Origin of the sequence: Pseudomonas sp. WS 5410 (assembly GCF_012985645.1) — a bacterium.
Classification (GTDB): Bacteria; Pseudomonadota; Gammaproteobacteria; order Pseudomonadales; family Pseudomonadaceae; genus Aquipseudomonas; species Aquipseudomonas shahriarae.
This window is the reverse complement of the sequence record NZ_JAAQWS010000006.1, coordinates 173,015-230,685: the sequence shown is the minus strand read 5'-3', so window position 1 is coordinate 230,685 and position 57,671 is coordinate 173,015. Positions and strand designations below refer to the sequence as shown.

Genomic DNA, 57,671 nt, shown 5'->3' with positions numbered 1-57,671 from the left:
CCCCAGTTGCTCCTGCAAGCGCTGGTAGTTGGCCTCCATGCACTGGCTCATGGAGGCAAAACTCGCCCGCCCCTTATCCGCCAGGGTCACCAGTACCCGCCGCTGATCCTGCTCGGCCTTGCGCCGATGGATCATCCCCGCCGCTTCCATGCGCACCAGCACGCCAGTCATGCTCGGTTTGAGGATGCAGGCCAGTTCCGCCAGTTGGTAAATCTCCAGTTCATCGTGTTGATTGAGGATGCGGATCACCCGCCATTGCTGCTCGGTGAGGCCGTGCTCGTTCAGCGAGGGGCGGAAAAAACTCATGGCCGCTTCGCGGGCCTGTAGCAAAGTGAGGGTCAGGGACTGCCGGGGTTTGAGCATAGAGTCAGGGTCACGTGATATTTAGTTAATGTTTTAACGAAACTCTAACATCCCCACCCCGCGCAAGCGCTATAACTTAATGGTCGCGCACGTCCATGGCGCGCTGAATCAAAAGCCCCGGCACGCAGGATCAAGACATTGCTGCCGCCAAAGCCCCTAATGAAGACATCTGCTTTAGAGCCTTCCTTCACTTTTCAGGCTGCGCCATGATCACTATTGAAACCCCCACGTATTACACCGCCACCAAGAAGTACAACCTGAGCTTTCCCACCCTGGAGCAGGACATCGAGGCCGACGTCGTCGTGATCGGCGGCGGCTTTTCCGGGATCAACACGGCGCTGGAACTGGCAGAAAAGGGCATCACCAATATTGTCGTGCTGGAGGCGCGCTACCTGGGCTTTGGCGGCACCGGGCGCAATGGCGGGCAGATCATGGCCGGCATCGGCCACGACCTGGAGAAAATCAAGCAAGACGTCGGCGAAGACGGCCTGCGCCAAGTGTTCGAGATCAGTGACCTGGGCGCCGACATCATCAAAGACCGGATCGCCAAGTACAATATCGACGCCGATTTCTGCCATGGCTACGGCTATATGGGCTTCAACGCCCGTCAGGAAAAGACCCTGCGGGCCTGGGAAAAAGACTTCAAGTCGATCAACAGCAAGCATGAAATCCGCTTTCTCGGCGGCTCCGATGTCCAGCAGATCATCGGCTCCGACGCCTACAGCAGCGCCCTGTTGCATATGGGCGGCGGGCATGTGCATTCGCTGAACCTGCTGCTGGGCGAAGCCACCGCCCTGGCCGGCCTTGGCGTGCGGATCTTCGAGAACAGCCCGGCCCTGGAAGTCAGCTATGGCGAGCGCATCACCGTGCGCACCGGGCGCGGCTCGGTCAAGGCCAGCAAGCTGTTGTGGGCCTGCGACAGTTTTCTCAACAAGCTGGAGCCGGAGCTGCATCGCTCGACCATCAACACCTACGCGTTCCAGATGATGACCGAGCCGTTGAGCGAAGAACTGATCCAGCGGATAAGCCCGATTCGCGGGGCCTACAGCGACATCCGCCCGGTGATCGACTACTACCGCGTGACCAACGAAAACCGCCTGCTGTTCGGCGCCGCCACGCCGCTGGTAGAGCACATTCCCGGCGATTTGAAAGCCTGGAACCGCAAGTTGATGCTGAAGATCTTCCCCTACCTCAAGGACGTGAAAATCGACCTGGCCTGGGGCGGCCCGATGGCCTGCAGCCCCAACCTGTTCCCCCAGATCGGCACCCTGCCGGGGCGCAGCAATGCGTTCTTCGTCCAGGGTTATTCGGGCTTTGGCGTCACCCCCAGCCACATCATCTGCAAGGTCCTGGCCGAAGGCATGAGCGAAGGCTCGGCGCGCTATGACCTGGTCAGCTCAATCCACCGCCCGACGATTATCGGCAAGGACGCAATCCGCCCCTTGCTGCTGACCGCCGGCAAATCCTGGCACCAACTGTCCGGTTACTGGAATGGTCGCCGCTAACTCCATTTTTATCCCTCAGGAGCAACTGTATGGCCCTCGTTACCCTCAAGAAAGATATCCAGCTGTCTGAACTCGACGCCTGGGGCACCGTTGCCGATCTCGGCTCCGAGATCCTCGCCGGCGAGCTCAAGGCTTTCGGCAAAATGACTTTTGGTGCGCCCACCGACAAAGTCAGCAGCGCCTACTTCGGCACCACCCAGGGCAAATTCCGCATGGTCTACCCGTTTCATGAACAAGCCACAGTGGTCACCGGCGAGGTGCGCCTGACCGACGAAAACACCGGCCAAACCACCCGCTACCAGGCCGGTGACAGTTGGTTCGTGACCCAGGGCACACCCGTGCTGTGGGAAGTGGTCAGCGAGAGTTTCGTCAAGCACTACTTCGCGGTCGCATAACTGCGTTGCTTGGTGTGGGAGCGGGCTTGCCCGCGATGGCGGTGGATCACTGACACTCCGCAATCGCGGGCAAGCCCGCTCCCACACAAGCCCACTCCCACATTGGGGGTGGGCTGATTGATAAGTCGCGGTCAGGCCATTCCTACCACCTGCTGCAACCGGCTACTGCGAAACGCCTTGGGCGACTGCTCAAACTGCTTCTTGAACGAACGGCTGAAATGCGCGGAATCGGTGAAGCCCCATTTGTAGGCAATCGAGGTGATCGACTCGCTGCGCAGGAACGGGTTGATCAAGTCATCGGCGCTGCGCTTGAGCCGCGCGCGCTGGATGTAGCGGCAGACGCTGTCGTCCTGTTCTTCGAACAGCCGGTACAAATGGCGCACCGAGATGTTCAAGCGGCTGGCCAGGCCCACCGGGCTCAAGCCAGGCTGGCTCAGAGACTCATCAATGATTTTCTGCACGTAGCTGCGCAGGTTGTTGCCCTGCAACGCGGCCACGTCCTCCCGCGGGTCATCGTCCTGCTCCAGGGCCGAGCCCAGCAATGACACAAAGGCACACTGCAGCGCCTCAACCTCGTCCTCGGCACCCTCGCTGCCCTTGCACAACTGGTCCATCAACACATGCAACATGCGCCCGCAGGCTTTGCTGGAGGAGATCTTGCCAAAGGTCTTTGATTGGCTGCCCATCTGCTTGCACACCTGGGTGCGCGGCAATGACAGCGAGACATGCTCGATCAAACCGAATGGGGTGATTTCAATGGAGCCCACCGAGTCCATCAGCAGCAGTTCGCCAGGGGCCAGTTGCACCCGCTGGCCGTTCTGCACGATCTGCGAATAGCCGCTGCGCTGGCTGACCAAAAAGCAATCCTGATCGTTATCGCGGTCGGGGTTGGTCGCCAGGCGCTTGATCAACCCGGCATTGGTACGCAGGCTGGCCAACGACAGGCCGCCGCTGGCGAGCAGGGAGAACTCGCCGATAAACAGCGAGCGGTTGAAGGCCAGTTCGGTGTCGAAGTGGCCGCACATGGCACGCAAGTCGCGGTTCCAGGTGTCGAGCCCCTGTTGTGCACTCTGTTGGATACCCATGGGTGTCTCCACAATGGCTTATTGTTTTTGTCGGGCAATAGTTAACATGTTACCTATATGCGCGCAACAAGTACCTGTCCACCATTGTGTTAGCACTAATGATGCCAATCAGAGCGTGCGCAATACGCGCTGCAAGCCGAGCAGCGCAGCCAGCAGTACATCCCGCTGTTCACGGCTCAGGGCAATGTAGCGTCGGAAGGCCGGCATGCGGTTGACCACTTCGCTGCCGCCCATGTGCTCCAGGCGTACGTACCATTGCTGGGCACGCAGCTCGATGTGCAGGCGCTTGAAATCCAGGGGCATCAATGCCTCGTGCAGGGCGCTGTCCTGTTGCAAGCGCGCCTGCAATTGCCCCAGCAATGCCCCCTCGCCCGCGCGCTGCCGGCAGCAGATTCCAGTTCGTCGAATGGCCCCGCCATGGTGCAATTCAAAGCGTGCCGCGCCCTCTGCCGAGGCGGGTAGGCGCAGGCTGAATTCGGTCATGACCAGGTGCATCAACAACTGCGATTCGGTGCGCTCGCGGATTTCCAGGTGCAGGCTGTCGTCGTCCAGGACGGCGTGCGCCAAAGTCGGCGATACCTGCTCGAAACGCGCCAGCCCGAGGTTGCGCTGCAACTGCCCCAGGGTGCGCCCAGGCTGATAGCCGGCGGGCGCCCGTTGCGCACTGAACAGTTCAGACAGCTTTTGCCGCAGTGCTGACATAGCCGTGATGAGCGTGACCCGGTTCATTGGCAAACTCCTTGGCCAGCACGTCTTCCACCGACGCCGGCGTGAATGGATTGACCTTCTGCACCACCAGGGTCCAGAACAGCGCATACACCGCAGTACCGCCCAGCATCACGCCGAACGGGACATAGATATCCGCCGGGTTCATCCCCGGCGGCGTGATAAACCACATGCCCAAAAGAATGCCGGCGCTGGACAGCAACTGCGGCAGCGGGAACCACGGCGAGCGATAAGCCCGTGGCAAATCGGGGCGACGAATGCGCAGGATCACCACCGACACCGTGACCAACAGGTAGGCGAAACTCCACGCACACACCGCCGCCAGTACCAAGTGCATGATGTTGTCGGTGTTGCCGCCCAGGTACAGCGCATGCAGGCACGGAATCAGCATCGCCACCAGGATGCACAGCACCGGGGTCTTGAAGCGTGGGTGCAGGTAGGTGAAGACCTTGGGCAACGCGCCATCCACCGCCATGCCATACAGAATGCGTGGCACACCGGCCATCAGGGTGTTGATGGTGGCGGCGCCGGCAAACAGAAAGCCAATGCCCAGCCACAGCGGCCCGATCTGCCCCATCACCTGTTCGGCAAAGCGTGGAATGGCCATGGGTGTGTCCAGCAGATGCACGCCGCTGGTCGCGTCCAGCACCACGTTTTCCACCTGGCGCTTCATCGCTGCGCCATAGATGAACATGCACGTTGCCACGCCCATCAGGCCGAGCATCATTGCCCGGGGCATGACCTTGGCCGACTGGCGCAAGTCCGGCGCCAGCGGGGTGACGAATTCACAGCCGACAAACATAAACATCGCCATGCCCACCAACGACAGCACCGTCACCAGGTCGGTGCCCACCAGGGACTCACCAAACCAGCCGTCCAGTTGCACTGCCGGCGCGGCGATCAGGCCCAGCACGCCAAACACCATCAAGGTGGTCCACATGCCGAAGGTGAGGATGATCTCGGCGCGGCCAAAGGCACTGACGCCAAACACATTGAGCACGCCGAACACCAGCACAAAACCGACACCCAGCAGCCACGAGCCACCGGCGGATTCGGCCAGGGTGTTGAGGTGTTCGAAGTTCACCAGCGCCATGACCCCGGCGAGGATGGTCTCGGCGGTGCCGGCAAACACATGCACGATCAAATACGCCGACAAGGTGCCGGTGATCGCAAAGAAACGGCCCATGCCACAATTGATGTAGTCGTACACCGAGCCGGTGGTAGGCAGTATCGAGGCGGCCTCGGCGAAGGTCGTGGCCTGGGCCAGCATCATCACCACGGCCAGCAGCATGGCCAGCGCAAACGCGCTGCCGCCGATGCCAAAGCCCATGGTCGCGGTGAGAATCACCGGGCTGGCCATGATCAGGCCAATGGTGCTGGCCAACGCGGTGGGGAAACCCACCGTGCCCCGGTTCAGGTGCGCAGTAAGTCTGTCATTGCTCGACATGGTGCAGATCCTCGAAAGGGATTTTTTAGAAGTGTTTGCACTGTGCGCCCCGCCCAACCTGATCGTCTTGCCCCTGGCTGCCGCCGGTTTTGTTGCTCCCTGCCAGGGTTTGCAGCCTGGCGGCCAGGATCAATTACCTGGCACGCAGGTGAAAGACTTGCGCCGCCGACGCTCGCCCTAATGCGCCCTCAACTTAACCCTTGGGGGACTATAACAATGGAGCACACACGCAAAACCCGCCACCTGCGCCCGGCTGTCGGCCTGGGTCTGGCGCTGTTGATTGGCCAACCTTCAGCCCAGGCAATCGAACTGTATGCCGACGACGACACCACCGTCACCGGCAACTTCCTGGCCGTGTACGGCATGTTCAACAGTCGCAAGAACTACGAGGGCAGCCAGGGCGGTTCGACCTGGCGTGAAGGCTTTATCAAGTACGGCTTGAGCGTCGAGCAGACCCTGGGCAGCAACGCCAGTGTGTATGGCACCGCCAACCTGGTGAGTTCCGGCACCTGGGGCGATGGCGATGCCTCCCGCGTGACTGACGGCAGCGAGCGCACCACCAAGTTCGACGAAGCCTTTGCCGGCTGGCGCTCGGGGGACCTGTTGCCGGCCCTGGGCAAGGATGGCCTGGACCTGTCGTACGGGCGCCAGATCATCACCGTGGGCGACGGCTTTATCATCAACGACGATGGCCCGAACCTGGGCAATGGCGTGGCCGACGGTGAGTTCGACCGCGGCGGCGCCTATTACATCGCGGCGCGGCATGCGTTCGACAAGGCGGCAGTGATGCGCCTGGGCGGCAAGGACGGCCTGCATGGCAGCCTGATATGGATCGAGTCCGACAACCGCGCCCAGGCCCTGACCGAAATGGCCATCGGCACCCTGGAATACAGCGCAGCGCCAGGCACCCTGGGTCTGACCTACCTGCATGGCATCGACGTGGACGAGCGGTTTGCCAACGACCTGCAACGTCAACGCAAGGGCATGAACCTCTACAGCCTGCGCGGCACCGGGAATGCCGGGATCGACAACGCGCACTTCTCGTTTGAATACGCCTGGCAGGACAAAGACCCCGGCCCGGAAAAAGCCTGGTACGCCGAGGCCGGCTACACCTTCACCGACCTGCCCTGGTCGCCGGACCTGACCTACCGCTATGCGCGCTACTCGAAAAACTGGGATGCGCTATTCGCTGGCTTCAATCGAGGGTTGGGTACCTGGGTCCAGGGCGAAGTGGCGGGCAACTACTCCGGGCCCTACAACAGCAACACCTCGGTGCAGCACGTGGCACTCAAGGTCAAGCCGCTGGACAACCTGACCCTCGGCGCACTGTTCTTCGACTACCAGACTGTCAGCAAGCGCAACATGCTCGACCTGGATGGCCGCGAGCTGGACCTGTATGTCGAATGGGCGGTGAACGAACACCTGATCATCACGCCGTTGATTGGCCTGTACCAACCGGACAAGGACCAGGAGACGGGCGGCAACCAGGTCGGTGGCAATGGCACCAACGTGTATAGCCAGTTGGTGGTGGCGGTACCGTTCTAAGCCGTGGGTTGCACCTGAGCCACCGCACTTCCCCTGTGGGAGCAGGCTTGCCCGCGATAGCGGTAGTTCATCCGCCGAATGTATCGACTGACACTCAGCCATCGCGGGCAAGCCCGCTCCCACAGGGGCATGGCAGCCACAGACATACGCCCCGGCAGGCACAGTCAAGCTGTCGCCTGCAGCGTTGGTTAGCCTCGGGGTTTCCCTTTTGATCAGGAACCTCCCCATGAGCGATATCGCGCTGCTGCCCACCGTCGAAGCCTTCTTGCGTCGAGACCACGGCCTGTTTATCGACGGTGGCTACGTCGCCAGCCAGTCCAGCCAGACCCTGGAGGTGATCAACCCTGCCACCGGCCAGGTCATCGCCACGGTCGCCGACGCGCAAGCCAGTGATATCGAGCTGGCCGTGGCCTCCGCCAGGCACGGCTTTAAACAATGGTCGCAGACCGCCCCCGCAGTGCGCGGTAACGTGCTGCTCAAACTCGCCGACCTGCTGGAACGCCACCGTGAGGAGCTGGCACAGATCGAGACCTGTCAGTCGGGCAAGATCATCCAGATTTCCCGGGCGTTCGAGGTGGACCAGGCCGCGCATTTCCTGCGTTATTACGCAGGCTGGGCGACCAAGATCAGCGGCCAGACCCTCACCCCGTCACTGCCTTCGTTTGCCGGCGAGCGCTACACCGCCTTCACCCTGCGCGAACCGGTGGGCGTGGTGGTAGGCATCGTGCCGTGGAATTTCTCGACCATGATCGCCATCTGGAAACTCGCCTCGGCCCTGGTGACCGGGTGCAGCATCATCATCAAGCCCAGCGAGTTCACGCCGCTGACCCTGCTGCGCATTGCCGAACTGGCGGTGGAAGCCGGCCTGCCCGCTGGCGTGCTGAATGTGCTGACCGGCGGCGGCCAGGTGGGTAAGGGGCTGATCGAACACCCCGGCACCGACAAGGTGTCATTCACCGGTTCGGTGCCCACCGGCCTTGCGGTGGGCAGCGCGGCCATGGGTGCCGGCCTGACCCGCGCGACCCTGGAACTGGGTGGCAAAAACGCCGCGGCGTTCCTGCCCGATGTGAAGCTGGAAACCGCCGTCAACGGCATTATCGAAGCCGGGTTCCTGCACTCCGGGCAAATCTGCGCGGCGGCCGAGCGGTTCTTCGTCCACCGCTCGCAGATCAACCCGGTCATGCAAGCCCTGGCCCAGCGTTTGAGCCGACTGAATATCGGCTCGCCACTGGATGAGCGCACCGAGTTCGGCCCGGTCACCCACCGTCAGCACCAGCTGAAGCTGGAAGGTTTTTTTGCCACCGCCCGCGCCGAAAACAACACGATCATCCATGGCGGCCAGCCAATGGATCGGCCGGGTTGCTATGTCGAGCCCACGATCATTCTCGCCAACAGCATCAACGACACGCTGCTCACCGAAGAGACCTTCGGCCCTATCGCCACGTTCCTGCCCTACGACGATGAGGATGAGTTGCTGGCGTTGATAAACCACACCGCTGGCGGCCTCAGCGCCAGCCTGTGGACCAACGACCTGGGCAAGGCGCTGCGCATGGTCCCGGCGATCAACGCCGGCACGGTATGGGTGAACATGCACACCCTGCTCGACCCGGCCGTGCCGTTCGGTGGCAACAAATCCTCGGGGATTGGCCGGGAGTTTGGCAGCGCGTTTATCGAGGACTACACCGAACTCAAGTCGGTGATGATGCGCTATTGATCACCCCGGGATCAGCGCCTCCGCCTCGATCTCGATCAACCACTCGGGCAGCGACAGGCCGCTGACGATGATCCATGACGACGGCGGCGGATTGTCGGGGAAACGCTCGCGCAGCGCGGCAGCGATAGGCTCCTGCTGATCGCGGGCGGACTCGACGATATACAGGCGCAGCATGATCACATGGGACAGATCGCCCTCGGCCGCGGCCAGGACCTTTTCGATATTGTCCAGGGCGGTGGCGGTCTGCTCGGCGATGCCGGGGCCGACGGTGCGCTCGTCAGCATCCACCCCCACCTGGCCGGACAAAAGAATGCGCCGGCCCTCGCGCACTTCCATGGCCTGGCTGAAACCGTATTGCAGAGAGTTGAAGACTGTCGGGGGATTGATAGTTTTTCGTTGCATGACGACTCCTTGTTGTCTGTAGGAAATAAGGCTACCTCAAGTGTTTTTTCGGCTCTTGGAGAAGTTGCCGATTTCAACATCCAGAAACAGAACACCTTGCAATCCAGCCTCCCCCTACCTATATTCGCGCCAGGCGCCATCTACGCCACCCTCCGCGGAAAGGGCTGCGCCCAGGACATGACTGCATACTTCATCACTACGACTCCCAACCTTAAAGCGGACAAGGTTTGTGCAAGGAGATCGTATGTCGCAACGCCCCGCCTCACCGTCCACTGACGGTCGTATCAACCTTGAGCAGCAGCGCAAGCGCGCCAAGGAACTGTTGCAGCGCCTGAAACACGGCACCGCGCCCACTGAACTGGCGCTGCTTGCCAGCCCCCACCCGACGCTTTCCGATGCCCAATGGCTGATTGCCCGGCAACTGGGTTTCAGCAGTTGGCCCAAGCTCAAGGCCCATGTGGATGCAGTGGATTTTGCCGCCAACCACCCCGGTTTCGAAGCCAGCGATGAAGCGCGCACCACCCATTGGCGCTGCGGCAACGATATTGCCCACAGCCTCGGCGTGGCGGGGTTCAAGGGGCGGTTTCGGATGCTCAGCGACCCGCTGTGCATGGGCCCGGTCCAGGCCTTGCCTGGCGAGGCCTACCGGGCGATGCGGGCGCGCTTCATCGGCCAGGCGTTTACCCTGGATGTGGCAGATGCCGCACGCCGCCTGGACGATGAGTACAGCCATCTTGAAGAGCTGGGCAGCGCCGACCACAGCGTGTTGTGGTGCGAAGCGGATGCCTATGACCAACTGTTCCTGATCCGTGCCCTGGCAGGTCTTCAGCACACGCCGGCCAGGCTGGAGTTGATCGCGGTCGACCGCATTCCCGGCGTGCAGCGCTTTATCGGCATCGGGCAATTGGCCCCGCAGGTGTTGGCCTGGCTGTGGCCCCAGCGCCGGCCAGTTGACGAGCCCATGCGCCAATTGGCGCGGCAGGCTTGGGCGGCCTATTGCGACAGCTCGCCCGTGGCCCTGGCACAGTTGGCCCGCAACCCCCACCCCGCCTTACCCTTGCTGGCCCCGGCACTGCGCCGGCAGTTGCAGGAGTTGCCCGGCGCTCGCGATGGCTTGTCGCTGACCGAGCGCCTGGCCCTGCAATATCTGGCCGAAGTCGGCCCCACGCCGTTTGCCCGAGTGTTCGCCGAGCTGATGGCCAAGCGTGAACCCCTGCCCTACCTCGGCGACATGATGTTCCATGCCCTGATGCGGCCGCTGATCGACGGGGCCTCTCCTTTGCTGACTGAGTCCGACAGCCACCTACCCTGGCCTGGCCGCACACTGGCGCTGACGCCCCTGGGCCACCGGGTGTTGAGTGGCAGCGAGTACTGGCCCGATCATGCAAGCCACGAGCGCTGGGTCGGTGGCGTGCAGATCGCACCGGGGCAGCCGCACTGGACGATCAAAGACAAGGGCGTGCCAGCCTGGCGGACCTAACGCCCCTGGCTGAGCATCTGCAGGTTCATCGCCACGAGCTTGCGCCGCTTGGACAAGGGCTTGCCGGCGTGTTTATGCAAGGTGCACAACTCGAGGTCATCCTCGATGACCAGGATGCGTGCGGAAGGAGATGACATAGGCAGCAGATGATAACCGGTCACAATTAGGCCAACTTCTCACCCGGGGAAACATTGCGCAACGAACGTGGCGTATTGGGCTGTGTGAACGCGGATTATCAATATTTTGAAGAAACTGATTGCATCGAACCTGGGCTTTTTCAGTCAAACGCCAGCAATCAAGCTATCTCCTCGTTAGGTCACGTCACCAGATGCAGGAGAATCATCATGTCGAAAGCCGCCGTCAGCCAGTTCATGCACACCCTCCATCAACGCCTCACCGAGTTGTGGGATACCTGTGCCCGCGCTGGGGGAGCACGCTCATGACCCGTTTGCTGCTGGGCGCCGCCATGCTGGCACTGCTTGCCGGGTGCGCCACCGTCAAACAGCCCGAGCTGGACGTCGCGGTCCAAAGCTCCGGGCAGATCTGGAACGCCGTAGCGCACTATAGCGGCCGCACGTTTCTCTCGGGGCCACGCTGGACCGGGACCCAGGGGCCACAACTGACGGCAATCGACCAAAATGGCCAGCGCGCTGCCTATCCAAGCGGTGCCTGGAACAGCTGGGCACCAGGGCGGGATGCTGCCAACGTCTTCGTGAATATCAATGCCCTGCGCCTGGAGGGTGACAAACTGTGGGTGGTGGATACCGGATCGCCCGAATTCGGCGGCAACCCTGTCAGCCAAGGCGCAAAGCTGGTGTGTATCGACCTGCCTACAAACCAGGTGGTTCGCACCTACTTCTTCGGGCCAGATATCGCCATGGCCGGCAGCTACGTGGACGACGTCCGCTTCAGCGCCGGCAAGGCCTTCCTCACCGATGCGGGAAATGCCGGCATTATTGTCGTCGACCTGGAGACCGGCGAAGCCCGGCGCGTGCTGAACCAGCATGCCTCAGTGGTCGCCCGGCCCGACCGGGACTTGATCCTCAGCAACCAGGTGGTCAAGGCTCCCAACGGCCAACCCCTGCGCGTCAACGCCGACCCGCTGGAAGTCAGCATTGACGGCGTCTGGCTGTACTATGGTGCGCTGCAAGGCCCGTGGTTCAAGGTGCGGATCCAGGACCTTGCGAACCCGGCCCTGCCCCCGGAACAACTGGCCGCGCGGGTAGAATTCTTTGCCGATATACCGGCAACGGGAGGTTCGGTCATGGATGCACAGGGCAACCTGTACTTTTCCGATCTGGCCCACGACGCCATGCGCGTGCGCCGCCCTGACGGACAGATCGAAACCCTGATCGTGGACAAGCGCCTGCACTGGGTTGACGCGCCCTTCCTGGACAAGGACGGGACGTTGTGGCTGCCCACTCCACAAATGGACCGCGTAGCCCTGTTCAACAAGGGTAAATCCCTGGTGCAGTGGCCGGTGGGGGTTTATCGCTTATCGATACAGCGCTGATCAGCGCGACTGCAGATTGCTTAACGCTTTCACATCCCTTTCACAGTCGGGCGCCTAAGGTGATCCCAGCTCCTAGTGAAAACCTTTAAGCCCGCACTCCCCATCGCGGGCTTTTCTTTGTCTGGGATTTGGTTGAAAGCGGGGTGCCCGGCATCTGCATGCCGGGCCAGAAAAGTGCAACTACAGCAATACCGTAGCCAGCATCCCCAGCGCCCCCAGGCAAAAGCCGATCAATGCGCCGCGCCCAGGTGCCTCATGGAACAGTGCCCAGACCACCACAGGCTCCAGTAGCAGCAAGGACGTGACCGAGACCACGGTGACGATCCAGATATCACCGACCGCCACATACCCCAGCCAATAGGCGCCCAACAGGCAAAGCCCGGCAAAGCACATCAGCACTACAGGCATGATGAATGCCTGCCATGAACCGTCGCCGGCATGGGCCAGCCTGGCGGTGACTACCTCGCTGTAGATTGCACAAAACTCACCGATCACCATCAACCCTAGAGCAAAAACTCCGAGTAGTTCTTTGGACATATCAAAAACTCCTTCGTATTCAGCGCAATGTTTTTCAGCTCCCAGCGCGCGATGCCGCTCACCAGGGAGTTGTTGCAGTGATACGAAGCAGCCTTGAACAGGCCTGAATTACCGAAGTGCTTTTGCATGCTCATGTCCTTCAACGGGTGTGAGTCGGCGCAGCCCCAACTAAGGAGGGCTGGCTCAGATCATACGTTCCGTTGAGCGGCGTGAACAAGCAACACTAGAGTGGCGGTATAGATGAGGCCGCGATAGCCAGAGCCAGCTGTGCGTCAGACATCAGTGGCGGCTTGTAGGTCGAGCGGTAAAACCTGCATGCCTGCTCGAACTGTGCACCCCGGATCTCACCATCGGAGCCAATGAACGCCAGCGCGTCACTTTTGGAGGATTTGAAAAGCTCTGGAATGTAGGAAGTACCGGCGGTGGCTCCCGAGGTAATCACAAAGGGCGCTACCGAGGTGAGCATGAGCGCCCCCTGGAACGGGTTATTGTTTTCGGCGGCCACAGCGGGGTTGCCAATCGACGCCAGGAGGACGATTGCCAGGGGTTTGCAGAAATCCATGGGTGATTGCTTCCGTGCGTTCAGAGGGGCGCCACGATAACAGAGTTGGGCGGTCCATCACGCAGGTGTCGCAGGAGCATGCCCGGGAACGTGTACCACACGCCCCCGGGCACGCTAGGTCACGGCTTGAGTTCAAACAACGCCGGCATTGGCGGCCATTCGGAAGGTACCTTGCGGAAGTGGCTGAACCCGGCGGCTTGCGCCATCTGCCGTGCGCGTTTCTCGCCCATGAACGCCCCCAGCCCTGCCCCACCGTGGGACAGCGAGCAGGTCATGCAATACAGGGTGCTCTGCGGATACATCACTCGACCGAACAGGTTCATGTTCTCGTGAAGCTCTTCGGACAGGTTGAGCTCGACCATCAGGTAGGTGCCGTCTTCGGCCGTCGCGGCGCGCAGGTCCTTGAGCATCTGCTGAGGATCGGTGGCATCGTGGATCACCACAAAGGTGGTCACGAAGTCGAATTGCTGGCCTCGCAAGGCATCCGAATCGTTCACCTCGAATTGCACCCGGTCACCGACCCCGGCTGCCTCGGCATTGGCCCGTGCCAGCTCGATGGAAGGCAGGTGAAAGTCGCAGCCGACAATCCGGGCCTCAGGGTATGCCTTGGCCATGGTGATCGCCGCAAGGCCGGCGCCGCAACCGAAATCCAGGACACTGCCGCCGGTCTTGAGCTTCTCTTCGACGCCGTCCAGGGAAGGAATCCAGTGCTGGACCAAGTAGTGCTTGTACCAAGGCATGGTCATGCGCTCCATGCCTTTCCAGGTTTCCAGCGGAAACGCCTCTTCGGCGCAACCACCACCGTGGCGAAAAGCTTCGATGACCTTGGGCGCCATGCTCACGAACGGCACACTCAGCTGAATGATCCCACCGGCAAAATAGGGCGAGTCTTCATCGGCGAGAACCGGCACAAATTCAGCGGGCATCTGGTAGCTACGGGTTTGCGCGTCATAGGTCACATAGCTGCCGGTGACCATGCTGCCCAGCCATTCGCGCAAATAGCGTGCGTTGTAGCCGGTCTTCTGCGCCAGCTGTTCCAGGGTCACGGCCTCACCGTCGGCCAGTGCCTTGAACAGGCCAAGCTGGTCACCGATGTAGAGCATCGCACCGCGCAGTGTGTTGCCGTAATCCTCCATGATCCGCGCGGAAAACTGCTGGACCTTGGTTTTATCAACTTCCATAACCTTAGACATCTGTCTCTCCTTGATAAGTTTGCAAGCCTGCTCATTGAGCAAGGGTCAGCGGTCCGTCAGTTTGGACAGCACGTTATCGACAATGCGTTCGGACATGCCCAGATGGCTTCTGGGCTCGAACAGCCGCGCCAGGACGCCTGCATCCATGACAGCGACCACCCGGGTATCGGCCTCGATCGCCGTGCGGATCGACACGTGATCGCGCTGGCTCGCCTGGGACACTTCGAAGATGATTTGGTAGGCGCTGCTCTTGCCGAGCTTGCGTGCCATTTCGAACACCACGGCTTCGGTGCAGATCGCATCGCCATAGCCCTGGGCGGTGCATTCCATCTTCTTGACGTTAACGGTCAGCCCGTCGATGGTCTCGGTCAGAATCGAGAGCGCCATCAGCGCATAGTGCGAAACGTCCGCCACCGCACACCACTCCAGGCGCGTGCCACGGTAATCGCGCTCGTGCTCGAGGATCATCGCGTCCAGCGCGAGCACGACCTGGGCCTTGGCTAACCGCGCCAGGACCACGACCTGCTCGCAGCCCTCGGGGTTGCGCTTGTGGGGCATGGTGCTGCTGCCGATCTGCTGATCGCTCCAGCCCACTTCCACCTCGCCGATTTCCCAGCGATTGAGCGTGCGGATTTCGTCGGCCACACGGGCCAGCGATGCCGTGACCATGGCCAAGGTACTGACGAACTCTGCGACACGGTCACGGGATACGTGCCATCCGGTCAGGGGTACTTGCAGCGACAAGCGCTGCGCAAAACGCTCCAGCATGGGCATCGCGTCCGGACCGAACGCCGCCATCGTGCCGACCCCGCCAAACAGCTGCACCACCAGCACTCGCTGGCGGGCCTCAGCCAGGCGCTGGCGGTGGCGCAGCAGTTCATCAATCCAGCCGGCGACCTTCAGTCCGAAGGTGGTTGGCAAGGCAGGGATCGAATGGGTCCTGGCGACCATCAGCGAATCACGGTGCGCATCGGCCAGCGTCGACAGTTTGCCCAGCAAGGTCTCAAGGGCCAGGTCCATCGCGTCGAGGACGTCGCGCATTTCCATGGACTGGGCGGTGTCCTGTATGTCCTGGGTGGTGGCGCCGTAGTGCACGAATTCACGGGCACTCGGGCTGCAGTTTTTTTGCAGGGCGCTCAGCAAGGGCATCAGCGAATGACCGGTGGCAGCCACGCCTTCGGCCAACTGGCGCACATTGATGCCCGACAGCAAGGCGGCTTTTTCGATCTCCAGGGCGGCCTCGAGCGGGATGATATTGACATCGGCCTGGGCCATGGCCAGCGCAGCTTCCACATCCAGCCAGCGCTGCAGGCGGCAGTGACTGCAGAAGATCTTGCGGCTCTGCGGGCCGGCATAGCCTGAACCGTGGGTTTTCGAGTCGAGGATGTGGCTGTGTTCGTGCCGGCACTGCTCGCCGTCATGACCCAGGCCGAGGTGTTCCGAACGAGCGGTGCAAGATGCACGGGCTACCTTTTCCAACGTTTGCGAATCCATCACATACCCTCCATCGCGTACTGGGACTGACCGACATTTCCTGGGGTTGCCATCACCGCTTCAAGGCCATCGCTTGAAGACCGGGGTATCGCTTTGTTCGCCACCAATTCGACCATCTGTGCCGCAAGCCCCGTGTAGGTGGTCGGGTCAAGCAGGTCGTCGAGCGCTTGGCGGGTGAAACAGCCGTGCAAACGCTGATCGTTGAGCAGGGCTTCGCGAAAAGAAACACCCGCGCCTTGGGCTTGCAGAGCTATTTCGTGAACCAACTGATGGGCCGTCTGCTTGCCCAGGCGAGGCGCCAGCGCGAGCATGACCCGCTCCGACAGGATCAGCCCGTCCAGCAAATCCAGGTTGCTGCGCATGCGCGCTTCGCGCACGTCCAGCCCGGCCAGCAGCACACCCTCCATCCGTGCAAGCAAGGCACCGGCGTAGATGAACAGCTCCGGCAAGGCCGCCCATTCGATGCGCCAGGTGGTGCCGTCACGCTCATGCAACTGGAACGCCGCATCGGTCAGCGCGAGCATTTGTGCGCGTACCAGCCGCGAAAGCGCGCTGATCAGATCCACCGTCGACGGGTTTTGCTTGTGGGGCATGGTGCTGCTCCCCACCTGCCCTGCCCGGCGGCCTTCACGCACTTCATCTATCTCGGTGCGTTGCAGGTGGTAGATCTCATTGGCGACCCGGCCCAAGGTCGCCGAGGCCTGGACCAGCAGCCAGGCCGCCTCCAGCACCCGGTCGCGGGCGCTGTGCCAACTGCTCAACGGTGCCGCCAGGCCAAGGCTCTCCAGGGTCCGGCGCTGCACCTCCAGGCCCTGTGTGCCCAAGGCCGCCAAGGTGCCCACGGCGCCGGTCAGGTTGCCCACCATTACCCGGGCATACGCCTCATCAAAGCGCTCAAGGTGTCGATCAATTTCATCGACCCACACCGCGACCTTGTAGCCAAACGTGGTGGGCAGCGCTTGCTGCCCGTGGGTCCTGGCGACCATCGGCGTGTGCTTATGCTGCAGGGCGAGCGTGAGCAAATGCCCACGAATCCCCCGCAAACGCTGCAAGACCAGGCCCCAGGCATCGCGAACCTGCAGGACGAGCCCGGTGTCGAGGATGTCCTGGGTGGTCACGCCGTAATGCACGTACTCACCCAACCCATCGGCGCACAAGGCCTCCAGTGCGCGAATGGTCGGCACCAGGATGTGCCCGGTTTCCATGCTCTCGCGCCCCAGTGCGTCGAGGTCGAGCAGCTCCACACTGGCCACCCGGGCGATTTCCCGCGCAGCTTCATGGGGGATGATGCCCATCTGCGCCTGGGTCGCCGCCAGCGCTGTTTCAACATCGAGCCACTTCTGCACCTGATTGGCATCAGAGAAGATCGCGGCAAATTCCGGGGACGAGTAAGCGCCCCCGTGGATACGGGATTCTGATATATGACTCGGCATGTCGGGTTACTCGCGTTGTCCAGGGAGGGCTACTTCACGCGCTGCACTTCTTCCCAGACAGCGTCGTAATAAGCCCTCTCCAGCCGGAAGTGCTGGGCCAGGGACGTCAGGAATGAATTCTGGAACGCGAGGTCCGGAATACGCCGTGAGATCAGCGCCCATTCACGCTTGGCCCGCGGCGGGACAAGGCTGATATGCACTTCGTAGTACTCCGCGTCGTCCTGGCTCAGGCCAGCGTTGCGCAAGGCGTTGTACAACTTGCCGTGGTTGCCGGGAACCACCAGTTCGGTGATGTAGAACACCGCCAGGCCCCAGCCGACATCCGGGTTGCGAAAGCACCGGGCCCGGTTGTTCAGGTAGGCGATCTCTTCGGGCATGGTCGAGATGGCGTCGAAATCAGCAGGCAGGCCCACGGCGCCGAGGAGCTTGGCCAACAGCCGTGGGTGGGAGCGCTGCTCGTCCTCTTCGCCCAGCTCGCCGTAGAGGTAACGGCCAAGCGCGGCTGCCTCGTCCACGTCGGTGAGGTTGACCAGCAGGTCCGCGGCGTCGCGGTACAGGCGGAAGGTGCGGAACCACTGGTGATGCAGGAACACCTGCAGTTGCTCACGGGAGGCCTTGCCTTCAAATATGTACTGCGACATCGGATGGTTTTCCCGCGACTGCGCGGCAATTTCCTCTTCCAGGCGCTGTTGGAAGCCAGCTTCGGACAAGGGCGATGCCAGGTCCGCAGACGGCATGAAACGCTCTTGCACGCCATAGATGGCATTGGCCAGCCAGCGCCGGGTCGAGGCAGTGGCGACGTCATCGCTCAGCGACAGGATGTACAACAATTGCTGACACTGCGCCGCGTTCGCGGCATCGCCCCGGTGGCCCGATTCGCACAAGGCGCGCAGCATATTGGCGGCAATTTCGATACGGTTGAATGTCGTGTCAGGTTTGAGCGCCTCAGCCAGCAGGCGGGCTTCAGCGGTGTGAATGCTCTGTAATTGCGGCAGCGAGAAATTACGTGGGCTCATCATGTGCTCCATTTTTTTGTTCTAGGGTCGCTGGGAGGATCAGGCGGGCAGGCGTTGTTCCTGCATCTGCTGCCACAGGCTGTCGAAGTAGGCCTTGTTGATTTCGAAGTGACGCTTGAGCGCCCGCATGAACATGCGCTGGAAGCCTTCATCACCGGCGAACTTGGCGATCAGTGCCCACATTTCCTCGGTGTCGATCTCATCCTGGGTGCCATGCAGGCGGTGGAACTCACTGGGCCCCTCTGGCACCTCGAGGCGCTGCAACAACTCGTAGATGCGCCGATGGTTGACGCAACTGACCGACTCGACGGCGTACAGCAACGCCAGGCCCCACGCCACATCGGTGTGCCGCACACAACGAATGCGATTGTTCAGGTAGGCCTTTTCCAGGGGGTGCAGTGCCGGGAAGTCAATCGCCAGCGGAATATCGAAATACTCCATGAGGTGGGCCAGCATCGCCGGGTGGGAACGCTCCGGTGTCTCCGCCCCTGCCTCGCCGTAAAGGTTGCGGTAGAACACCGACGCGTCCTCAATGGCTTCGAAGCGAAAGGCCAGTTCGGCCAGCAGGCTGTAGAAGTTGTAAGAGCGGGTCCAGTGGTGTTCCAGGAAGAAGCGCACGTCTTGCACCGGAGGCGTGCCCTGGAACAGGTGCACCGACATGGGATGATTGACCCGGCTGCGTGCGGCGATTTCAGCATCGACCTGCTTGCGGAACTCATCCGCCGGCAGTGCGGTGAAACTCGGCAGGTCGGCGGCGAATTCATCTTCGACGCGGTAAACCTCACTGGCCATCCAGCGACGGGTCGGCTCGGTGCGCGGCTCGCCGGGAATGTGCAGTTGCAGCAGTGCTGACTGGTAGTGGGCGTAGGCGTCGGCGTCTCCCGACAGGCCTTGCCGGGTCAGCGCAAGCAGCGCTTCCAGCGCGCTGGTGACCTGGGTGTATGGCGCGCCGGGCTTTAAAGCATCAGCCATCAGCGCCGAAGCGATGGTGCACTGATGGGCATCCGGGCGTTGTTGCAGGGCAGCAGTATCCATTGATAACCCCTTTGATCCTTATTTTTATGATGGTTGCGTACTCGAAAAAAATCCTAAAGGTTCCTCCAGTGGCAAGGTCAACACCTGTAGGAAAATTCTTTTCATTGAGTTGAAACAGCCCGTAACCAGGGCTGTTCGCCCCGCCGATGGCTGACCAACGGCGAGGCGAGGATGCCGGGGGGAGACTTCAGGACGCGGCGGGAACTGTCACGAGGAAAGGCACGGTACGAATTTTGTCGCCACCCTTGAATTGAATCCACAAGGCATAAGGCCCCGCATGCGCGGGCTTGGCATGCAGCATCAACTGCGCCGAGACTGCGCCTGGGTCGCCATGGTCACCGTGGGCGGCCTGCGCCGCCATGGCATGCGCATGCACATAGTCCAGCTCATCGGTACTGACGAAAACCGCATGGGCCGCCACACCCAGGTAGGTGTCCAGATCCTGGGCCGGCTTGCCATCCTTGAGCACGGTCAGCGACATCATGCTTTCGCTGCCGGCACGCAAGGCCGACGTGTCCAACTTGACCGTGTACGGGCCATCGCTACCTTGCTCCGGTTTAGACGGCGCCTGGGCCACCGCATCGCTGCCGCCCTGTACTGGCACCTCGAAGCGCACCACCTGCTGGCCAAGCCCGCTCGGCACGGCATCGGCATAGACGTAATAGGTGCCCGGCCGGGGAAACTTCATCGCGACCTTGAAGCGACCATCAGCGCCCAGCTTGGCCGCGTGCTCATGGATAAAGCTGGTGAAATGGCTGTCGGTCGCCAGCACATGAAGGCGCTGGGTCAGTTCTTCGTCAAACTGCACGATAGGTTGCCCGGTGGCCTTGTCGGTAAAGGCAATCGACAACTCACGTGTCAGTGGGCCGGTTTCTTTGACGATCAGCGCGCCAACAGCCTTTTCGCTCTCGCCGGGCAGCGCGAACGTGCCTTTGATGCTTTCCTGGGCTGCCATCGACGGCATTGTCGCCGCGCCTAGCACTGCCAGGCCAACGGTTAGAACCTGCTTGGTATCCATCTGGGTGACTCCTCATTCGATAAATGGTGGCTTGCGACAGGAAATCTGCCACCTGGCCGTTCTTCGCCGAACACTGCAAGCAGCGCGCTTGCGTACAACAACGGTGTCTAACGCAGTGCCGCAGCACCGCTGCACACCTGCCCCGCCTGCTCGCAGATCTGCCAGCCACCGCCCAATGCCTTGTAGATGCCGACCACCGCCAAGCGCTGCTCGGTGCGCGCCACGGTCAGTGCGCGGCGGCTGCTGAAGTCCGCGCGCTCGGCCTCCAGGACGTCCAGATACACCCCCTCACCTTCCGTGAAGCGCGTGCGGGCCAACCTCGCCGCCTCGCGATTGGCCGCCGCTTCCAGCAGCCGCAAGCCCAGGGTGCTGCCGGCTGCACTGTTGGCCTGGAACGCGTCATCGGTTTCTTGCAGGGCGCGCAATACGGTCTGGTCGTAGCTGATCAATGCCGCCTGGGTGCGCGCCTCGCTGGCGGCGATCCGCGCACGTACGCGCCCAGTGTCCAGCAGCGACCAGCGAATGACCGGTGCGATAAAGTTCGACTGCATGCCCGAGTCGCCCAAGGCGCCGAGGCTTCCGGCCAGCAGACCGATGGAACCCTGCACCTGGATATCCGGATACAAACCGGCTGTTGCCACGCCGATCTGCGCGGTCTCGGCTGCCAGCACCCGTTCGGCTGCGGCGATATCGGCGCGCCGGGCCAGCAAGCCGGCCGGGTCGCCCACCTGCAGGGTGCGCAGGTTCAAGGTCTCACGGCCGGGCCGGGCCTGCGGTGGCTTGAACCCTTGTGGCGCCTGCCCCAGTAATACCGCCAACGCGTTGGTGGTGGTTGCCCGACGCCGCTCCAGGCCAGGCGCTACCGCCTCGACATTGCGCAGCAAGGCCTCGGCACGCAGCCGATCGAATTCGGTGGCGGCGCCTACGCTGACCAAGTGCTCCACCAGGCCCAGGCTGTCGCGCTGGCTTTGACTGATGTCCGCCACCACCGCCTGCTCGGCTTCGACCCCCTGCAGCTCGAACCAGGTTGCCGCGACGGTAGCGGCGACGCTCGCCTGCACACTGCGCAGCAACGCCTGGCGCGATCCCGCCTGAGCCTGCGCCGCCTCCACCGAGCGCCGGACGCGGCCAAACAAGTCGATTTCCCAGGCGGCATCCAGCGCCGCGCGCGTGGTTTCAAGGGAGCGCTGCTGGCCGAGGGGGGTCTCGACTTCGCTGCGCTGTCGGTGCTCATACCCCAACGCGGCACCGCCGCTGGGCAAGAAGCCCTGGCGGCTCTCGCGCAACATCGCCTTGGCTTCGTCGAGCCGCGCGGCCGCGATGCCGATATCGTGGTTGGCCGCCAGCGCCTGCTGGATCAATTGGCTGAGGGCCGGCTCATCGAACACACGCCACCACTGCACCTCGACATCGCCCGTACCAAGACCGGCAATGGGCGCGCCGAAGCTTGCTGGCCGTTGCGCAGCGGGCAGCACCGGCGCGGAATAATCGGGCCCGACTGCGGTGCAGCCGGCCAGCAGGAGCGACGACAACAGAAACGCTTGATAGGCCAATTTCATGACACGCGCTCCTCCAACTGCAGCTTCGGACTCGGGCCCTTGCGCTGCAAGCGCAGCGCAAGGCTGCGCATCACCACGTAGAACACCGGCGTCAGGAACAGACCGAACAGGGTCACCCCCAACATCCCGGCAAACACCGCAACCCCCATGGCATGGCGCATCTCGGCCCCGGCGCCGCTGGCAAATACCAGCGGCACCACACCGGCGATGAACGCCAGCGAGGTCATCAGAATCGGTCGCAAGCGCAACTGGCACGCGTGGATAACCGCTTCCAGCGGGTTGGCGCCTTCGGCTTCAAGGCTGCGAGCGAACTCGACAATCAGGATGGCGTTTTTCGCAGCCAGGCCGACCAGTACCACCAGCCCGATCTGTACAAACACGTTGTTATCGCCGTCCACCAACCAAACGCCGATGATCGCGCTGAGCAGACACATGGGCACAATCAGCAAGACCGCCAGGGGCAACAACCAACTGTTGTATTGCGCGGCCAGGATCAGATAGGCCAGCAACACACACAGCGGGAAAATGAACAACGCCGATGACCCTGCGAGCTTTTGCTGGTAGGTCAAGTCCGTCCATTCATAGGTCACGCCCTCGGGCAGTACCTCCTGTGCCAGGCGCTCCATGAGTGCCACGGCCTGCCCGGAACTGACCCCGGGCATCGCTCCGCCGGAGATATCGGCCGAAGGATAGCCGTTGTAATGAATCACCCGATCGGGCCCGGAACTCGGTGTAACGGTGACAAACGCCGATAACGGCAGCATGTCCCCGGCCGCGTTGCGCACCTGCAGGCGGCCGATGGCTTCGGCCTGCATGCGGTGGTCCGCATCGGCCTGGGCAGTCACCTTGTAGGTGCGGCCGAACCGGTTGAAGTCGTTGACGTACAGCGAACCGAGGTAGACCTGCAAAGACTCGAACACATCCGCCAGTCGCACCCCCTGGCTCTTGACCTGGGTGCGGTCGATATCGACATTCAGTTGGGGCGCGTTGACGTCCAGGCTGGTCATCAACCCGGCGACCTGGCCCGACTCGGTGGCTTTTGTCATCAGCACCTGGGTCTGCTGCACCAGAGCCTGGAGCCCGACCCCACCCCGGTCCTCAACCTGCAGCTTGAAGCCTCCGGTCACTCCAAGACCGGGCACTGGCGGCGGTGGGAATACACCGAGGAAACCGTCGGGAATGCTCGCGAACTTGGCTTGCAGGCGCCCGGCGATGGCGACCGCAGCCATGTCGGGAGAAGTACGCTCCTTGAACGGATCGAGCATAACGAACATTACGGCAGCATTCGGTACGTTAACGAAGCCGTTGACCGACAGCCCAGGGAACGCCACCACGCTTTCGACGCCCGGCTCATCCAGGGCGATTTTCGACATCTGCCGCACCACCGCATCGGTACGATCGAGGGAGGCCGCATTGGGCAACTGGGCGATACCGACCAGGTAGTACTTGTCTTGCATCGGCACGAAGCCCGCCGGTACAGCGTTGAAACCAAACCAGGTCAGCGCCAGCAAGCCGCCATACACCAACAACGCCGCGCCGCGACGACCCGCGACCTTGCGCACCGTGTTGCCATACGCCTGCGGTGCCCGCTGGAACGGCCGGCTCAGCACTTGCACCAGATGCGCGGCGCGACCGCGCAGGCTGCGCGGGTCATGCACCACCGCAGCGTCGCGCGGGCGCAGCAACAGGCCGGCGAGTGCCGGGCTGAGGGTCAAGGAGTTGACCGCCGACAGGATCGTGGAAATCGCGATGGTCAGCGCGAACTGCCGATAGAACTCACCTTGCAAGCCACTGAGGAAGGCGGTGGGGATGAACACCGCAGCGAGTACCGAGGTGATCGCAATGATCGGCCCGGTGACCTCGCCCATCGCTCGCCGCGCAGCCTGCGTCGGCCCCTCGCCGTTCTCGATATGCCGCTCGACGTTCTCGACCACCACGATTGCATCGTCGACCACAATCCCGATGGACAGGACCAGGCCGAACAACGACAGGGTATTGAGGGAGAAGCCCATCAGATGCATGACCGCAAAGGTGCCGATGATCGACACCGGCACGGCCATCAACGGGATCAGCGACGCACGCCAGTTACGCAGGAACACCACCACCACGAGGACCACCAGCAGGATCGCTTCCATCAGGGTGATGGCCACTGACTCCAGCGATGCACGCACGAACACTGTCGGGTCATAGGCAATCCGCGACACCATGCCCTCGGGGAAATTGGCCTCCAGGCGCTGCATGGTATCGCGCACCGCTTGCGCCACATCCAGCGCGTTGGCGCCCGGGCTCTGGATGATCTGCAGGGCAACGGCCGGCTCGCCGTCCAACAGGCTGCGCAGCGCGTAGGCATCGGCGCCCATTTCGACACGGGCCACATCGCGCAGACGCGTCACCTGGCCGTTATCACCGGTGCGGATGATGATGTCGCCAAACTGCTCCTCGTCCGTCAGGCGTCCGAGGGTATTGACCGTGACCTGGAACGCCGCGCTGGAGTCAGGCGCCTGGCCGACCGAGCCGGCCGCCACTTGCACGTTTTGCTCACGCACTGCGGTAATTACATCGCCTGCGGTCAAGCCACGGGCGGCGATCAGGTCCGGGTCGAGCCACAGACGCATGCTGTACTCGCCCGCCCCCCACACCAGCACGTCGTTGATCCCCGGAATCCGTGACAGCTCGTCGCGCACCTGGAGGTAGGCATAGTTGGAGATGTAGAGCGGGTCGTAACGTTGGTCGGGCGACAGCAGGTGGACCACCATGAGGATGTCCGGGGAGGTCTTCTGCGTAACCACGCCCTGGCGCTGCACCTCTTCGGGCAAACGCGGCAGGGCCCGCGAGACGCGGTTCTGCACCTGGATCTGCGCCATGTCCGCGTTGGTGCCCTGGGCGAAGGTCGCGGTGAGGATCATGCGGCCATCGGTCGCCGATTGCGACGTCATATACAGCATGCCCTCGACGCCCGTGATCACCTGCTCAAGGGGCGCCGCCACCGTCTCGGCGATCACCTGAGGGTTGGCGCCCGGATAAGAAGCCGTCACTTGCACCGTGGGCGGTGTCACGGCGGGGTATTCGCTGAGGGGCAAATGAAAGAAGGCCACGATGCCGGCGATCATCATTAACACCGACAGCACGATGGCGAAGATCGGCCGGTCAATGAAAAAGCGTGGGAAGCTCATTGCACGCCCCCCAACACCAACGGCGCATCCAACGGCGCCCCATCAATCCTGGCGGCCAATGGCGTCACCTGCATGCCGGGGCGCACCAGCCCCTTGACGACAATGCGTTCACCCGGTTGCAGGCCCTGCTCAATCACGCGCAAGCCGTTGGCCATCGGCCCCAGTTCGACGGGACGGTATTCGGTCTTGTCGTCTGCGCCGACCACCAGCACATAGCGGCGGCCCTGGTCAGTGCCAATCGAGTGGTCGGCCACCAACACCCGGGGTTGCGGCGCGCCGGTGTCCAGCTTGACCTTGGCGAACAGCCCCGGCGTCAGGCGCCTATCCGGGTTGTCGACCACGGCACGCGCACGCACTGTGCCGGTCTTGCGGTCGGCCGCATTCGCCAGGAAGTCCACCCGCCCGGCGCGTGCGTAGCTTGCATCGTTAAGCATCGCCACCATGACCTTGGCGGCCTTTTCCCCTTTCGACGCAGCAACCTCCCGAGTCGCGGCAAGCGAGCGCAGATAGGTGCGCTCGTCGACATCGAAATACACATGCAGCGGGTCGATGGAAACGATCGTCGTCAGCGGCGTCACCCCACGGGTGACGTAGTTGCCCTCGGTGACAAGGGCACGGTCGACACGCCCGCTGATGGGCGCAGTGACGCGGGTGTAGCTCAAGTCCAGTTGTGCGGCATCCAGCGCTGCCTTGGCGGCGTCGACCTGAGCCCTGCCGGCATTCAACGAGGCGATGGCGCTGTCGAGACGATCCCGCGCCACCACCTTTTTAGCGAACAGTTGCTCAGCCCGACCATGCTCGGCCTGGGCCAGCAATGCATTGGCCTCAGCCTCACGCAAACGGCCCTTGGCAGCGTTCAGCGCCGCCTGGAACTCCCGTGGGTCGATCATAAACAAAAGGCTGCCCTTAGCCACGGATTGCCCTTCAGGCACGCTGACACTTTGCAGATAACCACTGACACGCGGGCGCAACTCAACCTGCTCAATCGCGGTCAAGGAACCGGTGTATTCAACAAACGGAGTCACCGGCTGCGCAACCACCTCGGCCACCGGCACACCAGGCGGCTTGGCGGCATCGGCCGCGGGCGCGCTCTCTTTACAGCCACCCAGCGTGAACACGACAGCTATCGCCACGGCGACCAGGGTTATGCGCTTGCCGTACATCGTGTACCTCCTTGTAATTTTCAGGACAAACCAACACTGGAGGTCTTATCCGGCTTGCCATGAGGGGAAGGTCAAGTGTTATGAAAATGGCAAGGAGAGGCTGGCAGTAGTCAGGGCGGGACGCAGCGTGAAGCGAGATGTTTGATGTGGGGGGCAAGCCTGATTGGATTTGTTTGCTTCTGCACTGGCATGTGTTTCTTCACATATGCCGCGTGGGTCTATGTGACCCCTCATCTAGTGCCTTCTTAGACTTTCCGGGGGGTACCTGCCGGCCGAACACGAACTACCAAATTGCCCACGATTCGGGGCACTTGTCGTATGGCTGCGTTCGGCCAAAAGTGGCCGCTCATTACGTAGGAAATTCGGGCGATTCAGCAGATGACGTGTTGAGCTAATCAAACGTTACGACAAAACAATGTAGTCATTGCGCTGAATGATGCCGTCGTGTGGTCCCTCGACCAAATGAACGTATCGTCCTTCTATCGCATCAATCGGCAAACAGTCGTCCACATCCAGCACACCATCAGTATGGGCCTGGACCCAGTGCTTTAAAATCTCGCGTTTACCGAGGCTCATCGCCTCCCGCTTGTCTTTCGCAACTATCAGAGAATAGTGATGCGCTTCGCCAAAGGATTTAACTTCATATCCGCCTAAATTGATAAAGTACAAACGCATTGATCCAGGGCGGGGAGCTAATTCACTTAGTTCCAATTTCCAGCCTGCAACTCCATCAACTGCCATCCATGCATCAATATGAAGGCCTACAGGAGATCCAAACCAACTCTGTCTAAGCTGAGGATATGCATCCTCTAAGCTATCAGCTAATACGAAGGCTATATCATGGACTTCAATTTTCGCTCTAGGATGTTTTCCGCCTAACATTACAATAAAAAGCATTATTCGCCCTGCTATAAATTAAAAATGGAACAGCTCAAATAATTGCGGGCCAAATTATCATGTTTTAAACGCCATTAACATCGCACCAACAATTGCACGCAAGTCAAAAAATTAAAGCAACAACCTAATAAAATTCATATAAAAACACCTCCTACAAAGCCATGCGTAAATGCTGATGAAGGATCAAAGAATGTAATTATACAGGTCTCAGTCAGGCCTCTATAGGCATCGAGTAGGCGTTCGGGGGGAACATTTTCGGGGGCTTCACCGCCTCCCGAACGCGTGCGCAAAGACCTGTGGTCGATTCAGAAAGTAGTAAAGTCCGGAGACGAGGACTCACAGGACCAGCCCTCCTGGTAAATATTCACACCCTAACTGAAGGTGCTGCAGCCCTTCGTGAAGGGCAGGTTAGCGTCGTTTGCCGCCAGTCAGGCGTAAACTCAACAGCGTTATCGGTGATGGGTTGGAACATTTAAGCCCGTAGTCCGCAAAACACAGGCAGTACAGCACCACGATTCATCCGTGGACTCGCTCAATGATCCGCATCGATTCCATCTGGATCGCCACCGAGCCGATGGACATGCGTACCGGTACCGAGACCGCGTTGGCTAGAGTTATCGCGGTGTTCGGTGCGACGATTGAACCAAGACAAGTTTCACTGGCCAGGTATCCGGCACGGATCGGACGTCGAACTCGACAAGGAACAACTTCAGGCCTTGATACTGGGCTTGCCTTGGCAGCGGATAGGCGCGGGCGGCTCGATCACAGTGCTTTAGCTGCCATTACCCAGAACGCTCAAGAATGACGAATAAGGATCTTAAACTTCAAAGAGCCGACGCACCTGCACGGAATCGGCGTTACCGCTTTGTTCAAGAGGAAGAAAGTAACGTAGTTGCCATTGCTGTGTCCTAACGGCCTCTTTGGCGACTGGTTTGACCCAAGGTGGATAAACGCGGATAGCGCGCTTACCGCCTTTACCGTTAATCGCCATGATGCCCTTTGATGCCAGTATCTTCTGGTCGAAAACAAACTGTCCGCGATGCGTTGCATCGAACACACTCACCACAACAAAGGCTACGCCATCATCGATATCGAGAGGTGCAATGATGCCGCCTGACGTCGGGCGCTTCCATATTGTGACGAACTGTCCAATCTTCGTCGGCGTTGTTTTAGCCACACGGAAGACAATGGTGTGTCCGTCGAGGCCAAAGCGGGAGGCACCATACTCGGCACTCTCAGCCTCGCGTATAGCCAAATCCGTCAATTGCATTCCCGCCGGCGTGTACACATCCTGGATAGCCGCTATCAGATCGTTTGGAATATAGCCGAGGCCAGGGTCTGCCGCGCACGCATATTTTGTGCCTTGTTCAGTTAAATCGAATTTCAAAGGGGACAACTCCTAAACCACTCATTGACCATACGATCCAATCCAGAACATATGCTACGCCCTTCGACATACCGAGCGGACTGCGGGCGATTACATCGTGTGATTACGCAAGGTGGGATAGCCAGCCGCTTACGCTTTGGATAGGTCCTTCGTGACAGGAAGCTTCTGGCCGATTGCTGCCCGCTACGACAGGCAGAAGTTGGCCAGAAGCGGTCATCTAGGACCTACACAATCTCGCGGCGACTCACATAGCGCTGATCAACAACAACTGACCACAACCACACTAATAGCTTCGCTCAAAGTAGAGACGTTTCGTTCGGAAAAGTGAGCAAAAACGCCGTACCTAAATTGCTGCTGGTTACACCCACTTTTCCACTGTGGGCCTGCATGATCGATCGAACGATGGCCAATCCAAGCCCGCCCGAATCATCGGGCTGATTGCGAGAAGGATCACACCGGTAAAACCGCTCGAATAAATGCGGTAGGTGTTCGCCAGCAATCGCATCACCTTGGTTGTGCACGCTGATTTCGAGCCCATTCCCAGCGCTCATGGTGCTGATAGTCACCGGCGTACCAGGAGCGGCATAACGCAGTGCGTTTGCAATCAAATTGGCCAGTGCCCTGCGTAGCAACTGCGCGTCAGCGTACAAGGTGCCACTGGCCTGATTTATCAGCTCAATACCGCGCTCTTCCCCCATCCCTTCGAAATATTCGCAGAGCTGTCCGGCAAGCTCCTGCAGGTCGATGCGTTCGCGGCTGATGGACGACTTTGGCTGCTCGGTACGCGCGAGGAAAAGCATGCTGTCAATCATCCGCGCCAGGCGCTCGTATTCTTCTTGATTGGACACCAACAGATTCTGGTATTCCTCAATCGAGCGAGTACGACCAAGCGTCTGCTGGGTCTGCCCCATCAGGTTGCTCAATGGCGTACGCATCTCGTGGGCAAGGTCTTCGGAGAAGCGTGACAGCTGAGCGAAGCCTTGCTCCAGGCGGCTAAGCATCTGATTGAGAGCATGGCTCAGGGCACTTAGCTCGCTGAGATCATTGAACGCTTCCAAGCGCACATGCAGGTGCTGCACATCGATGGTCGCTGCGCGTGTCGCCAGTTGACGTACCGGCTTGAGGCCGCGCTGACTGACCAGCCAGCCGAGCAGAAACGCCAGCAACGCACCAACCGTCACTGCTGTCAGCACTTCCCAACGATAGGCACTGAGCATCTGCTCACGCTCACCGAGGTACTTACCCGCAATTAGGGTAAGGCGACGCTCTGGACTCGAGATATCGACCCAGGCAAAACGCAAAGCTGGATCATCAGGACTATCGGCAAGCCTTGGCGCGGACGATTTCGGCAGACTCGGCAATGGCACAGCGAGCGGGTTGATTTCGATTAGCAACTGCCCATTGCTGTCGACAATCCAAAGCATGTTGTCGCGGTTGCCCAGCATGTTTTCGTACAGCTGCGGGCGCGTGCGCAGCGAATCTACACTCTTACTGTCGCCGATCAGTGCCTGCATATGCTGCAGCCGACCGAGCAGGGCCTGATCGTCACGCCAGGCTATTTCGCGTTGAAGAGAGTGATACAGATAGAACCCTACAGCACCTAAGAGCACCACACTGATCAAGGCAAACATCAAGGCCAGGCGAAGGCTGAGTTTACGTGGCCATAGGCTCATGGTTGAGCATCCATCATGTAGCCCATTCCGCGTACGGTGTGAATCAGCTTGATCGGATAAGGATCATCAACCTTCGCACGCAAACGTCGGATAGCGACGTCTACGACGTTGGTATCGCTATCGAAATTCATCTGCCAGACATGCGAAGCAATCAGCGTACGTGACAGAACCTCACCTTCGCGGCTGAGCAACAAATGCAGCAACGCGAACTCTTTGTTGGTAAGGGGCAAACGCTCGCCACCGCGAGTGACCTTGCGCTTGAGCAAATCGACATGCAGGTCGGCAATCTGAAACTGCTCTACTTCTCTCGCCGGACCGCGGCGAAGCAGCGTACGTACACGAGCCAGCAGTTCCGCGTAAGAGAAAGGCTTCACTAGGTAGTCATCCGCCCCCAGCTCAAGCCCTTTGACCCGATCTTCGATAGCATCGCGCGCCGTCAGAAATAGCACAGGCGTCTGCCACTTTCGTCGGATGATCTGCAGCAATTGCCAGCCGTCCAAGCCGGGCAACATGACATCGAGGATGATCAGATCAAACTCGCACTCCTGCACCAAGTGCTGACCGTCTAATCCATTCAGGGCGACTTCCACAAGATAGCCGGACTCACTCAGCCCCTTGTGCAGGTAGTCAGCTGTCTTCGCTTCATCTTCAACAACCAGGATACGCATCTAGTCCTCCAGCGCAGGTGCATAGCCTAGGCCAATAAACAGCTTCGTCCCATTACAAATTGGTAATCCTCACGCAATCAGTCTGAGCGCAACGCTTATGCATGATGGCCGCCAATGGCTCAACCGAGCTTTGAACGGGAGGATTTATGCTAATCGCAAGAAGCTGCACCACCTCACTCCTATCCCTGGCGATAGGTTCAAGTGCCGCATGGGCAGATACCTCACCGGTTGCCCAGCGTGCAGATGTCACCCTTGCCGTGGCCAACCTATTGCTAGACGCCACATTGGCAGCCTGCCATGCAGACGGCCGTACCGGGGTAGCAGCAGTCGTAGACCGCGGAGGCAATCTGGTAGCCGTGCAGCGCGATGACAATGTCGGACCACACAACACACTGGCAGCGCAGCGCAAGGCCTTTACCGCCCTATCAACAAAGACCGCTACAGGCCTGTTATCAGAGCGCGCACGCAGTAACCCCGAAGCTGAAAACCTAAACACACTCGGTGAGTTGTTGCTGTTAGGCGGTGGAGTACCGCTGAAGGTGGGCGATCAAGTCATCGGTGCCATCGGCGTTGCCGGGGCCGGCGGTGCGCAGATCGATGAAGGCTGTGCCCTCAAAGCTATCGCACAAGTTTTACCCACCCAGAAATAAATAGGAGACTCATCATGAATACATTGAAAACCCTTTTGGCCGGTGCCGTGTTGAGCGCACTTTCCTCCGCTGTTTTTGCGGCTGGTAACCCTCTGAGCGTCCATGTGCTGAACCTACAAGACGGCCTGCCATCACCTGGCGTGAATGTGACACTTGAAAAACAGAACGGCCAAGACTGGAGCAAACTGAACACCGGCATCACCAATGAACAGGGCCGTATTACTGCGCTTTATCCGGAAAACAAGGTGCTCGAGAAAGGGACCTATCGCGTAACGTTCAAAACGGGTGACTGGTTCAAAGAGCATCAGTCGGCAACATTCTTCCCGGAAGTACCTGTGATTTTCGAAGCAGACGGTAGTGTGCCTCACTACCATATTCCGCTGCTGCTCAGCCCCTATGGGTTCTCGACTTACCGCGGCAACTAAATTATTGATGTGGCTTTGCCCCGTTTTATGGGGCAAAGCCAGCTCTTGAGCAGAGTCGTTCAGGAGCACCTATTCATTGAGCCGCCCTAGATTCGTAGCCATATTTATGGCTGCTATTGGCCGAAAGCCGACGGTCGCGAACGGCAGCAATTGGCCAGAATCAGCCTTCTGAAGTGCCGACCAATCTGCGGGCGATTTACAGTTTCGACCCGCTGCATGCACGTTAATCACTGACTTTGCCCCCCCGCGCACTCTTGGTTTTTTAAACGCCAGCTGGTAGCGTTCGGCACCTCGCTGTATTGCCCGATCCCTTTCGTCATTCGTGACCTGCACGAGAACCGTTGCCCCACTCGAGGGCACCGACGCAGGACGCATCGGGCGATGCACAGTCATTCGCAAATGGAGTTCACAATGACGCAAAACAGCACCGTGCTGTCGGGCATCCAGCTGGATCAATTCATGGACCGTCTTGAGGTCGAGCATCAGGAACATGGTGTCGACTACCTGTTGGGCCAGCTGCGCGGCCAACCGCTCAAGGCAACCTCGCTGGAGTCGATCGGACGGCTGCACGTGCTGTGGGTCAACGCGGGTGATGCAGGCGCGGCCAGGGCGGTACTGGCTGACGACGGCCAGGCACTGATCGAGGCTACGCCTGATGATGAGCGCAACGAACTCAAGGTCAACCTGCTGATCTACCAACTGCGTCTGGGCAACTACTTCAAAGACGAGCAGGGCCTGCTTCAGGCGCTCGACCACCTTCAGCAATTGACCAACGAGCCGCTGCCGTTCGACATCGAGCAGTACCGGCGCTACCGCATTTTCGAAGATCTCCAACACGCCACCCTCGACGTCGCCCTGAAGACCATCGAAGTGCGTCACACCCTTGCCCTGATCAACCCCGACCGTCATGCACTGCGAGCCTGGGACGATGCCGATCAACACCAGCGACGGGCCCAGGCGCTGGCCACCCATGAACGCGACGAAGAGGCTCGTGAAGCCGCGCTGGCGGCAATTGCCGCGTTACGCACCGCTGGCGAAGATCAGGATGTCGACGGTAACGACTGGCTGTGGCTGGGCGATGCGCTGATCGAAATCGTTCCGTTGCGCCTGGCGATGTTCGAACAGCCGGTTGTGCGATTGATCGCCGAATTGTCGCTGCCCCAGCGTCGAGAATGGGAAGTGCGCCTGGCACGTCTGGCCGCCCGTTCATTGCAGGCCCAGGGCGACCTCGCCGGTGCTTTGAAAATCTGTGAAGTGGCGACCCTGAGTCTGGAGTCCGGCGGCGGTGACAACTTCGTTGACTTCCATTTGCCCTGGCTGCTTGAAAACGGCCAAATCGACGACGCGGGGCAACGTGCATTCATGGAAATCTATGAAATGCGCGGCGAAATGTGGCCGGGCACGGCCTACTGGGTCCAGGATCGCCTGCTCGATGCCGAGGACCAGTCAGCGTGGTGGCCGTTGTGCGTGATACGTGCCTGTGATGATCAGAGGGTGCTGGAGCGCTTCACTTCCGGCCTGCCATGGCGGGACGAGTCGACCCCGTCCATGGGCCCGCTGCTCGATGCACTGCATGACGCGCGCGATGACCTTGAGCAAATTGACAACGTCTTCACACTGGCCCTTGCAGAAGCCCGGCGACGCGCGCCGAATCACCCGTGGATCACTCGTCTGGTGGCGGTACGTGAACGTCAGGCCGGGCGCATCGACGCCAACACCGAACTGACGATGCTACGCGAGGCGGTTTCGGCCGGCGATCTGCAGGACCACCGCAGCGTCTACAGCCTGTTCAGCGCCCACGCCAGTGCGTTCGGCATATTCGATGCCTTGCGCCAACCCTTGCCGCTATTGGCCAGTGGCATGTACTACTACAATTTTGCGACTTCCCTTGAAAGCTTGGTCGAAACGCATGTCGAGAAGCTTTCCAGCGAGGAGGCAGATTCGGTCTGGTGGCGGCTGCGGGAAGTGCAAAAGGTTGCCTACGAACATGGCCAGGCCCGTATGGAGCAGTGCTTCGCCAGCGGCCGCGGACACCGCTACGATGCCTGCGCACACCTGTACTCAATGCTGTGCAACAACCTGGCGATCAATTACCGCTGCTACAACGACAAACTCATGGGTCAAGCACTTGAGTTGCATACCCGTGGCATCGCCGCCAGCCCGTTCGCCGAACATTATCAGGGCATCCTCGAAAATCGTATTCTGCTGAACGATAACCCAGGCATCGCCGAAGCCGCCGAGCAGCTATGGCACTACGCAGCCGACTATGGCTACGGCCGCCACGACCCGGAAGATTACATACAGGACGTCACCCGCGCCCTGTTTCGACTGGACCGCGAGCGCGAGATTCTGATCTGGCTGGAGCGCATTCTCAAATGGCAGGAAGAGCGCGAAATCAGCGACAAGGACCTGGAGTACTCGCCGCTGTTCGCACGGATGAAAATTGCCATGTACCTGTCATACAGCCTGCCGGAGGCGGCCACTAACCTGTGGTTACGTTACGCGCCGGTCATCGATGAACTCTCTGAATCCTCTCTGCTGGCTTGTGCCGGCGATGTGCTCAAGGGGCTCGAGCGCAAGGCAGAGGCCGTGGACTATTATCAGCGCTCCATTCTGCGCAGTGATCCGAACAACGAAGTTGATCGGGGAAACAATGAAATGATCCGCCAGTGCATCGCCGAACTGCAGGCGCCGGCAAAACCGGCCGGCAAAGCCTGGTGGCAGATATGGAAGTGACACCGGAGCTGCGAACGTCCGGTTATGCCCCGCGCAACGCACTCAATGCCGATCAACTCAAGCGTGGCATTGCCGAGCGCAGCAAGGCCCGAGGTGATGCGCCAGAGGTGGGCAAATGGTTGCTCAACCATTTTTACCGTCATCTGGTCGGCAATTTCGAGCCTGCGCGGCGAATCCTGAGCATGGGGCAGGCTATCGAGGCATTGGGAGCCGAGCCGCCGTCCTGGGTGGTTGGGCATTTGAGCGATGCAAAAAAAGATTCACTTGCCCCGCTGGTCTGGGTCGATCCGCAGCAGGCGCCATTGCTGGCGCTGGAAGCCTTGCTGGTGGAGTTCCTGACCTCGCGTCAGGGCACAGCACTGGCGGGCAAGCTCGAACGCATCAACTGCCCCCAGGCGTTGATGCTGTGGCAAAAGGAACACGCGCAGATGGCGGCGCGTGTCGAACAAGGCTGGCGCCAGAGCCAGCCCGAGGCCTTGCTTGCGCGGGTGAACACCGCTGAGCACGTATTGCAGGAACTGCGTCCCGAAAGCTCCTTGCTGCGCGCGGAAATGGCCTTTGAAAGCTACGTGATGCGCCACTGTCTGGGCCAGTTCGCCGATCGCCGCGCCTTGACTGGCGGCTACGGCGAGCGCTATGCCGAAGCGGTCGAACAGCAGCGCATGCGCGTGTTCAGTTTGCGTGACAGTCAGGGCCAGCCACACATCACCATCAGCCTGATCGTCCAGGCCGACGGCACATTGACGGTCGAGCAGGTAAAGGGTAAGCAAAACCGGCCTCCGGTGGAGCGCTATTACCAGGACCTGCTGCAGTGCCTGAATGCTCTGGACACCGACCAGCAGACACCCGCCGACTGTATCGCCATCGGCATCGTGCGTACCGAAGCCGGCTGGCTGCGTATCGAGGAGGTCAACGACCCGACCGCCCAGACTCGCCTGGTAGCCCGATATCCGCAACTTTATGAGCGCCTCGATGCGCCATCCGCCATGGTCGAATGGCTGGTCGCCGGGCGTCAGCCGCAGCAATTCCTGCAGGCTGCCCCGAAGGCGGTGTCGGTCAAGTACGCCATCCGGCACATTTTCAGCAAATACATTGAGCGTCAGCCCAAAGACCCGTTGTACCTCACCGAAGGTGTGCCGTGGCCTGAAATGACCTCGCCAATGGCCGAGGAAATCCTGGCCTGGCAGGCCCGGGCAAGGTAAGGAGAGCGGGATGTTTTTGCTTATCGCAGTTGTTGTTTCAGCCTGGATGTTGTGGCGAGCATTCAGACCGCGTGGCGCCCAGTTGTTCAGCCAACGCAGGCACTGGTCGCTGCTGCTGGCCAGGCCCATGGCTGATGCGATGGAAGTCGAGGGTTTCTACTCGTCGGCGTGCGATCACTTCACCGAGCAAGCACAGACGATTTTACGGGCAGCGTTGTTACACCAGGCCGGGATACGCAGCAATTGCAATGACGAAGCCGTGCGGTCGCACTTCAGTGCGACCCTCGAACAGCAGTGGTACAACCTCGACCTGCAGGCGCTGATAACCGGTGATGAGCCGCGTGCGGCCATGGCCTTTGCCTGCGTTCGAGTGGCGTTTCTGGTCCGTTGTGCGCTGCTGATGCGTTGGCTCGAGCCCGACCTCGCCTGGCGTGTGCTGCTGCTCAATGCACAGCGGGCGCAGGACTGTTTCGACAGTTGGGAAGAATTCGGCAAGGCCTATCAGCTAGGGCGCGAGCAGTGGGTGGCGGCGTTTCGCGTCGACTCGCTGGGCGAAGCATTCCATGAGCAGCATCTGCGCCAGTTGCTGACGCCCGGCAGCGGAGCTTGGGCCGATGCCCCCTGGAATACGCCTGCGGCGCTGACCCCGACTCTGGCGGGAGCTGCGTAGCTATTGGTTCAAGCGTCTGAATCGCTGGAGCTCTCACCGCTGGAGGCGAGCTTGGTTGAAAAGCTCTTTCATTGCTAGATCAGCCGAGGCCTGGAGTCGCTGTTCATGAATGGCTTTTCTCGGCCATAAGCAGACGGTCCTGATCTGTTGCCTCTAACGATTGGCAGAGCTCGACCAATATCTACCGATGATCAGCGCTGGCGTTCATACCAATATGGGGGTCATTCCCGGAGTCCAAACGCGGTATCTGCCGAGCAGAATTCGGAGAGAACCGCCAACGGTCTATCCTTCAAGACTTGACTCCAATTGATCAGGGCGCTGATAAATGAACTCTCTCTGGATAGCACTGGCCATTTTTGGGTGCCTCGTTGCTGCCTCGCTTCTCATGATGCACTGGTACCCAAAGCTGGCATCCCGCCACAGGGATGACGACACTAACTCCGTAATTCGTCTAGTAGCCAACATTTTTGTGGTTATGACATCGCTGGTCTTTGGTTTGATGATCAATTCTGCCAAAAACACTTTCGAGTCCATTGATGCAAACTTCCATGGATATGCAACCAGCATGATCATTTTTGATCGGACACTGCGGGGCTATGGCGATGCGGCACAAGACACGCGAAACCGTCTGATCCTCTATCTTGAGCGTGCTATCGAGACCCCGTATCGGGGAGACGAGGCGCTGCAGCATCGTAACAGCGAGGCGGCTAAATACCTGGATGATATCGGCAAGTCTTTGGCTCTTATAATGCCCCCGGACCGCTACCATGAAACGATGCTTCAGGATATTCGTCAGCAATATCATTCGCTCATCGAGCAACGCTGGAGGATCGTAGAGCAGTCAGAGGGAGCGATTCCTGGCCCGCTGATTGGGATGCTTGTTGCCTGGTTGACGCTCATTTTCGCCAGTTTTGGATACCGCGCTCCCCGTAATTCGATGGTGATAGGAATGTTCATTATCTCGTCATTGCTCATTGCGGCTTCCGTTTACCTTGTTTTGGACATGGACGTGCCATTTCATGGTCCTATCCAGATATCCGACGAGCCCCTGCGCAGGGCGCTCGCAGTAATGCAACTTTAGGGGCGCGAAAAGCTCTGGCGTTCTGAGTCATGGCCTCGAGGCGGACCAAGCCTAAGTCCGCTTCGGGCCGAATGCTGCCCCTCATGACAGGCAGAAATCGCCCATGAGCGGCCATCCGAACACATCACCTAACCGGCTGTTTTGTAGGATGACGCAGTCACCGATGTTCCGCTGCCAACATTGATCTGAATTGAGAAGTGGTCTCGGAAGATAGCCCGGCAGCTTCGAACACTGCGCAGGTGAAGCTAACGGGTGCAGGGCCTGGAGCAGTTATGATGCGGTCTGCAACCACAGCTACTGGGCTGCTTCGATAAAGCGTGCCCCCCTCATAACCCATGGCATTCTGCTGTAGGAAGTCAGCGCTGTTCGATGTATGAGGAACGGTGTCGAGAAGGCTGGCCCTGGCAAGTGCCAGCGTTCCCCCACAGATACCGGCAATTGTCGCTCCACTTGCACGACTAGAATGAAGAAACTCCCGAATATCAGGTGCTTCTGCACGTTCCCAGACCACTCCTCCAATCACGACTACAACGTCCGGTTTCCAGTCCAGACATTGTTGCAAACTGCTCTCGACCGTTACCGCCAATCCACCCTGCGAGCGAAACTGCCCCGTAGCAGAAGCGAAAAACCTGACATCGATCCCGTAAAACGGAGACGCAGTTCCAGCTATGAAAGCGTATTCCCAGTCCGCAAAACCGGGTGTCAGTATCAATCCCACACGTGCCATCAGTCAGAATCCTCCATGAATGCCAATAACATATGGCGACAACACACATACATCAAGGGCAGCTATGGGGCGAAAGGGGACACCCTTAACCGCGCGCACTACATCGAGCGTATGCGCTCGATGTTGCCAAGCAAGCGGAGCAGGCTGAACAGGACGTTGTCTTGGCAAATGGTGCGCGGCCAACCAGTTACAAGCATCACGGCGAAGGCCGCATGCAGTAACGGGGCAAGCGCAAGATTCGCTACCGGTGCCTGGAGGAGAGTAGAGAACAGAATGTCGATGTTCCGCTGTTTGTATTGAACAACCTGATGCTAGCCCAGCGGCTTTTGTAAAAGGCAAAGGGGTAAGTACGTCTGAAAGGCAGGGTTGATCGGTGAGTCAGCAGAATGAGGGCAGAAATCGCCTCATGAAACGCCCAAACAAGTTGTCGCCTGGCCCTCCCGCACCACCTCTATGCATTTATTTTGTGAATAACGCGGCATTCCCCACGTTTTACGTAAAAAGTCCTGCCACTGATGTAACAAACAGTTTAATGATGGCTCAACTGTGCAAAATCCCTGAGTTCACCGTTTGGCTAATGGGTATGGATTGTACGTATTTCTACGTTAAGGATGTCGAGTGCCGAATCAGCCCTCAACCCAACGCCAGTATTGTATCCAGAGCCTGGGCGTCGCCCTGCTCTGCCTGTGCGCGCTGCCGGCCGCCGCCGATGGGCCGCAAGCAGGCCAGGAAGCGCTGCGCTTGCAGCAGCAACAGCAGCGCGACTTGCAGCAATTACACCTGGAGCAGCGCCAACGGCAACTGCAACGCGGTAGTTTCGGTACGCAAGCGGCCACGCCGGCCTTGCCAACAGACATCGCCAAAGATGAACGCTGCTGGCCGCTAAGTGGCACGCGCCTGGCCGGAATCACGCTGTTCAGCAAGGCTGAGCTGAACAAACGCATCGAACCCTACGTGGCGCCGTGCATGGGTGTCACCCAGATCAACCGCCTGCTGGCCGAGATCACCCAGCTGTATGTGCAAGCCGGCTATATCGCCAGCCGCCCGTACCTGATCAGCCCACCGGCGGCCGGACAGTCGCTGGATATTCACGTCGAAGAGGGCTACCTCGAAGCCATCGAACTGGCCGACCAGAGCCTGCCGGTGTCGTTAGGCGGCGCGTTCCCCGGGATGCTCGGCAAGCCGCTGAACCTGCGCGATTTGGAACAAGGCCTGGACCAGCTCAACCGCCTGCGTTCGGTGGACCTCACCGCCGACATCGCCCCTGGCAATGAAGCTGGCGCCTCGCGCATCATCCTGCGCTCGCGCAGCACGGCGTCACACTGGGGGCTGGGGCTTGGAGTGGATAACCTCGGCAGTGCCGGCACGGGGCGTGATCGCAATGCCATCAACCTGAGCCTGGACAGCCCGCTGAAGCTCAACGATTCGCTCAACCTGAGCTTCAGCGACACGCTCAACCACGGGCCGCGCTACAGCCGCAGCAACAGCCTGTTTTATTCCATCCCTTACGGGTACTGGACCTACAGCCTGTTCGCCAGCCACAACGAATACCGCTCGCCGTTCAAGCTCAGCCGCACCACGTTTTACAACAGCGGCCGTACCGACCAGGTCAGTTTGCGCACCGACCGCGTGCTGTGGCGCGACCAGGGCCATCAACTCAGCGCCAACCTGCAACTGGCCTACAAGGACGTCGACAGCTACCTGCAAAAGGTTCGCTTAGGCATCCAGAGCCCGACGCTGACAGTGGCCGAGGCTGGCCTGAATCTGTTCTGGCTCAACAGCGCAGTGTGGAACCTCGACGTCAATTACGCCCAAGGCCTGACATGGTTCGGCGCCGACCGTGATGCTGACCAAACGCAAAAAAACCTGCCCCAGGCGCAATTCCATAAGTACCGCGCCAACCTCACCCAATGGCGCAACGGCCAATGGCTGGGGCAACCGTGGCAGTGGCAGAGCCAGCTGTCGGCGCAATACAGCCCGGATACGTTGCCTGCCATCGAACAACTGCTGGGCACCGACGATTCGGCGGTGCGTGGCTACCGCGAAAACATCACGTCCGGGGCCATCGGCGCGGTATGGCGCAACACCTTGCGCCTGCCGCTCACCAGCGACCTGCCGGTAAAAATCACCCCACGCCTGGGCCTGGACAACGGCTGGATCAAGCGCGAACACGGCGCTCAAAGCCAGCGCCTGAGCGGTGCCAGTGCCGGGCTCAACCTGAGCTGGAAAAACGTGCAACTGGACCTCGATTACCAACGCAACCTCAACACGCCCGCAGGGTTTGGCCAGGAGCCGGAGGTCTGGCTGACGCGCCTTAGCGTACAGATTTGAGCAACACCTGTTTAGCCTGAGTTAACCGCCGTACCTGACCACCACAGCAGCGTTGCAACGAACAACGCACGTCGCGGATCAGCCAACACAGAGCGAATTTATTTATGCCGACTGACACCCATACATTTCACCTTTCACCCCAGGGCAAACTGCGCTGGGCCATCGCCAGCCTGTTCCTGCTACCGCAGTTGGTACTGGCCGGTGGCTTAACCGTCGTCGAAGGGCCTGGCGGTACGCCGCAGTTGCAAAACCAGGGCGGCGTGCCCATCGTCAACATCGTCGCGCCGAATGCCGGCGGCCTGTCCCATAACCAGTTCCTGGACTACAACGTCGACCGCCAGGGCGTAGTGTTGAACAACGCCTTGCAGGCTGGTCAATCGCAACTCGCCGGGCAGCTGGCGGCCAACCCGCAGTTCCAGGGCCAGGCGGCGAGCGTGATCCTCAACGAGGTGGTGAGCCGCAACGCCTCGGCCATCAACGGCGCTCAGGAGATTTTTGGCCGGGCTGCCGATTATGTGCTGGCCAACCCCAATGGCATTTCCGTCAACGGCGGCAGTTTCATCAACACCCCAAATGCCAACCTCGTAGTGGGCCGCCCTGAGCTCAACGACGGCAAGCTGCAAGGCTTGAACACTCGCGATGCAAGCGGCCACCTGACGGTGCAGGGCCAGGGCCTGCAAAACGGCGCGGGGTCGATCAACCTGATCGCGCCGCGTATCGACAGCGAGGGGCGCCTCAGTGCGCGTGACCAATTGAACCTCACGGTCGGCCGCAATCAGGTCGACTACGCCAGCGGCCAGGTGCGCCAGGTCGACCCGGCGAGCAAAACCCAGGACCAGCGTATCGACGCCCGCCTGTTCGGGGCAATGCAGGCCGGCCGTATCAATATCATCAGCACCGCCGAAGGTGCCGGGGTGCGCGTGGGCGCGGTGCAAGTCGAGGGCCGTGATGGGGTGAAGGTCAGCTCGGCCGGCGACCTCGATATCAGCGGCCAGGTCCACGCCAACAGCCTCGACGCCACCCGCGCCGGTGTGCAGAGCCGCCAGGGCGATGTCGACTTGCACAGTGCCAAAGACTTGAGCCTCGCCGCCACCGACGTCGGCGGACGCAACGTCAAGCTCGACGCCGGCCGCAACCTCACCCTCAGCAGCCTGGAAAGCAAAAAGCTTCAGGAAAAACGTGAGCAGTGGAACAACAGCAACTTCCTGTTCACCTACGAAACCTATGACCGCACCACCACCGACAAGGACTCGCGTCAGCACGGCAACAACGTCGTCGCACAACAAAATGCCACGCTGTCGTCCGGCGCCAACACCGAGATCAAGGCCAGCAAGGTCGAAGCAGGCGACGCATTGCGCGTCAACAGCGGCGCCGACCTGCAACTGAGCGCCGCCACCGAGACCCACGAAACCCGCGACCAGGGCAACCACCGCAAGCACCTGTGGAAAGCCAACTGGGACAAGTCCAGCAGCGAACAGCGCAGCGTCACCAGCAGCCTCAAGGCCGGCAAAGCCCTGGAGCTGACCAGCCAGCAAAAACTGCAACTGCAAGGCGCCGAACTGAAATCTGCGGGCGATATTCAATTGGCCGCTCGGCAAGTCGACATCACCAGCGCCAGCCGTACCCAGAGCAGCAGCGACAACGCTTACTCCGGCGACCTGACTGGCGGCAGTTTCTTCGGCAAGAACGGCGATGGCGATAAGGGCAAGACCCTGAACACCGGCAGCAAGGTCAACGCCGATGGCAAGCTGATCGTCAAGGCGGACGACGTGCGCATCAGCGGCAGCCAGGCGCGTGGTGGCCAACAGGCCAGCGTCATCAGCGACAAAGGCTCGCTGGTGATCGACGGCGTGCAAAACACCTCCCACGACAATAGCTACAGCAACGACAGCAAGTTCTTTGGTATCTCCAAGGATGAAAGCCGCAAGAACCTCAAAGACAGCACCGTCGTCGCCAGCAACCTGCGCTCGGACAGCAACCTCAAACTGCAAAGCGCCAAGGACATCAGCGTCAGCGGCTCCAAGGTCTCTGCGGCAGGCGAACTGCAAGCGAATGCCAAGGGTGACATCAAAGTCGCGTCGGCTGAAAACACCTCTCACACCACTACCAGCACTCACACGCGGGGTTTCGATGGCTACGCCAAGGAAACCGCCGACGGCACGCGTCAGTACCGCGCGGGTGTGAACTATGCAGATCAGCAGCACGCCAGCAAGACCGACACCACCCAGCAGCAAGCTTCCAGCCTCAGCGGCGGCAGCCTGGCCGTCACGGCCGGTGGCGACGTGAGCATCAAGGGTTCCGAGCTAAAGGCGACCCAGGGCGATGCGACCGTGAGCGGCAAAAACGTCGAGCTGTTGGCGACCGATGACAGCACCCGTAGCCAAACCGACACCACCACCACCGCTGGCGGCGTGTATTACACCGGCGGCCTGGACCGAGCCGGCAATGGTGCGCAGTTCAGCCACCAGAGCAGCACTGACACCAGCCACAAAACCACCGCGCAAACCAGCAGCGTGGCGTCGGCCGGCACGCTGACGATCAACGCCGGCAACACCCTGACCAGCCAGGGCGCGCAGGTGAAGGCCGGTTCTGAGTTGCAGGTCAACGCGGCGCAGGTCGATAACCAGGCGGCGCATAACACCGAGACCGGCACCCACAAAGAGAACGGTTGGACCGCCGACGTCGGCGCCAATGTTGAATACAAAGGCATCACCCGGCCGATCGAAAAAGCCGTCGACGGCGTGGCCCAGGCCAAATTCCATCAGCCCGGCCTGCTGGATGCCTTCGAGCAACCGAATGTCGGGCTCGATGTGGAAGTCGGCCATACCAACAAGACCCGCACACAGCAGGACAGTACCGCCGTGGTCAGCCAGTTCAGCGGTGGCACGGTGCAGATCAATGTCGCCAACACCGTGAAAGATGAAGGCACCCAGTACCGCGCCAGTGAGGGCGGGCTGAAGATCAATGCCGGCGAGCACCTCGCCTCGGCGGCCGCCAACACCCACACCAGCAGCGAGCAAGGCGTTGATGCCAAAGTGGGCGTGCGCATCTACACCACCACCGGTGAAGACTTGAACGTGCGCGGCAATGGCGCAGGCGGCAGCAGCGATGTGCGTGAATCCAGCAGCACGGCGGTAGTCGGCAGCTACGCCGGGGCCCAGGGTGTGAACATCGAGACCCAAGGCGACGCGCGTTATGAAGGCAGCCAGTTCAACGGCGGCCAGGCGGGCGTCAACCTCAAAGCCGGTGGCGAATTGGCGCTGAACCAGGCCAACGATACCCAAAGCAACACCAATAACAGCCTGCGCGGCAGCGGTTCTATGACCGTGGGCACGGCCCCGGGCAGCAACGGTACGAACGCCAGCCTCGGTGCCGGCGTGCAACTGGACGACAAGCGCCTGAACACCCAGGACAGCCAGGCGCGTGTCGCGACGCTGCAGGGCAACGGCCCGATCCAGCTCAGCAGCGGTGGCGACATGACCCTGCAGGGCACTCAGGTCGGCAGCAGCACCGCGAAGACCGGTGACATCAGCCTCAACGCTGGCGGCAAGCTGAATCTGCAAGCGGCCACCGCTACGCACGTGAGCAGCGGCAGCAACCTGGGCGGCGGCCTGACGGTCGGTGCCGGCAAGACCAGCAGCGCTGAAAGTAGCGGCACCACCGGCAGCCTGAGCGCCAACTTCAACATCGGCAAAGTCGCCGAAAACGATCAAGGCGTTAGCGTCGGGCAGTTGCACAGCAACGGCAAAGTGAGCCTCACCAGCGGCGCCAACGCGGCGGATGCGATCCACCTGCAAGGCACTCAGGTGGTGGCTGACAGCGTCAATCTGGATGCGCAAAACGGCGGCATCCTGCAAGAGTCGGCGCAATCGACCCAGGCGCATAACAGCTGGGGCGTGACCCTGGGCGCAGGCGGCAGCGGCGGCAAAACCACCCTGGCCGACGCCGGTGAACATGACACCCCCAAGACCCAGCACGGCATCAATGCGCGGGCCAAGGTCGACGTGGATCACCTGCAAGGCACCACCCAGCACGACAGCCTGATCAAGGCGAATAAGGTGGTGATCAACAGTGCCGGTGACACCCATCTGGCCGGCGCGCGAATTGAAGCCGATCAGGTCAGTGGCAATGTCGGCGGCGACCTCGTCGTCGAGAGCCGCAAAGATCAAGTCAGCAGCACCCAGGTCAACGTCGACGCCAAGCTTGATGTCGAGAAAAACCAGCCCGGCGTGGTCAACAAACTGGCCAAGGCCAGCGGCCCGCTCAAGGACAAGGTGCAAGCCAAGGCCGAGGGCGCGTTTGACAAGCACCGCGAAAAGCTCGAGAACGCCGTCGACAAAGGCACCGAGCACCTGGCCTCGGCCAAGGACAGCGTGGTCAACAGCGTTGGCAACGCCAAGGAACGCCTGGGCGAAAAACTCACCCGCAGCGGTAGCTACGACGTGAATCCAGAGCCCCGCGGCGCCTTCGGTACGAGCGTGGACAAAGCCAAGGCTTACCTGGCGGACAAGAAGGATGCCGTGGGCACTCGCCTGTCCGACCTCAAGGAAAAGGCCTGGCCAAAAACCACTGACAGCTACGCCGTCAACGGCAAAAACACCACCGGCAGTTCGGTGGCCAATACCACCGAAAACGTGCTGTTCGGCGACAAGAGCGGCAACACGTCCTACACCCCGACATTGAACCTGGACGTCAGCCATGTGGTGAAAGACAGCGTCACCCAAGCGTCGGGCATCCGCACGCAAGGCGTCAACCTGCAGGTGAGTGGCGAAACCCACCTGACTGGCGCCCGGATCAGCGCGGACCAGGGCAAGGTCGACCTGGGTGGTTCCAAGGTCACGGCAACGACGTTGGCCGGCAGCGATTACCGAGCGGATGTCGGGCTGAACCTGTCGAAGTCACCGGTCAACCTGGTGCTGGGCGCCAAGGACGAATTGACGCAGAAACAGGACGACGCCATACGTAAGGATCAAGCCTTCAATCTTGGACCGCTGAGGGTCGGCGGGCACAGTGATAGCCAGGCGTTACAGGCCGGGATTGATCAGCAAGCCCATTAACTAGCAATCCACTCGTGGAAGCAGGAGGCTATCCTGCTTCCACTACTGATCGCGTAAACACCAAAATCCGTATGCGTGAATTAGAGTTTTTCTATGTTAACCAACGCTCGCTGAAATCCATCGACTTCCACGAAAAGCACATCTCCGCCATTATCAGGCACCCGCGGAACCCAAAGAACGTGAAATCGAAAAAGCGTACAAAACAGTGCGCAAGAGTGCTTTAGCACGGACTGCAAAACTAACGCACCTATCGCAAAAGCAGCTGGCTGCAATCATTACGCGACCAAGCAACGAGCAGATCGCAATCAGTGTGGCCAATATCTTGGAGGGAGAACCTGCACAACCTTCCGCGCCAGAAATCGGACCTTCCAACTCTCTAGAGCTAGCCGCCCAGGAAGTCGAGGCTCACAGGGCCATGACCCCTACCCCAGTACGACCAGAAGCCCAATTAGAAGAGGAACGCGCCATTGAGCTTGATCAGGGTTACCCTCCTGACACATCGAGCCCAGGCGATGCGATAGAGCTTCCCGGAGAACCCGAGGCGATTGACCTGCCCGAGCTTCGGCGCCAGATAAACTCCGTTGCTGGGGCGAGGCTCCAAAAGCGCAAGCACCCTCCCCGCGCTATGCTGAAGCTGCTTCCGCAACCTGGTTCTACGCCTCAAGTCGAAGGAGTCATCTCATTGGATATCAGGGAGGTCGATGATTGAATGTCACATCGCTCCGGATGTTCAGCACTCCCCATCCTAATCATCACCACTTCCTCAAATTCTCACACGACGGAAATGTAGGATTCTGAGTAGGGCCAAAAGTGGGGGCAAATTTTTCTTTCGCACAAAATCAGCAGACACAAAAAAATCCAACCACCGCTAAGTGATTGGATTTTTTAAAAAAATATGGTCGGGACGGAGTGATTCGAACACTCTACCCCTAGCACCCCATAAAGGTAAACCATGATCCAAGTCAGTCTAAATAAATCCAAGAACAAGACCTAAAGCACTGTATTCATTGGTCATTGTAGTTTACACAGTCCAACCGCTTCCGATAGCATTCTACCAGAGCCAGCGAGAAACGGTGACCCAACGGTGACCATCTTGAGCCTGGCCTTTCTGGGGGAAGCGAAAGTGGCGACGATCACCGACAAACAGATGAACGCAAAACCAGCCAAACCTACCTGGCTGATCGAGGATGCTCCTCGCGGCTGCGGCCGATTCATGGCACGTCTTCGCCCAGATGGCGAGCGCCTGTTTTACTTCAGGTATACCGACACCAGCGGTGGAAGGGTGTTTCTGCCCATAGGTGCATATGACGCCACTGGCACTGATGGACTTACCCTTAAGGAAGCAAGAACTAAAGCAGGAGAGTGGTCACGCCTCTACCAAAGTGGAACTCGAAACTTACGAGAACATCTGGATGCCGAGGAAGCTGCCCGTATCGCAGCCCGAGATGGTGAATTGGCACGACTCACCGCCGAGAAAGCAGAAGCCGAAGCCGAGCAAGCTCGCCAGGCGGCACGCAAGACTGTTACCGACCTATTCGAGCACTGGGCTAGGGTTGATCTCATCAACCGCAAGGACAAGGGGGCAGAGGCTCGTCGGATGTTTGAAAAGGACGTTCTGCCCTTCTTGGGCGACTTGGCTGTCGCTGATGTGAAAAAGGGTCATATCACCGAGGTGACAGATGCCCTTCTCGCTCGCGGTGTAAACCGTATGGCCAAGATGGTTTTTTCGCTTATGCGTCAAATGTTCCGCTTTGCCGTAGACCGCGACCTTATTGAGCACGATCCCAGTGCCAGTATCCGCAAAGCTAAGATAGGCGGCAAAGACACTGAACGCGACCGAGTACTGAGTGATGACGAAATCAAGCTGCTTGCTAAGAAAGCCCCTGATGCAGGACTGCTAGTCACCACCGAAGCTGCAATCTGGATTGCCCTATCGACCTGCTGTCGAATTGGTGAGCTCCTGAGCGCCCGATGGGAGCATATCGATCTAGAGCAAAGCACTTGGCTGATTCCATCCGAGAATAGTAAAAACGGCAAACCGCACAGCATCATCCTTTCAGACTTTGCCATTAGCCACTTCAAGCGCGTAAAGCAGATTAATAGCCTGTCACCTTGGTGCTACCCGAACACCTACATAACTGACCATGTATGCCCTAAAACGGTAACCAAGCAGCTGGGAGATCGCCAGCGCCTTCCGGAACAAGGCTCCATGAGCCGACGTAGCGCCAAAGCCCAAGCACTGTTGCTACCAGGCGGGAAGTGGACACCTCACGACCTGCGGCGTACAGGTGCGACGATTATGACTGCTATTGGCGTGCTTCCTGAAGTGGCTGAACGTTGCCTCAACCACACAGAGGAAAATAAGGTAAAACGCATTTATCAGCGTCATAGCTATGCTAAAGAAATGGCGGAGGCTTGGGAAGTTCTCGGCAAGCATTTATCCAGCCTGATATAGACAGCCACTCCAACAGCCCTGAGAAATGACTAGCACCGCTAAACAAGGACACGATTAAAAATGAAAAACAAAGGGCTTACCATATCAGCAGCTGAATTTATTGAGGAGCACAACATCTCCGAAAGTGAATTCAAAGACAGAATTGAAAAGCTGCAGATCCCCCTTCTATGCCGCTGCCCAAAAACGGTTGCAATTCATGTATCCGGCTCGGCCATCGTTCTAAATAACAATGAGCCCAGAACAGCAAAAAGCTTATCAAAGCAGCATAAAGGTACGCCTTTTAGCGCAGATCACGATTATCACTCAAAAGTAGATTTAGACATAAGGTTTCTTTCCATAAGCGCCACCGACTGGGAGGAAATAGTAAATTATGACGAGACCCAAAAATTTAACTTTAAACATGCTTTTTTCCACGAAAGCGTAAAAGGCATTACACAAGCTTCAGCACATGAGCAATTGAAGAAAAACTTACAACCATTTCCAGCCCTCATAATAGACGCAGATTTCTTCATCACCACAAAAACCGAAATCAACCAGATGAAAGAAATAACAATTAGAAAAACTGACATACTCATAAGAACAGAGGACTCAAATAGAATCCTTGAAACAATAGCAGACACCGACAAAGAACAGAAAAACATCGAGCGCCAAGAATGGGAATCAGACAACCTTGTCGAGTTAAACAAAGCCTCAGATGAATTCATCCCCGAGGCAAATATCGCCTCACAGGAAGAGCGAAAAGAGCTTATCGATAAAATAAAAAAACACCTAGAGAAAAAATACAACTCCGTTGGAAAAGACGTGTTCGAACAATCCGCCTTCGCAATATTACCCGACAAGCACTACCATAAAATAAAGTCAACAAAGATGCCAATTGGCGAAGCCTTAACTAAATACCCAGAACATGCATCCACCGCACTAATTCTTATCAATGAAGCGGCAAAACACTTCTGGCAAGAGAGTCAAAAAACAATTCAAAAAGCTCCAACTAAAAGAACAGTCATGATAGAAGCTCTAAAAAGCTCAGACTGGGGGCTCACGGCAAAGCTGGCTGCCGCAGCAGCTACCATCATCAGCCTAAAGTCCAGAAACTAATAGGCCATGAGACATGCCTAGATGGCCACGTGAGGAGCCGCCTGATCAGGCCCAGGGGCTCTGGGGCGTCCTCTCTTCACAGTCTTCAACTTAGGCATATTTCCTCGGAAAAATGATCTGCCACTTTCAGGAGATAGTCGTATCCAATAGTCCACCTTGGTCAGGTAGGACGCCACCCTATTCTTCAAAGCGCTTACTCTATCCGGCTGATTAAAACTAATCATGCCTATTCCAAGATATCTATATTTATCCTTGACTGCATTGCAATTGAAATAGCGCCCCGTTCCTACCGTAATTGAGTCTCGCCAATGCTCACCAACCATTCTAGCCAAAACTCCATCCTGGCGATGATTTGTTCCGTTATAAAAAAGCAACAAATGAAAATGGAACCCCTTTAGCTGACCATACTCCAGCTTACAAGCAAACCCTAACAACCCATCAACTGGAATACCTTTGTGAAGGTCTTTCTGCATTTTTGCCCAATGTGCCTTGACCTTTTTAACATCACCATAAAAACCCTCACGACCACTTACAAAGCCCGACTGATAAGACAAATCAACACGCACAATAAGCATCCTAGAGTGCTGGGCAAAAAGAGCGTCTATATAACCTTCCAAGCTGTTAATTCGCCTAAAGGACGCTTTACGGAATCGTTTCAAAATAGCTTTAAAAGCATCACTGGACAGCTCCAGCCGCACAAACTCTACGAGATCATTCATTCGACCTATAAAAGCCTCAGCGGCTCCATCGCGTAAAGACCGCCAGACTCTGAGCGAATGAAGATCATCGACTCGATCAGCACATCTGAAAAACACCTCCACATAAGGGTTAACTTCATGAGAGGGAAAGCACCGTTCAAACACCCCCACCCCCCTCTTCAGCTTGTCAACAAAATAGCGCCCAAGCCTCTCAGTCTTAACCTTCACCCCATCGCGTTGATGAGTACAAGAAGAGAACAAAAAGCCCTTACTACCAGCAAGCTCGTACATTAATTTCTCAATAGAACGCAACTCGAACACCAAGCTTTCCTCTACCCTTAAAGCAGGAAGCCCTCCGACTTCCTCTACCATTAGATCTAACACACCTCCATTATCGATCCAATCAACTTCACTTATCACTCACTGTTTCCTCAAAAAAACAGCAGCATGGCTTTGGGGAGTCATACTGCTAAAAAATGATCAATTGACATCACAACCGCAAACTATTGCACTATCAATTGAATCGATCAGTTAACTCAATACTGGATAATTAATTTAATTAAATGGAATAAGCTACCTAACCATTTAATAGCTACTTAATTGCTTAATTAAATAGTAATCCATAATCAAGCAGTGGCCGCCTTGCACACACCTTCTGACAAACCAAGACAAACAGACTCAAGCAACCCGTCAAACACCAAACACTAAATACCAGGAGCGCTAGAAAAGTTAGTACCCTGAGAAGAACCCAGCATCATCTGCACACCACCTTGCCAAGGACAGAGGTCGACATAAACAGCTTTGTTACCAGGATGGTTAAAAAACTGAATAGCACCATGATTCACCAAGCGCAAAAGAACATACTCAAGAACAGATTTCTTTCTAAACTTCCCAGGCCCGTACTGCAAAATATAATTCTTTTTAACAAATCGCTTGCCCGTCATACGAAAACTATCAAGCCAGAAATTTAACTCCTGCTCTTCATCCTTCTCTTTAGAGTTCTGCCCAAATAACTTTATAAATTCATTGGAGTACCATTTAGCAAGGTCAGTCGCCGCCTGCAAAGTTGACATCGAAATATTCCCCTCAAACCCTTCAAAACAATGAAGCAATGCAGCCAACCTAGAAATCACCTCCATTAACTTTGAGCCATGATCACCTAGCCCATAAAGTATTCCACCTGCACACATCCTTGACTCAATATCATTCGCAACCTCCACCCAAAGCCGAGCCGCTTCGGAGTCGAATCCGATCACTTCTTTTTCTTTTTTATTTCCTCTGAAACAAATAAGGCCCGCCTCAAGAAAGTGCTCCAACCGCGAAGCAAATTGTGTTTGATGATACCAGGACGGTGCCTGAGTGCTTACATACCTAGTCCCCTGTGTTGAAGCCGGGCGACAGATTAGAAAACGCGCCCACAAACCAGATCCCCTAGACACCCCGCCTTTATGAGCCATGTACTTCGAAAATACGCTTTCCTGGACCATAAGAGAGACTGTCAGCCGCGCGCCAACAAGTTCAAAGCTTTCCGCCGTCTTACGATCAATTGTGATTGAGTCACCACTCCAAATCGCATTTTGCTTTGATAGGTCATTGAAGGCGCGCCCTTCTAAAACACCGCCACCTTCACTTGAAATCAAACCAGCCGTAGGTAAATTTTCGTACATCCCATGAAACAAAGCCTCAGAGGTTGAGTCTTCATACAAAATCTTAAATTCTTTTGGTTTAACTGGAGCTTCTTTCTCTAAAGCCAATAGGACCTTCTCCTCCTCGTCAACAGAAAGACCTTTTGATGCTTTTTTCATAATCGTTTTTAATATTCCATTACGTCGTACCGTCCAAGTATCGTACTTAATCTTCCACACCGACTGACTCTCCCTCACTTCCTCGCATTGCTTAGCCTGAAAGGCTCTAATCGGCTTCAAGAAAGCATTCTCAACCGTTGACTTCCTTTCACCCGAGTCAGCAATTGCAAGAAGCATCAGCGAGGTCGGACCGACCTGACCATTAGGTTTACGAACATCTACATGGCCCTGCAAGACAGCAGAAATCGCGGTTAAGGCCGCATTTTGAATCAATCCCCGTGGGGCCTGAATATTTGCTTGAGCCTCATTTATTGCAGCATCCAACAAGGGAAACTGCGACAAACTCGGATATGAATCATCTCCGAAATTAGGTTGTTTTGCATTTTGTTGTCTAAAAAAATTAAAATACATAGATCACCATAAATACAAACAACTAATATCAAACAACCATTGCAGATATAATTTCCGCCATTGAGCCTTGAGTCTGCCTAGACAGTTTCACATGCTCTTCCATCCACGAATTTATTTCGCTTTCAATCCAACGCACAGATGTTTTCCCAACACGTATCTGCCTTGGGAATTTCGCATCATAATGTTTAGAGCCCACCTTAAGCTTGTTATAAATAGTTGACCTAGAAAAACCTGTGCGTTTTAAAACATCTTTCAAGCGAAGCATAACCAATGTTTCTGATTTTTCATTAAACATCATTGCACCCTTTAGGACTGGACGAGGCAATCCTATAAGTAGCAACTCAAATCTCAAAGAACGTGAGCGTAACGCTTACTAACGTTACGCTTTTGGAGCTCACCACTTTGACAGCAACTCTGCCCCTCCTTCAAAACAGAATGCCCCCCCCTTAGCCAGTACTATTCCAGCTATTAATAGCAAAAATAGCAGCCCATAACGCCAAACCTCACATTCAGATACCGCCCACAACGTCCCTCGCGGGGACATTGTTTCGGCAAGCCTCATTCAAAAAAATCTCAGACCTATATCACCCAGATGAACGCTCAACGATGAGCGCGTCATTCAGCATTTCTGCGTGATACGTGGACTCAGCAAACAGAGAGGAATCATTTATGTACACCCCATGCCCTAGCTGCAATTCAGGACGAGTGGTTACTAAAAATGTGGGTAAGCAAGCAGGCGGTTTGATTGGTGCAGCGGGCGGTGCGGCCAGTGGGGCCGCTGGAGCACTAACGGGTGCGGAAGCCGGTGCCGTACTGGGCGTGGTCGGTGGGCCGGTCGGGATCGCCATTGGCAGTATCGCCGGGGCTCTGCTCGGTGGACTGTTTGGGGGCGTTGCTGGCGGGATAGCCGGAGCCACGCTGGGTGAACAAATGGATGAAAAAATCCTTAACAACTATCAATGTCTGCATTGCGGTTACAGCTTCAGCGTCAACCGTTAAGCCGTTGTGAACAGGCGTCGCTTGTTGATGAAACGACGCTCTCTTCCATTCATTCGCTAGGAATCATTCCCATGGCTCACCTCGTTGAACAAATGGCTTACGTTGGCGCTACGCCTTGGCATGGCCTGGGCAGCCACCTCTCCCCAAAACAACCCTTAGAAATCTGGCAGCGCGAAGCCGGGATGGACTGGCTGATCCAGGAAAGCCCAGTCCACTTCAAGGCGGATGCCATCGGGCACCTGGGAAGTATTCATACCTTCCCTGAACAGAAGGTGCTGTATCGCTCCGACACCAAGGCCCCGTTGTCGGTGGTCTCCAACCGCTACCAGGTGGTGCAACCCAGTGAGGTGCTGGAGTTCTACCGGGATCTGACTGAGGTCTCAGGCTACGAGCTGGAAACCGCCGGAGTGCTCAAAGGCGGTCGCAAGTTTTGGGCTCTGGCCCGTACTGGGCAAGGCACGGCGTTGAAGGGCAACGATCAGGTGAATGGTTACCTGCTGCTGGCCACCTCCTGTGATGGCACCTTGGCCACCACCGCAACCCCCACCACCGTACGTGTGGTCTGTAATAACACGCTGACCATCGCCCTGGATGGCACCACCCGCGCAATCAAGGTGCCACATAACACCCGCTTCGATCCGCAGGCAGTGAAAAAGCAGTTGGGCATCGCGGTCTCCCAGTGGGACGAGTTTATGTACCGCATGCGAGCACTGGCTGAACGCAAGGTGCAGTGGCATGAAGCGATGGGCTTTCTCATAAACGTGCTGTGTGACGTACCCCCCAATAGCAAACTGCCCGAAGTCCTGCCGAACGAGCGCGCACTGCGTAAGGTTCAAAGCCTGTACGAAGGCGAAGGTCGCGGCGCCACGCTAGAGTCGGCGCAGGGAACTGCGTGGGGCTTGCTCAATGCAGTGACCGAGTACGTTGATCACGAGCGGCGGGCTCGAAGTACTGAATACCGCATGGACTCGGCTTGGTTTGGCCAAGGTGCTGTGATCAAACAACGTGCTCTACAAGCTGCGCTGCAACTCGCCGCCTAGCTCCACTCACTTACTCAACTATGTAAAACGCCTGCTCAGCTTCTGCTGGCCGGGCGTTTTTTTATGCCTCAGGAAATGATCATGAGCACTCAATCGCTACAAAAATTCAGTACTAAACCCCGTCCGGCGTTGCGCCTGGTGGGTACCAAACAATTGCCGCGTGAGGACTGGCTGGCCGTGCGCAAGCTAGGTATCGGCAGCTCGGATGCGGCCGCTGCCGTCGGGCTTAACCCGTACAAGTCCCAGTTGGAGCTGTGGATGGAGAAAACCGGGCGTGATGAATCACTGCCCAAGCTCGATCCGCAAGACGAGGAAAGCCCGGCTTACTGGGGCAACATTTTGGAGCCTATCGTGGCGGGGCATTACACCAGGCGTAGCGGTCACCGGGTAAGACGGATCAATGCCGTGCTGCAGCATCCTGATCCTAAACTACCCTGGATGCTGGCCAACATCGACCGCGAGGTCATCGGCGCCGACGATGTACAGATCCTTGAATGCAAAACTGCCGGCATAAACGGCGCACGCCTCTGGAAGGAGGGTGTGCCCGAGTATGTGCAGTTGCAAGTCATGCACCAGCTCGCCGTCACCGGCAAGCAGGCCGCTGATGTGGCAGTATTGCTCGGTGGTCAGCACCTGGAAATCCATCGTATCGAACGGGACGAGTCACTGATTGCTCGGCTGATCGACCTGGAGCGGCTGTTCTGGGATTACGTCGTCAGTGATACCCCGCCGCCGGCAGACGGCTCGGCCTCAGCGGAGCAGGCGTTGCGGTGTCTGTATCCACAGGACAGTGGGCAAAGCCTGGACTTCAGCCAGGACACTCTGCTCTGTACGACCTTTACCGAACTTCAGCGCGTCCGCGAGTCGATTGCTCTGCAGGAGAAGCAGGAAGCTCAGCTCAAGCAAACGTTGCAACAGGCCATGGCCGATGCCAGCCGGGCGATCTTCGCAACTGGCTGCATCACTTGGAAGAAAGCCAAAGACAGCGCGGCCCTGGATATCCCCCGTCTGCTGAAAGAAAAGCCCCATCTGCAAGTGCGCTACTCGACCACCAAAACCGGCAGTCGGCGTTTTCTGCTGGCCTGAACGGTTGTTCGCTCTTTCCTTACTCCCATGCCCTTTCTCTCCAACGCCACCCTGGCCGTTTGCGCGGTCTCGGTGGCGTTTTTATTTCAGATACAGGAGAACTCCCATGCTCAAAGGCTTAGCCATCACCCCTCCGGTACTCGGGCGTATTTCCATCGGCAAGATCGTCGAGAAAAACGGCAAACGTCTGCCGGAGAAAGATGATCAGTTCACCATCACCTCGCAGGTACAAAGCCGCGACGGCTGGTTGCTGCATCCACTCAATGAGGCGCTGCGCAATAGCCAGGACGGCAAGCTGCGTAGTATTCCGATCCATTTGCTGTTTAACGAGCCGGACCTGAACTTCCGGGCCGATTACAGCTTGTTCGACCGAACTACCGGACGACCGGTCTGTGTAGGCAACGGCGAGACCTGCAAGCGTCTGACCAAGGATGGCATTCAGTCGTTGCCCTGCCCGTCACCGGATGGCTGTTCACTGGCTCAAGGCAATGCCTGCAAGCCTTACGGCCGGCTGAACGTGGTGATTGGCGATGACGATCCGCTGGGCAGTTTTGTGTTTCGCACCACGGGCTACAACAGCATCCGCACCCTGGCAGCGCGCCTGCATTATCTGCAAGCCATCTCCGGCAATCGCCTGGCCTGCCTGCCACTGGAGTTGCGTCTACGCGGTAAATCCACCCGTCAGAGCCATGGCACGCCGATCTTCTACGTGGATATCACAGTACGCAGCGGGCTAAGCCTAGAAGACGCCTTACTGGCAGCCAAGCAACTGGAGGAAACCCGACAAGCAGCGGGATTTGACCAGAGCGCCTTGGATCAAGCGGCACGACAGGGCTTTAGCAACGGAGCCTTTGAAGACAGCGATGAGGACACCGGGGCCATCGTCGAGGAGTTCTTCCCCGCAGTAGAAGATCAGACCAGCAAGGCAGAAGTCGCCCCCAAACCAGCGGCACCTGCCAAAACCTCACTGGTACAAAAGCTGGAATCCAAATCCCTCCAAAGCGGCAGTGACTACTCTGCTCGCGCCCACTGATCACACTTCCAACCTGACCCAATGTCTTCCAATTCAAGAGAATCCCCATGAAATATCACAAGCTCAAAGCAGGTGAGACGACCGGCACCTATGTCATGGAATCACCGGTCACCGAGGCCGACATCCTGCAGATGGCTCAACAACTGGCAATGAGTCGTCTGTCTAAAGGCCGGGCACTGACTGAGCCCAAGCAGGTCTTCAGCCACCTGCAAACACTGCTGCAGTACCACGAGTACGAAATCTTTGCTCTACTGCTGCTCGATTCCAAACACCGGGTTATAGGCTTTAGAGAACTGTTCAGAGGCACGCTGGATGGGGCTAGCGTCTACCCGCGAGAAGTGGTCAAGATCGCATTGGAACACAACGCTGCGGCCGTCATTATGGTTCACAATCATCCCTCCGGTGATCCAGAACCCAGCCAAGCCGACCGTACCCTGACCACCACCCTCAAGAACGCTCTGAACATGGTCGGCACCCGGATATTGGATCATGTGGTGGTGGGCTGTGAAGGCTGCGTATCGCTGGCCGAACGGGGTTACCTATAACCAACCCCACCCATACGGAAATCTTGTCCCTGGCATCCCCAGGGGCAAACCTTCCAGACGGGAAGTTTTTTATTTTTTGTCCTGGTGTGATAACGCTGCCGGCATACCGAATCACCTTAACCGTTCGACAACACACCTCCTGATCCTTGCGCTTCGGGCGATGGCGTCCCTTAATTTGATCAAATTGAACTGGGCACCAGTTTTAGCCTTATTAAGCGGGTCGACCATGCACCAACGCCGCTCCTACCACAAAGGCCATCACCTGCTGCCCCGCCTGAACATAAACGTTCGCGTCATCGTCGTAGTGCACAAAGCAGTGGCCCTCTTCGTTCAAGCTCCCGCCCCACTTCGTCCAGCAGCACATTTGCCAGTAACAGTGACAGGAGGCGGCCTTGCGGCGAGCCTCTCTTGAACACTCCATTGATCATCGCCCCTGCATTCAAATAAGTGCGAATCAGTCGGATAACCGACCGATTCGTAATCCGTTTGCTTATCGGGGGGGCTCAGTGGGTCAGTACGGTGAACTCGGCGTCGATCACTTCACCTCGCTCACGCCAAGCATGAAACTCCTGACGTTTCTGGCGCCGCTCCTCGACACTCTGTTTGACTTCCTGGACGCTGGTTTGAAGCGATACGAAATCG

The 57,671-nt window shown here is 58.6% G+C and carries 49 protein-coding genes and 2 pseudogenes (2 of these 51 running past the window's edge); 23 read left to right on the top strand and 28 right to left on the bottom strand.

Features of this window, described 5'->3' with window-relative positions:
• On the bottom strand, positions 1-363 hold the 5' portion of the coding sequence (gene hpaR / locus HBO24_RS11765) for a homoprotocatechuate degradation operon regulator HpaR (protein ID WP_057960125.1). 60 nt of this gene lie to the left of the window's left edge; only the first 363 of its 423 coding nucleotides appear in the window; the start codon lies at positions 361-363; its stop codon lies off the left edge, out of view.
• Between the two features lie 206 nt (positions 364-569).
• On the opposite strand from hpaR, the gene HBO24_RS11760 reads away from it, so the two are divergent.
• The gene (locus HBO24_RS11760) at positions 570-1,868 is read left to right on the top strand and encodes an FAD-binding oxidoreductase (RefSeq protein ID WP_057441663.1); all 1,299 of its coding nucleotides are present in this window, start codon (positions 570-572) and stop codon (positions 1,866-1,868) included.
• Positions 1,869-1,897: 29 nt separating this feature from the next.
• Complete coding sequence (locus HBO24_RS11755) at positions 1,898-2,263, top strand: cupin domain-containing protein (protein WP_057441665.1); 366 nt, start codon at positions 1,898-1,900, stop codon at positions 2,261-2,263.
• 131 nt (positions 2,264-2,394) lie between these two features.
• On the opposite strand, the gene feaR is transcribed toward HBO24_RS11755, so the two are convergent.
• The 3 genes from feaR to HBO24_RS11740 all read right to left on the bottom strand — a co-directional run bounded on the left by feaR (position 2,395) and on the right by HBO24_RS11740 (position 5,521).
• Complete coding sequence (gene feaR / locus HBO24_RS11750) at positions 2,395-3,348, bottom strand: transcriptional regulator FeaR (protein ID WP_170059749.1); 954 nt, start codon at positions 3,346-3,348, stop codon at positions 2,395-2,397.
• A 108-nt stretch (positions 3,349-3,456) separates the two neighbouring features.
• Positions 3,457-4,077: a DUF3156 family protein gene (locus HBO24_RS11745; RefSeq protein ID WP_170059748.1), complete on the bottom strand. Its 621-nt coding sequence runs from the start codon at positions 4,075-4,077 to the stop codon at positions 3,457-3,459.
• A complete protein-coding gene (locus tag HBO24_RS11740; protein ID WP_057441676.1) occupies positions 4,022-5,521 on the bottom strand; it encodes an APC family permease in 1,500 nt (499 codons plus the stop codon). The genes HBO24_RS11745 and HBO24_RS11740 overlap by 56 nt, the downstream gene beginning before the upstream one ends.
• Positions 5,522-5,737: 216 nt before the next feature.
• On the opposite strand from HBO24_RS11740, the gene HBO24_RS11735 reads away from it, so the two are divergent.
• Positions 5,738-7,066, top strand: a complete 1,329-nt coding sequence (locus HBO24_RS11735) for a hypothetical protein (RefSeq protein ID WP_170059747.1) — start codon at positions 5,738-5,740, stop codon at positions 7,064-7,066.
• Positions 7,067-7,292: 226 nt separating this feature from the next.
• On the top strand, positions 7,293-8,780 hold the full coding sequence (locus HBO24_RS11730) for an aldehyde dehydrogenase family protein (protein ID WP_170059746.1): 1,488 nt from the start codon (positions 7,293-7,295) through the stop codon (positions 8,778-8,780).
• Here the strand turns inward: HBO24_RS11730 and HBO24_RS11725 are convergent, their stop codons facing one another.
• On the bottom strand, positions 8,781-9,182 hold the full coding sequence (locus HBO24_RS11725) for a Rid family hydrolase (RefSeq protein WP_057441680.1): 402 nt from the start codon (positions 9,180-9,182) through the stop codon (positions 8,781-8,783). It abuts the gene before it with no gap.
• Between the two features lie 244 nt (positions 9,183-9,426).
• On the opposite strand from HBO24_RS11725, the gene HBO24_RS11720 reads away from it, so the two are divergent.
• Positions 9,427-10,662: a DUF1835 domain-containing protein gene (locus tag HBO24_RS11720; protein WP_170059745.1), complete on the top strand. Its 1,236-nt coding sequence runs from the start codon at positions 9,427-9,429 to the stop codon at positions 10,660-10,662.
• Here HBO24_RS11720 and HBO24_RS11715 read toward each other — a convergent pair.
• The gene (locus tag HBO24_RS11715) at positions 10,659-10,799 is read right to left on the bottom strand and encodes a hypothetical protein (protein WP_164844833.1); all 141 of its coding nucleotides are present in this window, start codon (positions 10,797-10,799) and stop codon (positions 10,659-10,661) included. The genes HBO24_RS11720 and HBO24_RS11715 overlap by 4 nt on opposite strands.
• A 302-nt stretch (positions 10,800-11,101) precedes the next feature.
• Here HBO24_RS11715 and HBO24_RS11710 point away from each other — a divergent pair, with 302 nt between their 5' ends.
• Positions 11,102-12,175 carry an L-dopachrome tautomerase-related protein gene (locus HBO24_RS11710; protein ID WP_115128608.1) on the top strand — a complete coding sequence of 358 codons (1,074 nt, stop codon included), beginning with the start codon at positions 11,102-11,104 and terminating at the stop codon, positions 12,173-12,175.
• A gap of 180 nt (positions 12,176-12,355) precedes the next feature.
• Here HBO24_RS11710 and HBO24_RS11705 read toward each other — a convergent pair whose 3' ends face one another.
• The 13 genes from HBO24_RS11705 to HBO24_RS11645 form a co-directional block, all read right to left on the bottom strand.
• The gene (locus HBO24_RS11705; RefSeq protein WP_057441684.1) at positions 12,356-12,673 is read right to left on the bottom strand and encodes a hypothetical protein; all 318 of its coding nucleotides are present in this window, start codon (positions 12,671-12,673) and stop codon (positions 12,356-12,358) included.
• 5 nt (positions 12,674-12,678) lie between these two features.
• On the bottom strand, positions 12,679-12,840 hold the full coding sequence (locus HBO24_RS11700; protein ID WP_162947739.1) for a hypothetical protein: 162 nt from the start codon (positions 12,838-12,840) through the stop codon (positions 12,679-12,681).
• Between the two features lie 95 nt (positions 12,841-12,935).
• A complete protein-coding gene (locus HBO24_RS11695; RefSeq protein ID WP_057444280.1) occupies positions 12,936-13,274 on the bottom strand; it encodes a DUF2388 domain-containing protein in 339 nt (112 codons plus the stop codon).
• A gap of 119 nt (positions 13,275-13,393) precedes the next feature.
• Complete coding sequence (locus HBO24_RS11690) at positions 13,394-14,467, bottom strand: methyltransferase domain-containing protein (protein ID WP_057444279.1); 1,074 nt, start codon at positions 14,465-14,467, stop codon at positions 13,394-13,396.
• 45 nt (positions 14,468-14,512) lie between these two features.
• On the bottom strand, positions 14,513-15,961 hold the full coding sequence (locus HBO24_RS11685; RefSeq protein WP_115128610.1) for an adenylosuccinate lyase family protein: 1,449 nt from the start codon (positions 15,959-15,961) through the stop codon (positions 14,513-14,515).
• Positions 15,961-17,394 (bottom strand): adenylosuccinate lyase, encoded by a 1,434-nt coding sequence (gene purB, locus HBO24_RS11680; RefSeq protein WP_115128611.1) that lies wholly within the window; start codon positions 17,392-17,394, stop codon positions 15,961-15,963. Before purB ends, HBO24_RS11685 begins: the two co-directional genes overlap by 1 nt.
• Positions 17,395-17,423: 29 nt before the next feature.
• Positions 17,424-18,410 (bottom strand): HOASN domain-containing protein, encoded by a 987-nt coding sequence (locus tag HBO24_RS11675; protein WP_057441693.1) that lies wholly within the window; start codon positions 18,408-18,410, stop codon positions 17,424-17,426.
• 39 nt (positions 18,411-18,449) lie between these two features.
• Complete coding sequence (locus HBO24_RS11670; RefSeq protein WP_057441694.1) at positions 18,450-19,445, bottom strand: HOASN domain-containing protein; 996 nt, start codon at positions 19,443-19,445, stop codon at positions 18,450-18,452.
• A gap of 187 nt (positions 19,446-19,632) precedes the next feature.
• A complete protein-coding gene (locus HBO24_RS11665; protein ID WP_057441695.1) occupies positions 19,633-20,463 on the bottom strand; it encodes a hypothetical protein in 831 nt (276 codons plus the stop codon).
• Between the two features lie 107 nt (positions 20,464-20,570).
• Entirely contained in the window at positions 20,571-22,022 is a 1,452-nt protein-coding gene (locus HBO24_RS11660) for an efflux transporter outer membrane subunit (RefSeq protein WP_057444278.1), read from the bottom strand.
• Positions 22,019-25,195, bottom strand: coding sequence for an efflux RND transporter permease subunit (locus tag HBO24_RS11655; RefSeq protein WP_169960190.1), 3,177 nt, complete (start codon positions 25,193-25,195; stop codon positions 22,019-22,021). Before HBO24_RS11655 ends, HBO24_RS11660 begins: the two co-directional genes overlap by 4 nt.
• The gene (locus HBO24_RS11650; protein ID WP_170059744.1) at positions 25,192-26,358 is read right to left on the bottom strand and encodes an efflux RND transporter periplasmic adaptor subunit; all 1,167 of its coding nucleotides are present in this window, start codon (positions 26,356-26,358) and stop codon (positions 25,192-25,194) included. Before HBO24_RS11650 ends, HBO24_RS11655 begins: the two co-directional genes overlap by 4 nt.
• 402 nt (positions 26,359-26,760) lie before the next feature.
• Positions 26,761-27,255 (bottom strand): DUF1543 domain-containing protein, encoded by a 495-nt coding sequence (locus HBO24_RS11645; RefSeq protein ID WP_057441699.1) that lies wholly within the window; start codon positions 27,253-27,255, stop codon positions 26,761-26,763.
• A gap of 535 nt (positions 27,256-27,790) precedes the next feature.
• Between HBO24_RS11645 and HBO24_RS29565 the strand changes: the two genes are divergently transcribed.
• Positions 27,791-28,060, top strand: coding sequence for a hypothetical protein (locus HBO24_RS29565; protein WP_232545771.1), 270 nt, complete (start codon positions 27,791-27,793; stop codon positions 28,058-28,060).
• A 12-nt stretch (positions 28,061-28,072) separates the two neighbouring features.
• Here the strand turns inward: HBO24_RS29565 and HBO24_RS11635 are convergent, their stop codons facing one another.
• The 3 genes from HBO24_RS11635 to HBO24_RS11625 all read right to left on the bottom strand — a co-directional run bounded on the left by HBO24_RS11635 (position 28,073) and on the right by HBO24_RS11625 (position 30,983).
• On the bottom strand, positions 28,073-28,642 hold the full coding sequence (locus HBO24_RS11635; RefSeq protein ID WP_057441701.1) for a MepB family protein: 570 nt from the start codon (positions 28,640-28,642) through the stop codon (positions 28,073-28,075).
• A 296-nt stretch (positions 28,643-28,938) separates the two neighbouring features.
• A complete protein-coding gene (locus tag HBO24_RS11630) occupies positions 28,939-30,315 on the bottom strand; it encodes a heavy metal sensor histidine kinase (RefSeq protein ID WP_057441703.1) in 1,377 nt (458 codons plus the stop codon).
• On the bottom strand, positions 30,312-30,983 hold the full coding sequence (locus HBO24_RS11625) for a heavy metal response regulator transcription factor (protein WP_120733596.1): 672 nt from the start codon (positions 30,981-30,983) through the stop codon (positions 30,312-30,314). The genes HBO24_RS11630 and HBO24_RS11625 overlap by 4 nt, the downstream gene beginning before the upstream one ends.
• 146 nt (positions 30,984-31,129) lie before the next feature.
• Between HBO24_RS11625 and HBO24_RS11620 the strand changes: the two genes are divergently transcribed.
• The 6 genes from HBO24_RS11620 (at position 31,130) to HBO24_RS11595 (ending at position 37,747) form a co-directional block, all read left to right on the top strand.
• Positions 31,130-31,633 (top strand): heme-binding protein, encoded by a 504-nt coding sequence (locus HBO24_RS11620; RefSeq protein ID WP_170059743.1) that lies wholly within the window; start codon positions 31,130-31,132, stop codon positions 31,631-31,633.
• Between the two features lie 14 nt (positions 31,634-31,647).
• Positions 31,648-32,058, top strand: a complete 411-nt coding sequence (gene uraH, locus HBO24_RS11615; RefSeq protein ID WP_057441708.1) for a hydroxyisourate hydrolase — start codon at positions 31,648-31,650, stop codon at positions 32,056-32,058.
• 411 nt (positions 32,059-32,469) lie between these two features.
• Positions 32,470-34,794 carry a hypothetical protein gene (locus tag HBO24_RS11610; RefSeq protein WP_170059742.1) on the top strand — a complete coding sequence of 775 codons (2,325 nt, stop codon included), beginning with the start codon at positions 32,470-32,472 and terminating at the stop codon, positions 34,792-34,794.
• Positions 34,785-35,996 (top strand): hypothetical protein, encoded by a 1,212-nt coding sequence (locus HBO24_RS11605; RefSeq protein WP_170059741.1) that lies wholly within the window; start codon positions 34,785-34,787, stop codon positions 35,994-35,996. Before HBO24_RS11610 ends, HBO24_RS11605 begins: the two co-directional genes overlap by 10 nt.
• A 10-nt stretch (positions 35,997-36,006) precedes the next feature.
• The gene (locus HBO24_RS11600; RefSeq protein WP_170059740.1) at positions 36,007-36,666 is read left to right on the top strand and encodes a DUF1266 domain-containing protein; all 660 of its coding nucleotides are present in this window, start codon (positions 36,007-36,009) and stop codon (positions 36,664-36,666) included.
• Positions 36,667-36,991: 325 nt separating this feature from the next.
• A complete protein-coding gene (locus HBO24_RS11595) occupies positions 36,992-37,747 on the top strand; it encodes a DUF4239 domain-containing protein (protein ID WP_057445017.1) in 756 nt (251 codons plus the stop codon).
• A gap of 157 nt (positions 37,748-37,904) precedes the next feature.
• Here HBO24_RS11595 and HBO24_RS11590 read toward each other — a convergent pair whose 3' ends face one another.
• A complete protein-coding gene (locus HBO24_RS11590; protein ID WP_143110384.1) occupies positions 37,905-38,474 on the bottom strand; it encodes a DJ-1/PfpI family protein in 570 nt (189 codons plus the stop codon).
• Between the two features lie 663 nt (positions 38,475-39,137).
• Here HBO24_RS11590 and HBO24_RS11585 point away from each other — a divergent pair.
• The 5 genes and pseudogenes from HBO24_RS11585 to HBO24_RS11570 all read left to right on the top strand — a co-directional run bounded on the left by HBO24_RS11585 (position 39,138) and on the right by HBO24_RS11570 (position 49,412).
• Positions 39,138-40,805, top strand: a complete 1,668-nt coding sequence (locus HBO24_RS11585) for a ShlB/FhaC/HecB family hemolysin secretion/activation protein (RefSeq protein ID WP_178124552.1) — start codon at positions 39,138-39,140, stop codon at positions 40,803-40,805.
• A 104-nt stretch (positions 40,806-40,909) separates the two neighbouring features.
• Entirely contained in the window at positions 40,910-45,862 is a 4,953-nt protein-coding gene (locus tag HBO24_RS11580; RefSeq protein WP_170059738.1) for a hemagglutinin repeat-containing protein, read from the top strand.
• Between the two features lie 71 nt (positions 45,863-45,933).
• A pseudogene (locus HBO24_RS29560) lies at positions 45,934-46,017 on the top strand (phosphate ABC transporter ATP-binding protein); the annotation flags it as partial.
• Positions 46,018-46,985: 968 nt separating this feature from the next.
• Positions 46,986-48,317: a site-specific integrase gene (locus HBO24_RS11575; protein ID WP_047306897.1), complete on the top strand. Its 1,332-nt coding sequence runs from the start codon at positions 46,986-46,988 to the stop codon at positions 48,315-48,317.
• A 60-nt stretch (positions 48,318-48,377) separates the two neighbouring features.
• On the top strand, positions 48,378-49,412 hold the full coding sequence (locus HBO24_RS11570; protein ID WP_047306894.1) for a hypothetical protein: 1,035 nt from the start codon (positions 48,378-48,380) through the stop codon (positions 49,410-49,412).
• A 17-nt stretch (positions 49,413-49,429) separates the two neighbouring features.
• On the opposite strand, the gene HBO24_RS29830 is transcribed toward HBO24_RS11570, so the two are convergent.
• The 3 genes from HBO24_RS29830 to HBO24_RS11555 all read right to left on the bottom strand — a co-directional run bounded on the left by HBO24_RS29830 (position 49,430) and on the right by HBO24_RS11555 (position 52,621).
• Complete coding sequence (locus tag HBO24_RS29830; protein ID WP_125919827.1) at positions 49,430-50,530, bottom strand: inovirus-type Gp2 protein; 1,101 nt, start codon at positions 50,528-50,530, stop codon at positions 49,430-49,432.
• Between the two features lie 284 nt (positions 50,531-50,814).
• Positions 50,815-52,326, bottom strand: a complete 1,512-nt coding sequence (locus HBO24_RS11560; protein ID WP_047306892.1) for a YfjI family protein — start codon at positions 52,324-52,326, stop codon at positions 50,815-50,817.
• Between the two features lie 28 nt (positions 52,327-52,354).
• Entirely contained in the window at positions 52,355-52,621 is a 267-nt protein-coding gene (locus tag HBO24_RS11555) for an AlpA family phage regulatory protein (protein ID WP_235437056.1), read from the bottom strand.
• A 374-nt stretch (positions 52,622-52,995) separates the two neighbouring features.
• On the opposite strand from HBO24_RS11555, the gene HBO24_RS29550 reads away from it, so the two are divergent.
• From HBO24_RS29550 to radC, 5 genes are all read left to right on the top strand, one after another.
• Positions 52,996-53,325 carry a hypothetical protein gene (locus tag HBO24_RS29550; RefSeq protein ID WP_080963203.1) on the top strand — a complete coding sequence of 110 codons (330 nt, stop codon included), beginning with the start codon at positions 52,996-52,998 and terminating at the stop codon, positions 53,323-53,325.
• A 71-nt stretch (positions 53,326-53,396) separates the two neighbouring features.
• Positions 53,397-54,365: a DUF932 domain-containing protein gene (locus tag HBO24_RS11545; protein WP_047306891.1), complete on the top strand. Its 969-nt coding sequence runs from the start codon at positions 53,397-53,399 to the stop codon at positions 54,363-54,365.
• 81 nt (positions 54,366-54,446) lie between these two features.
• Positions 54,447-55,451 carry a lambda-exonuclease family protein gene (locus HBO24_RS11540; protein WP_170059736.1) on the top strand — a complete coding sequence of 335 codons (1,005 nt, stop codon included), beginning with the start codon at positions 54,447-54,449 and terminating at the stop codon, positions 55,449-55,451.
• Between the two features lie 106 nt (positions 55,452-55,557).
• Positions 55,558-56,484 carry a hypothetical protein gene (locus tag HBO24_RS11535; protein ID WP_047306889.1) on the top strand — a complete coding sequence of 309 codons (927 nt, stop codon included), beginning with the start codon at positions 55,558-55,560 and terminating at the stop codon, positions 56,482-56,484.
• Positions 56,485-56,531: 47 nt separating this feature from the next.
• Positions 56,532-57,029 carry a DNA repair protein RadC gene (gene radC, locus HBO24_RS11530; RefSeq protein WP_047306888.1) on the top strand — a complete coding sequence of 166 codons (498 nt, stop codon included), beginning with the start codon at positions 56,532-56,534 and terminating at the stop codon, positions 57,027-57,029.
• Positions 57,030-57,276: 247 nt separating this feature from the next.
• Here radC and HBO24_RS29545 read toward each other — a convergent pair.
• Together HBO24_RS29545 and HBO24_RS11525 are read right to left on the bottom strand one after the other, a co-directional pair.
• A pseudogene (locus tag HBO24_RS29545) lies at positions 57,277-57,523 on the bottom strand (group II intron reverse transcriptase/maturase); the annotation flags it as partial.
• A 9-nt stretch (positions 57,524-57,532) separates the two neighbouring features.
• Positions 57,533-57,671, bottom strand: partial view of a LeoA/HP0731 family dynamin-like GTPase gene (locus HBO24_RS11525; protein WP_047306887.1) — the 3' end only. 1,568 nt of this gene lie beyond the right edge of the window; only the last 139 of its 1,707 coding nucleotides appear in the window; its start codon lies off the right edge, out of view — the gene reads right to left on this strand; it ends in the stop codon at positions 57,533-57,535.

Bases quoted from the DNA above. Each gene is read 5' to 3' on its own strand.
- HBO24_RS11670 (WP_057441694.1), bottom strand. From the start codon at position 19,445: ATGGATACTGCTGCCCTGCAACAACGCCCGGATGCCCATCAGTGCACC.
- HBO24_RS11555 (WP_235437056.1), bottom strand. From the start codon at position 52,621: ATGTTTAATGAAAAATCAGAAACATTGGTTATGCTTCGCTTGAAAGAT.
- HBO24_RS29565 (WP_232545771.1), top strand. From the start codon at position 27,791: ATGATCCGCATCGATTCCATCTGGATCGCCACCGAGCCGATGGACATG.
- HBO24_RS11710 (WP_115128608.1), top strand. From the start codon at position 11,102: ATGACCCGTTTGCTGCTGGGCGCCGCCATGCTGGCACTGCTTGCCGGG.
- HBO24_RS11605 (WP_170059741.1), top strand. From the start codon at position 34,785: ATGGAAGTGACACCGGAGCTGCGAACGTCCGGTTATGCCCCGCGCAAC.
- HBO24_RS11540 (WP_170059736.1), top strand. From the start codon at position 54,447: ATGAGCACTCAATCGCTACAAAAATTCAGTACTAAACCCCGTCCGGCG.
- purB (WP_115128611.1), bottom strand. From the start codon at position 17,394: ATGCCGAGTCATATATCAGAATCCCGTATCCACGGGGGCGCTTACTCG.
- HBO24_RS11755 (WP_057441665.1), top strand. From the start codon at position 1,898: ATGGCCCTCGTTACCCTCAAGAAAGATATCCAGCTGTCTGAACTCGAC.
- HBO24_RS11620 (WP_170059743.1), top strand. From the start codon at position 31,130: ATGCTAATCGCAAGAAGCTGCACCACCTCACTCCTATCCCTGGCGATA.
- HBO24_RS11745 (WP_170059748.1), bottom strand. From the start codon at position 4,077: ATGAACCGGGTCACGCTCATCACGGCTATGTCAGCACTGCGGCAAAAG.
- HBO24_RS11545 (WP_047306891.1), top strand. From the start codon at position 53,397: ATGGCTCACCTCGTTGAACAAATGGCTTACGTTGGCGCTACGCCTTGG.
- HBO24_RS11590 (WP_143110384.1), bottom strand. From the start codon at position 38,474: ATGGCACGTGTGGGATTGATACTGACACCCGGTTTTGCGGACTGGGAA.
- HBO24_RS11735 (WP_170059747.1), top strand. From the start codon at position 5,738: ATGGAGCACACACGCAAAACCCGCCACCTGCGCCCGGCTGTCGGCCTG.
- HBO24_RS11720 (WP_170059745.1), top strand. From the start codon at position 9,427: ATGTCGCAACGCCCCGCCTCACCGTCCACTGACGGTCGTATCAACCTT.
- HBO24_RS11740 (WP_057441676.1), bottom strand. From the start codon at position 5,521: ATGTCGAGCAATGACAGACTTACTGCGCACCTGAACCGGGGCACGGTG.
- HBO24_RS11655 (WP_169960190.1), bottom strand. From the start codon at position 25,195: ATGAGCTTCCCACGCTTTTTCATTGACCGGCCGATCTTCGCCATCGTG.
- HBO24_RS11610 (WP_170059742.1), top strand. From the start codon at position 32,470: ATGACGCAAAACAGCACCGTGCTGTCGGGCATCCAGCTGGATCAATTC.
- HBO24_RS11560 (WP_047306892.1), bottom strand. From the start codon at position 52,326: ATGTATTTTAATTTTTTTAGACAACAAAATGCAAAACAACCTAATTTC.
- uraH (WP_057441708.1), top strand. From the start codon at position 31,648: ATGAATACATTGAAAACCCTTTTGGCCGGTGCCGTGTTGAGCGCACTT.
- HBO24_RS11705 (WP_057441684.1), bottom strand. From the start codon at position 12,673: ATGGTGATCGGTGAGTTTTGTGCAATCTACAGCGAGGTAGTCACCGCC.
- HBO24_RS11695 (WP_057444280.1), bottom strand. From the start codon at position 13,274: ATGGATTTCTGCAAACCCCTGGCAATCGTCCTCCTGGCGTCGATTGGC.
- HBO24_RS11645 (WP_057441699.1), bottom strand. From the start codon at position 27,255: ATGCTTTTTATTGTAATGTTAGGCGGAAAACATCCTAGAGCGAAAATT.
- feaR (WP_170059749.1), bottom strand. From the start codon at position 3,348: ATGGGTATCCAACAGAGTGCACAACAGGGGCTCGACACCTGGAACCGC.
- radC (WP_047306888.1), top strand. From the start codon at position 56,532: ATGAAATATCACAAGCTCAAAGCAGGTGAGACGACCGGCACCTATGTC.
- HBO24_RS11630 (WP_057441703.1), bottom strand. From the start codon at position 30,315: ATGAGCCTATGGCCACGTAAACTCAGCCTTCGCCTGGCCTTGATGTTT.
- HBO24_RS11760 (WP_057441663.1), top strand. From the start codon at position 570: ATGATCACTATTGAAACCCCCACGTATTACACCGCCACCAAGAAGTAC.
- HBO24_RS11650 (WP_170059744.1), bottom strand. From the start codon at position 26,358: ATGTACGGCAAGCGCATAACCCTGGTCGCCGTGGCGATAGCTGTCGTG.
- HBO24_RS29550 (WP_080963203.1), top strand. From the start codon at position 52,996: ATGTACACCCCATGCCCTAGCTGCAATTCAGGACGAGTGGTTACTAAA.
- HBO24_RS11685 (WP_115128610.1), bottom strand. From the start codon at position 15,961: ATGGATTCGCAAACGTTGGAAAAGGTAGCCCGTGCATCTTGCACCGCT.
- HBO24_RS11665 (WP_057441695.1), bottom strand. From the start codon at position 20,463: ATGGATACCAAGCAGGTTCTAACCGTTGGCCTGGCAGTGCTAGGCGCG.
- HBO24_RS11600 (WP_170059740.1), top strand. From the start codon at position 36,007: ATGTTTTTGCTTATCGCAGTTGTTGTTTCAGCCTGGATGTTGTGGCGA.
- HBO24_RS11660 (WP_057444278.1), bottom strand. From the start codon at position 22,022: ATGAAATTGGCCTATCAAGCGTTTCTGTTGTCGTCGCTCCTGCTGGCC.
- HBO24_RS11725 (WP_057441680.1), bottom strand. From the start codon at position 9,182: ATGCAACGAAAAACTATCAATCCCCCGACAGTCTTCAACTCTCTGCAA.
- HBO24_RS11700 (WP_162947739.1), bottom strand. From the start codon at position 12,840: ATGCAAAAGCACTTCGGTAATTCAGGCCTGTTCAAGGCTGCTTCGTAT.
- HBO24_RS11570 (WP_047306894.1), top strand. From the start codon at position 48,378: ATGAAAAACAAAGGGCTTACCATATCAGCAGCTGAATTTATTGAGGAG.
- HBO24_RS11675 (WP_057441693.1), bottom strand. From the start codon at position 18,410: ATGAGCCCACGTAATTTCTCGCTGCCGCAATTACAGAGCATTCACACC.
- HBO24_RS11730 (WP_170059746.1), top strand. From the start codon at position 7,293: ATGAGCGATATCGCGCTGCTGCCCACCGTCGAAGCCTTCTTGCGTCGA.
- HBO24_RS11690 (WP_057444279.1), bottom strand. From the start codon at position 14,467: ATGTCTAAGGTTATGGAAGTTGATAAAACCAAGGTCCAGCAGTTTTCC.
- HBO24_RS11535 (WP_047306889.1), top strand. From the start codon at position 55,558: ATGCTCAAAGGCTTAGCCATCACCCCTCCGGTACTCGGGCGTATTTCC.
- HBO24_RS11715 (WP_164844833.1), bottom strand. From the start codon at position 10,799: ATGTCATCTCCTTCCGCACGCATCCTGGTCATCGAGGATGACCTCGAG.
- HBO24_RS11595 (WP_057445017.1), top strand. From the start codon at position 36,992: ATGAACTCTCTCTGGATAGCACTGGCCATTTTTGGGTGCCTCGTTGCT.
- HBO24_RS11625 (WP_120733596.1), bottom strand. From the start codon at position 30,983: ATGCGTATCCTGGTTGTTGAAGATGAAGCGAAGACAGCTGACTACCTG.
- HBO24_RS11580 (WP_170059738.1), top strand. From the start codon at position 40,910: ATGCCGACTGACACCCATACATTTCACCTTTCACCCCAGGGCAAACTG.